Genomic DNA, 57,671 nt, shown 5'->3' with positions numbered 1-57,671 from the left:
TTGGCAGGGGCCGAACCCGCTTTAGGCGGGCCTTTACGGTGTTTACTCGGTTTGCTCGACGGCTTTTCCGCCCCGTGGGACTTTCCCCCAGACGCCGCTTTACCACCGCTTTTGGCTTCGTTGAGCAACTGCTGCTTCAACTCGCGGCTCTTGCGCAGCTCGGCGTTTTTCGCCGCGGCGTCGCTGGGGCGGTAGGCTTCGGGAGCCTTTTCCTTGGTAGACGAACGACGACCAGCCTTGGCGACTGGCTCAGGCTCAGCTGCTTTCGCAGGTGCGCCCTTGCCTTTGCTGGCAGGTGCGGTCGGCGTGCTGCCACGATTTTTTTTGCGGCTACCCGGCGACTCGGCTGGTTTATCAGACATGCCGAAGTCGATCTTGCGCTCGTCGAGGTCGACGCGCATGACCTGCACTTCCACGGTGTCGCCCAGACGGAAGCTGCGACCGGTACGCTCGCCCGCCAGGCGGTGATGCACAGGGTCGAAGTGGTAGTAATCGCCCGGCAAGGCCGTGACGTGCACCAGGCCTTCGACGTAGATGTCGGTCAGCTCGACGAACAGACCAAAACCGGTCACGGCCGTGATCACACCCGGGAACGTCTCGCCCACGCGATCCTTCATGAACTCGCACTTGAGCCAGTTCACTACGTCGCGGGTGGCTTCGTCGGCACGGCGCTCGCTCATGGAGCACTGCTCGCCCAGTTGTTCCAGGGCCGCTTCGTCGTACGGATAGATCCGCGCCTTCGGAATGGTCATGGCACCGGCGCGCTTGACGTGCGGGGTGTTCTGCTTGGAATGGATCACGCTGCGGATCGCGCGGTGCGTGAGCAAATCCGGGTAGCGACGGATCGGCGACGTGAAGTGGGTGTACGCCTCGTAATTCAAGCCGAAGTGGCCCTGGTTATCGGCGCTGTACACCGCCTGGCTCAGGGAGCGCAGCATCACGGTCTGGATCACGTGGTAATCCGGGCGATCCTTGATGCTGGCCAGCAAGGCCTGGTAGTCCTTCGGCGACGGGCCGTCCTTGCCTTTGTGCAGGGACAGGCCGAGCTCGCCGAGGAACGCGCGCAGTTTTTCCAGGCGCTCCGGCGGCGGACCATCGTGCACCCGGTACAACGCAGGAATCTCGTGCTTCTTCAGGAACTCGGCAGTGGCCACGTTGGCCGCCAGCATGCATTCCTCGATCAGCTTGTGTGCATCGTTACGCGTGGTCGGGGTGATTGCGGCGATCTTGCGCTCGGAACCGAAGACAATCCGGGTTTCCTGGGTTTCAAAATCGATCGCGCCACGAGTATGACGGGCGCCCAGCAACACCTTGTACAGCGAGTAAAGCTGCTTGAGGTGCGGCACCACGCCAGCGTATTCGGTACGCAGGGCCTTGGCTTCGCTGGTCTTCGGCGTTTCCAGGATGGTGCTGACCTTGTTGTAGGTCAGGCGCGCCTGGGAGTGGATCACCGCTTCATAGAACTGGTAGTCGGTCATTTCGCCGGTTTTCGAGATGGTCATCTCGCACACCATGGCCAAACGGTCGACTTTCGGGTTCAGGGAGCACAGGCCGTTGGACAGCTGCTCAGGCAGCATCGGGATCACACGCTCAGGGAAGTACACCGAGTTGCCGCGCACCTGGGCTTCGTTGTCCAGGGCCGAACCGATCTTCACGTAGCTGGACACGTCGGCAATCGCGACGAACAGCTTCCAGCCGCCGGAGAACAGGCGCAGCTTGCCCGGTTTGGCTTCGCAGTAGACCGCATCGTCGAAGTCGCGGGCATCTTCGCCGTCAATGGTGACGAACGGCAGATGGCGCAGGTCGATGCGTTTTTCTTTGTCTTTCTCTTCCACTTCCGGCTTGAGCTTGGCGGCTTCTTTGAGAACAGCCTCAGGCCAGACGTGAGGAATATCGTAAGTGCGCAGCGCAACGTCGATTTCCATGCCCGGCGCCATGTAGTTGCCGACCACTTCGACGATATCGCCCTGTGGCTGGAACCGTGCGGTTGGCCAGTGGGTGATCTTCACCTCGACAAACTGGCCGACCTTGGCAGCGCCATTGCGGCCCGGGGTGATCAGCACTTCCTGCTGGACCTTCGGGTTATCCGGCACGACAAAGCCGATGCCGCCTTCTTCGAAGTAGCGGCCGACGATGGACTCGTGGGCACGGGACACCACTTCGACGATCACACCTTCACGGCGACCACGACGGTCGAGGCCGGACACGCGCGCCAGGGCACGGTCGCCATCGAACACCAGGCGCATTTGCGCCGGGCTCATGAACAGGTCGTCGCTGCCGTCGTCCGGGATCAGGAAGCCAAAGCCGTCACGGTGGCCGGCGATGCGGCCCAGGATCAGGTCGAGCTTGTCCACAGGCGCATAGGTGCCACGGCGGGTGTAGATCAGTTGTGCGTCGCGCTCCATGGCACGCAGGCGGCGGCGCAGGGCTTCGAGCTGGTCTTCGGTGGTCAGACCGAATTCTTCGACCAACTGCTCGCGGCTAGCAGGCGAACCACGATCGGCGAGGTGCGCCAGGATCAGTTCACGGCTAGGAATAGGGTTTTCATATTTTTCCGCTTCACGAGCGGCCTCGGGATCGAGGGACTGCCAATCGGCCATTAGAGAGTTTTCACCTTGTCTATATACGGGTTAGTTTGGCATACGCGTATTGAAACGGGAAATTTCAGGCATCAACAAGCGTTTAAAAGCCCTTTGGCGCCCTTTCCAGGCACCTTGCACGACCATTGGCGAAATATTCCAGGTTTTTTTCATGGCAGGGGTTTACAGCTCAAAAGCCCCTCCGTATAGTGCGCGCCATCGACGACGGCAACGTTGTTGATGTTGCCCAGGTGGTGAAATTGGTAGACACGCCAGCTTCAGGTGCTGGTGATCGCAAGGTCGTGGAAGTTCGAGTCTTCTCCTGGGCACCAAATTCAGATCAAACCCGCGAAAGCGGGTTTTTTCGTTTCAGGTCTTTGATTTCTAAAGCAAATCCCGATTTATTTTTTTGAATCAGGGGTTTACAGATCTAAAAGCCCGCCGTATAGTTCGACCCATCAGCAGCGGCAACGTTGTTTGATAATGCCCAGGTGGTGAAATTGGTAGACACGCCAGCTTCAGGTGCTGGTGATCGCAAGGTCGTGGAAGTTCGAGTCTTCTCCTGGGCACCAAATTCAGATCAAACCCGCGAAAGCGGGTTTTTTCGTTTCTGACCTCCTAAAAACTCTTTTCGACTTTGAGTGCCACTTCGGTCTGGCGGTAGGTGTATGCCCAGTCGATGCTGCTCGCGTTGACCGTACGCTTCACGTAAAGGCTGGGCACCAGGCCGGCGAACTTGAATCGCGGCACGGCCAGGTTGGCGATATAGATCTGCTGGCGATCTTCGCGCAGGCCGCCGAGAAAAGCGTCCGCCTCGTCATAACGCGTACGCCGGTACAGCGCGGTGGCATTCAGATTGATCCCCACATCAAACATCCGATACAGACCCAGGCTGGCCATGTACTCCTTGTTGCGGGCCGATTCCTGCGGCTGGGTGCGGCGCGTGTAGGTCAGGCCGCCGTACACCAGGGTCTGGCTACCCAGCAGGTAGGAAGCAGAACCGCCCACCATGCGCTCGTCGTAATTCTCGAAGTAATCGCGCTCTTCACCCTGGAAGCGAAAATGCTTCTGTTGCGCCTGGGCGGTAAGTTGCAAGCGCTCGGTCAGTGTGTGTTTCCACTCGGTACGCAGCCCCGTCGCCTGATACTTGTTATGTCGATCACCCCAGTAACTCTCGAACAGCGGTGAGACCGACACATCATCCAGCGCACTCAAGTAGTTGTAGCCAACGTAGATCACACTGGTGTTGTCGTCGTAATAGGTCTGCGGCTCGTCTTCCTTGTGCCGATGGTAGTAATTGCCGTAACTCAACCCGCGCACCAGCAGGTGGTGGTTGCCCTCGATCTGAAAACGCCGCTCGGCCACCGCGTCATACACCAGGCTGGAGGATTTGATTGGCACGGGCATCTTGCGGTTGGTCTCGACGCACTCAAAAAAACTGCACACCTGAGTACGCGTGGTCATGCCGTTGGCCTGGTTGATATTGCTGTTGTAGCCAGTGCCCATCGACACCGAACCATGCCAACTGTCGCGCTCGCGCAATGCGCCTTGATACCCCTCCAGCACCGGCACCACCTGCTCGGGCACCGTGCTTTGCGCCACTTCTTCAAACAACGCCTTGGCTTCGCGGGATTGATTGTCTTCGAACAGCGCTCGCGCCAGCTCCAGCTTCGCCCGGACGAATGAAGGATTTTGCGCCACCGCCCTGCGCAGGCTGGCAATCGCTTCGCGGTAGTGCTTGTCCTGACGGGCCAGCATGCCCTCAGCCATCGACACCAACGCCGGCTCATGGCCGGGCAACTGGCGGTAGCGCTCGACGAACTGGCGCACCTTGGACCACTGCTGCAAATTCAGCGTGACGTAGATCGCAGGGCCGAGGTCTTCCAGGGTGTTCTGCACGTTATAGGTGCGGCCCTCGATGGTGATCAGCGAGGCGTTGTCCTTCGCCGGATCGGTATCCACCAGGTGGGCGCGCTCACGCTCGGCCATGGTGCGGTCGATCTTGTTCAGCAGTTGCCGGGTGTCGTCTTCATCGGCCCAGGCGGTGCAGGCCAATGAACTGAGGAATAGGGTTAAAGCAAGCCGCAAGGGCAGGCACAGGGGCATGTGGGTCAGATCCAGCGAAGGGACGATGATGAAAAAGGGAGAGATCAACTCTCCCTTTTCTGACGCGGGGTTTTAGTTATTGCTTCTTGCCGCCGAAGGCGACGCTGGTGGCGGTATTGCCAGTGTTGTAGATACCGGCCATGGCTTCTGCACCGGTGCCGTAGAACTGGCCTTTGATAGTAGTGGTAGCGTTTTGGAACGAGCCGTTCGACGCAATATTGGTACCGCTGAAGTTCACAGTACCTGCACCGCCAGCAATGGAGCCTGCGATGGTGCCGGCGCTGCCACCGTAGTTGACGTTCAGGGTCCCCGAGGAAACGCTTGGCGCGCTTGGATCGAATCGCTTGATACCGACTACGTCGTACTTGGCGTTAACCAAGGTTGGCATGGCGGTCGTCGCGTTTTCACCAGCGTAGAACACCGTACGGTTGGCGCTGGTCAGGTTCAGATCCGTGCTCTTATCCGGCTGAACGCCGGTTTTACGCGGTGCCCATTCACCGAAGTACACCTCGACACCCGGCACCTTGGCGATCACTTCACCGCCAAACTGCGGGAAGTTAGGCAGCGGGTCGGAGATCTGGCGGTAGGAATACACTTGCGTGCCGTAGGCGACGGAAGATTTCCAGGTTTCGGAGATCTTCACGTTGTTCATCACGATGTGCGCGGATGTAGTACCGGCGGTCGGGAGCAAAGCGTTGGTTTGAGCGATGGGGCCGCTTTTGAAACTGACAATCTTGCTGATATCAGCAGTGCCGCCCACGACCGTCGGCATCGCGATGCCAACTTCGCCAGAACCTTGCAAGTTAGACAACCCCACCGATACATAAGCCGTGGAAGAGCCGCCCGTCACAGCAGCAAAACTGGTCGAAGTGGCAAATGCCAGAGCAGTAAACACAAACAGCTTTTTCATAACAACTTCCTAGTTAGAATGATAAAAACCACTGTTTTTGATTAAAAACAGCAAAAAATCAGAATCGCGCGGTCAAACCAAGTTTCATGGTTCGGCCAGGCGCCGGCATCATGACGCGAGCCAAAGGATCTATGTAATAGCGATTGGTCAGGTTATTGACACCAAAATCCACATCGAAATTCTTGTTTACGTGATAGCTGGCGTAAGTATCAAACACCCAGATGGGATGCCAGTTAAAGGGACGGTTATAACCATCCACATACTGCACGCCGTTGCGAATCCACTCTTCTTCGTCTTTATTCACCGCACTGCTGTGATAGACCATGCGTCCACCCAACTCCAGGCTCTCGTTAAACAAGCGCACACCGCTGTCCAGGTTCAGCGAGTAAGTCGGTTGCATACTGCTGCGCGAGAACGTGGTCGGGAAGCCAGCGGTCACGCAAGTTGAGATGGCCGCATTGTAATAAGGATCTAGCGTTGCCGCGTAATCCTTGTCGCACAACTTTTGCTTAAGACGGTAACTGGCAGAAAAATTACTGAAGTATTTGCCACTGTCAAAGCGTGTTTGTAGCTCAATGCCCGAATACATTTTCTTGTCATATTGAACAATCGCAAAATTGTAGTCACGATCAACGAAGTCACGAATGGTATTGTCGTAATAGTTTATTTTGAAGTCGGCATGACGCAAGCTTTTAAAGAAGCCGGTCAAGTCATGCACATAACCCACTTCCCAATTATAAGAATGCTCTGGGCGCATTGCGTTGTTCGATGCGTCGGGCCCAAAAGAACTCCCCCCGCGTGCTTGCGTATCCTCATAAATGGAAGCAAAGCGGACAAATTCTGTATAACGCGCATAAATTCGAGCACGCTCACTCAAGAAAATCGTCGCCCCGGCCATGGGGGCCCAAGCACTGTCCTTGCGTTTTTTGGGAAGCGCCCACCTATTCGTAGGCGGTTCACTCAGTACGGGAGCGCCAGAATAACCTTGATTGACCACATACTTTGCATAGTCCCCCGAGGTCCCTTGGGGGTCAGTCACTTTTTCCTGAAGATTAATGCTGCCATTCAAAAAAGGATTCTTTGAGCGATCCAACGTAAATCCATTAAATGGCACCTCGACCACTTCCTCGGTATAACGCACCCCATTAATCGTGTCCTTTGCCAGCATATCTGGAAGATACTCTTCAGACTCAATGCCCTCAGCGACCATTTCATATACCGCATTCACATACCGCTGATTTTCAGCATCTGTCATAACCCGCCGATACGTGAAGCTCTTCGCCACCGCACTTCCATTAATCTGCCAACCCTGATCCTGATTCTCCCGATGCTTCTTAAGCCCCGTATCCATCGAGTTGTAATCGCTATACCGCGCCCCCGCTGTCAGCAACAACCACGGCGTCGGCGTCCAGTCGGCACTGAACGCAAAGTTATACTGCTGCCGCTCACCACTGCGCGGCCCCATATAGCGGTTGCCATACGTGAACTGGGTGGACGAGCGCCCTTGCGATGCATCGGTCTGATCCAGCTTCTCTTCGCTGAAATCGCTGGACAGCGTCAACGCTACATCATCGCTCAACTGCAACTTGTTGCTCACATTCACGCCCCAGCGATCATGCTGGGAAACTTGCAGGGCCTTGGCGTAAATCGAATAACGCCCATCGGTGTTCGGCAACTTTTCCGGCGCAGTTCCACAACGACTCGGGTTGGCGCCGGCCTGGCACTGCACATAGTTATTCCACGCCACGTCCTGGTCCCGAACATCGTGGGCTGAGATGCCGTAGACGTCGTCGCCGTTCTGATGCCGCCGGGTGTTGCTGCGGGTCATCCATAGACCGGTCTTGAGGTCGATCAGCGGGTTTTCCGGGTTCCAGTTGTAAGTCAGGTTGTAGGTATCTTGCTTGAGTTCGCTGTAGGGCATTTGCAGGCCGATGTTGTTCTCACCGGCCTTGGCCAGCCCCACGTAATAATTGACCAAGTAAGGCGAACTCTCACCGTACTCCGACTCGTTGTGCATATACGACAGCTTCAGGCTTTGCTCGTCGGACAGGTAGAAAGTGCCCTTGAGCAACGTTGTGCGCATCTCGCTGGAAGTGTTGGCGACTTCGTGACCAGGCAAGTAAAGATTCGCCATGTAGGCCTGCTGGTTAGGGTTTCCCGAGGACGAGTTGGCATCGGCCTTGGCGTCGCTGAACCAACTGTCGGTCTTGTAGCGCTTGGCCCCGCCCTTGCCACTGAAGTAATTGCCTTTGCTGCGGTAGCTGTAGGCCGCGAACAGGTCGAAGTTCTCCTGACGAGTGCCAGTGGCCAGTCGAAACGCGTTGTCTTCAAAGTTGAAGTTGCCGGAGTGCTTGCCGGTGTTCGGGCTGAATTCAGTACCGCCGCCGCCCTGGGTGAAGACCAGGTTGCCGTCGTAGCCCGCGTAGGCCCCCGGAATATCGCGATAATCACGCCCGAGGGTCTTTATTGCGGTCTCGTCGGGCTTCACCGAATTGGTCCCGGTCTCAGTCTTGAGCTCCAGCGCAAAGGTTTCGCCCGGCCGCAGGATGTCATCCAGGTCGAGGGTCTTGATCTCCACCGAACCACCCACGCCGCTCTTGATATCCGGGTTCAGCGATGGCCCCTTCTCCACCGAAATACTGCCGATCATGTTCGGATCAATGTAATTGCGGTTGGCCACACCCGCCGAGCCCATCCACACCGCCGTGGCCTGCTCGGTGCCATCAACGGTAACCGGAATGCGCCCTTCGCCCTGGATGCCACGGATGTTCGGGTCCAGCGCGCCGCTGTTGCGCGAGTCGCCGCTGTACACGCCGTTGAGGCCCTGGAACACATCCGCCACGCTGGTGCCCTTGTAGCGCTCCAGCTCGGTCTTGCCGACGTAGACGTTGGAGATGTCCTTGGCGAAGACATTGTTGTGCCCGCGCTCATCCTTGGTCTCGAACTCGCCGTTGACTTCGATGGCCTGCAGTTCGTGCTCGGCTTTCTCTTCGACGCCGCCGGGCAGCTCGATGGGATTGGAACCCATCTTGATCGGCGTATCAGCGCAGACATACGGCGCGGAAAACGCCATCAGAATCGAGCAAGCCAAAGGCTTCAAACGGCTTAAGGACGGGGGTGGGCCAAAGGCGGACATAGCGGGAACCTGTAGTGGTCATGCACTGCGATAGGCCCTCTCGGGCGACGCAGTGATACTACTCACAGATACGAATGAATCTCACTTGGCTTTGTATGCAGAACGAAGTAATTCCTATGCGGTCGGCGGTTTTCCCGCGGAACGGCCCTTGAGAAACAATATCGTTTATCATTGTTTCCAGATATGTAGCCGTAAGCGAGGATGTACCCGCATGACGATTCGCAACAAACCCCTGCTGCGCGGCCTGGCCGCTTCTCTCCTGAGCCTGGTGCTTGGCGCCTCCACCGCAATGGCCGCCGACCCGGTCACCCTCACGCTCTACAACGGTCAGCACAAGGAAGTCGGCGATGAACTCGCCAAGGCCTTCGAAGCCAAGACCGGCATTCACGTCAACGTGCGCAAAGGCAGCAGCAACCAGCTGGCCAGCCAGGTCGTCGAAGAAGGCGCGCGCTCCCCGGCCGATGTGATCTACACCGAAGAATCACCGCCGCTGAACAAACTCGGCGAGCAGGGCATGCTGGCCAAGATCGACGCCAGCACCCTCGACGTCTTGCCCAAGGACTACGTCGGCGCCAATGGCGACTGGATGGGCGTGACCGCGCGCACCCGTGTCGTGGCCTTCAACCCGAAACTGATCGCCGAGAAAGACCTGCCCAAGTCGGTGCTGGATTTCGCCGGCCCCGAGTGGCAAGGCAAGGTCGGCTTCGTGCCCACCAGCGGCGCGTTCCAGGAACAGGCCGTGGCGATCATCAAGCTGCACGGGCGCGACGCCGCCGAAGAATGGCTGACCGGCCTGCGCGCCTTCGGCAAGGTGTACAGCAACAATATGGTCGCCCTCAAAGCCGTGGAGAACGGCGAAGTGGCCACCGTGCTGGTGAACAACTACTACTGGTTTGCCCTGAAAAAGGAAAAGACCCACCTGGATTCGCAACTGCACTACTTTACCGATGGTGATGTCGGCGGCCTGATCACCGTGTCCTCGGCGGCGGCGCTCAAATCCAGCAAGCACCCCCAAGGAAGCCCAGCAACTGCTGGCGTTCATGGCCAGTGAAGAAGGCCAGCGCGTGATCACCAACACCTCGGCCGAATACCCGCTGCGCAAGGGCATGGAATCCAGCCGTGGCCTCAAGCCCTTTAGCGAGCTGCAACCGCCGAAGGTCACCCCCGCCGACCTCGGCAACGCCGAAGAAGCCTTGGACCTGGAACGTGACGTTGGCTTGAACTGATGAACCCATCGCTCCCCGCCCCCGCCCTGCGCGGGGGGTTCAGGCCACGACGCAAAACGGCCGTCGGTCTGGCTGCTGTTGCCCGTGCTGTTTCTGGTCGGCCTGAGCCTGCTGCCGCTGGCGTATGTCGGGCTCAAGGCGTGGCAGGCAGGCTGGGCCGAGGCCGTGCATCTGTTGTGGCGGCCGTATGTGTTTGGCCTGCTGCGCAACACCCTGGCGCTGATGGTGGGTGTGACGCTGACGTGTGGCGTGGTCGGGCTGTCGCTCGCGTGGTTGCTGGAGCGCAGTAACTTGCCAGGGCGACGTATCTGGGGCGTGATCCTGTGCCTGCCGTTTGCGGTGCCGGCGTTTGTCAGCAGCTTTACCTGGGTGTCGCTGAGCGCCAGCTTCGAAGGGCTCGGCGGCGCGATCCTGGTGATGAGCCTATCGAAATACCCGCTGGTGTTTCTGCCGGTGGCGGCGACGCTGCGCAATCTTGATCCGTCTCTGGAAGAGTCCGCGCGCACCCTGGGGCTGAACCGCTGGGGCGTGTTCTGGCGCGTCACCCTGCCCTTGCTGTGGCCGTCGCTGCTTGCAGGGGCGCTGTTGATTGCGTTGCACATGTTGGTGGAGTTCGGCGCATTGTCGATCATCGGCTTGCAGACCTTCACCACGGCGATCTACCAGCAATTCGAACTGGAATTCAGCAACGCCAATGCGGCGATGCTCTCGGCGGTATTGCTGGTGATGTGCCTGACGCTGCTGTGGCTGGAGCTGCGCGTGCGCGGCAAGGGCCGCCACGTGCGTATCGGCCAGGGCGCGGCGCGGCATGCCGAACAGGTGCGCCTGGGCAAGTGGGCGCCGCTGGGGCAAGTCTATTGCCTGACGCTGGCGATCATCGGCAGTGGCATTCCGCTGGGGATGCTCGGCTATTGGCTGGCGGTCGGTTCGTCGGCAGCGTTTCCGGTGGCGGCGATCAGTGAGGCGCTGCTGTCCTCCCTGGCGCTGTCCCTCGGCGGCGCCGCGCTGTGCCTGGTGCTGGCGGTGCCGGTCGGGCTGCTGGTGGTGCGTTACAAAGGCCAACTGGCGATCTGGGCCGAGCGCTTGCCGTACCTGCTGCACGCCCTGCCCGGCTTGGTGATTGCGTTGACGCTGGTGTATTTCGCGCTGCATTACGTGCCGGCGTTGTACCAGACGTCGGCGCTGTTGCTGATTGCGTATGCGCTGCTGTTTTTGCCCTTGGCCCAGGCGCCGATCCGTACGGCGTTGAACAAGGCGGCACCGCAATTGGAAGAGGCTGCGCGCACGTTGGGCGCGTCGTCGTTCAGCGCGTTTTGCCGGGTGACCTTGCCGATTATCTTTCCGGCGTTGGGGGCGGCGTTTGCGTTGGTGTTTCTGGATGCGATGAAGGAATTGACGGCGACCTTGCTGCTGAGCCCGACGGGGTTGAATACCCTGGCGACGGCGGTGTGGGCGCATACCTCGAATGTGGAGTTTGCGGCGGCGGCGCCGTATGCGGCGTTGTTGATTTTGGTTTCTGGGTTGCCGGTTTATTTGCTGACGACGCGGATGTATCTGAGCCGCTGAGACCGCTATCGCAGGCAAGCCAGCTCCCACACTCGGAATACATTCCAACCTGTGGGAGCTGGCTTGCCTGCGATGAGGCCGGAACAGACGACCTCTAAGCCCGAAACTGCCCCAGGCTGGCCTTCAACTGCGCCGCCAACCCATCCAGCACCTTGCCACTGGCGGTCGTCTCCACCACCGCCTGCGCCGCACGCTCGGCCTGGGCATGGATCACCTCGACCCGCCCACGCACCGCCTGCGCGCCCTGCGCCTGGTGCTCAGCAGCACGCGTCGCCAACCCAATCGCCGCATGCACTTGCTCCACCGAAGACTGCACCGTCTGTTGCAAACGCACACTGTCACGCAGCACCAGCAAACCTTCATTGGCCTGGCGCCCGGCCTTGCCGATGGTTTCCACCGCTTCCCGCGCACCTTGCTGCAACGCGACGATATGCGCCTGGATATCACCGGTGGAGCTCTGGGTCTTGCTGGCCAGCGCACGCACTTCGTCCGCCACCACCGCAAACCCACGCCCGGTCTCGCCGGCACGCGCAGCTTCAATCGCAGCGTTGAGCGCCAGCAAGTTGGTTTGCTCGGCGATGCCGTGGATCACCGTCAGCACCACTTCAATCTGTTCGCTCTGCTGCGCCAGGCGCTCGATGACCTTGGAGCCGGCCTGCACCTGCCCCGCCAGCGCTTCGATCAGTTCGCCCACTTCGGTGGAGGTGCGCGAGTTTTCATCGGTGGCCTGGCGAATATCCACCACTTGCTGCAATGCAGCCTGCATCGCATGGCTTTCGGCCTGGGCTTCGTCGGCCATTTGCGACAACGCGCGCAGGCTCTCGGCAACTTCGTCGCGCTGCAAGCCGGCGGCCGCGTCGGCGCCGGCGTTGCGCAGGGTCATGGCGCCGATTTCCACGCCGGTGCGCTGGGCCACATCGCCCGCTTCACGCACGATGGGCTGCAACTTATCCACAAAGCGATTGACCGCCGAGGCCATGTCGCCGATTTCGTCCTTGCTGCTGATTTGCACACGCTTGGTGAGGTCGCCCTCGCCCGCCGCGAGGTCGTCCATGGCGGCAATCAACAGCTTCAGGCGATTGACCACACGCCGGCCGAGCACGATGGCGATCAGCAGCAATACACCCAAGCCAACCAGGGCCAGGCCCATGCCGATGCGCCAGCGCAGAGTGCCGGCGGCTTCCTGTACGGCGCTGGTGGTGTTGGCGGTCATCTGGGTGGCGGTGGCTTGCGCCGATTGCAGGCGCGCGCCCATGGCCGTCGCGCTGTCGGCGGCGGCGCCCTTGAGGCTGTCGCCGACCAGTTGGTCGCCGCTGGCGATCAGGGCGGCGAAACGCTTGTCCAGCGCTTGCAGGTCGGCCTCTACCGAAGCGGTCGAGACGCCCATGAGGACTTTGCCGATTTCCACGCCGTTGGGGCTGATCGACGCCTCGACGTAGTACACCGACGGGTCGTTCTTGGCGGCATTCAAGACTTTGTCCAAAGCGCGGTCGCCCTGGCCTTTTTCCAGCAGGGCCTTGTTGATCGGGTTTTCCCGGTTCAGGTAGCGGGTCAGGTGCTCACCCGCTGCGTCGTCGTAGACCACAAACAATACGTTGGGATTGCGCTGGGCACGCCGGGCGAATTCCGACAACGTCGGCACATCGCTGTCCCACATGGCGCGCGGCGCCACCGAGGCCAGCAGTTGGGCCATGTCATTGGCGGAGTCTTTCAGGTCTTTTTCCAGGGTCGCACGCAGTTGCTTCTGCTCTTCCTGCAGGCGCGTCGACAATCCTGCCGTCAGACGCTGGCGCGTGCTCGTCGACAAGCTGTCCAGGCTGGACGTGACTTCCTTGCCCGCCTGCGCCAATTCGCCAGACAGTTTCTGGCTGTCGATGCCCAGGCGATTGCTCAAATCGGCTTCCAGCGCGGTCACGGTGCTCCGCGTCAGAGCGACGGCCACCAGCACTTGCACCAAAAGGGCGATACCTAGGGTAACGAACACCGGCCGCAACAGACGGCTTTGTAACAATGAGAGAACGGCAGACATCGGGAATCCCTCCACCACGGGTGCCATTAAATTGATAGCACCGCGAAAGAGACAACCGAAGCAAAGGTCGTGCCGCCCGGACGGCAGAAACGACAAAGGGCTCCCGAAGGAGCCCTTTGCTTTTTACATCAACAGCTTATTACGCGAACGGGTGACGCAGAACGATGGTCTCGTTGCGGTCCGGGCCCGTCGAAATAATGTCGATCGGTGCGCCGATCAGCGCTTCAACACGCTTGATGTAGGCACGGGCGTTCGCTGGCAGTTCTTCCAGGGTCTTGGCGCCCACGGTCGATTCGGTCCAGCCCGGCACTTCTTCGTACACAGGCTGCAGGCCTACGTAGCTGTCGGCGTCGGTCGGGGCAACATCATTACCGTTGGCGTCTTTGTAGCCGACGCAGATATTGATGGTTTCCAGGCCGTCGAGTACGTCCAGCTTGGTCAGGCAGATGCCCGAGATGCTGTTCACATCGATAGCGCGACGCAGGATAACGGCGTCGAACCAGCCGCAACGACGGGCACGGCCGGTGGTTGCGCCGAACTCGTGGCCTTGCTTGGCCAGGTGCGCGCCAACGTCGTCGAACAGCTCAGTCGGGAACGGACCCGAACCTACACGGGTGGTGTAGGCCTTGGTGATGCCGAGGATGTAGTCCAGGAACATCGGGCCAACGCCGGAACCGGTGGCAACGCCGCCAGCGGTGGTGTTGGAGCTGGTCACGTACGGGTAGGTGCCGTGGTCGATGTCCAGCAGGGAGCCTTGGGCGCCTTCGAACATGATGTCTTTGCCGGCGCGACGCAGGTCGTGCAGCTCAGCGGTCACGTCCAGCATCAGCGGCTTGAGCAGCTCGGCGTATTCCTTGCACTCGGCCAGGGTCTTGTCGAATTCGATGGCTGGCTCTTTGTAGTAACCGACCAGCATGAAGTTGTGGTAATCCACCAGTTCACGCAGCTTGTCTTCAAAGCGCGGCATGTTGAGCAGGTCGCCCACACGCAGGCCACGACGTGCAACCTTGTCTTCGTACGCCGGGCCGATGCCGCGACCGGTAGTCCCGATCTTCAGCTCGCCACGGGCCTTTTCACGGGCCTGGTCCAGCGCAACGTGGAAGGACAGGATCAGCGGGCAGGACGGGCTGATACGCAGGCGCTCGCGCACCGGTACGCCTTTCTCTTCCAGCTTGATGATCTCGCGCAGCAGGGCGTCAGGTGCAACCACCACGCCGTTGCCGATCAGGCACTGCACGCCTTCGCGCAGCACGCCCGACGGGATCAGGTGCAAGACGGTTTTTTCGCCATCGATGACCAGGGTGTGGCCAGCGTTGTGGCCACCTTGGTAGCGCACTACGGCGGCAGCATGTTCGGTCAGCAGATCAACGATCTTGCCTTTGCCCTCATCACCCCATTGGGTGCCCAGGACTACGACATTCTTACCCATAACACTTGTCCTCATTCGCGCAAACTTGGTGCCGGCGATGGCCGGCAGGAAAACTCAAGAAGCCAGTGGCGATACTTGCCAAAGCCCGTTCTGCTGAATCAATTGCCGGTCGCAGTCCGCTTCACGGGCGGCGGCCAATGGCTGCCCAGGCAAGGCCTGGACGACACGCTGACCCTCACTGCGCAACTGGCAAACCTGCTGCCAGAGTGCTGCGTCCGTACTGTCGGGCATCCAGATGCCACCAGACGGTAGCTCGACCTCAGCACGCCCCAGGGTCACCAGGGTTTTCAAATCGGTAGAGAAGCCAGTCGCCGGACGGGCGCGACCGAAGTCGGCGCCGATGTCGTCATAACGACCGCCTTGGGCGATGGCTTGGCCAACGCCCGGTACAAACACCGCGAACACCACACCGGTGTGGTAGTGGTAGCCGCGCAACTCACCCAGGTCAAAGTACAGCGGCAGCTCCGGGAAGCGCGCCGACAACCGCTCGGCAATTGCCAGCAGGTCGTCCAGCGCAGCCAGTACCGGCGCCGGCGCCTTGGCCAGACGCTCGCGCGCCGCTGCCAGCACTTCACGACCGCCGCACAGGTTGACCAGTGCACGCAGCATCTCGGCCAAGTCCGCCGGCACGCCTTCGGTCAAGGCGATCACTTCATCGATGGCCTTGCGTTGCAGGGCATCGAACAGCTGTTGTTCCACTTCACCGGACAAGCCGGCCGCACGCGCCAGGCCACGGTAGATACCGACGTGGCCCAGATCCATGTGGACATCCGGCACGTCAGCCAGTTGCAGCATGGCCAGCATCAAGCTGATCACTTCAACGTCACTGCTCGGGCTCGCATCACCGTACAACTCGGCGCCCAACTGGATCGGGCTACGGGAAGACGACAATGCACGCGGCTGCGCATGCAGCACGCTGCCGGCGTAGCACAGGCGGCTCGGGCCTTCGCGACGCAGGGTGTGCGCATCGATGCGCGCCACTTGCGGCGTGATGTCGGCACGGAAACCCATTTGCCGGCCCGATTGCGGGTCGATGACCTTGAAGGTGCGCAGATCCAGGTCCTGGCCCGCGCCGGTCAGCAGGGATTCCAGGTACTCGATATGGGGGGTCACGACAAACTCGTAACCCCAGCTCTGGAACAGATCCAACACCTGGCGACGCGCTACTTCAATGCGCGCAGCTTCTGGTGGCAGTACTTCTTCGATGCCATCTGGCAGCAGCCAGCGGTCTACCGTTGCCATTACGCCAATCCCCTTTGATCCGGGCGGCCAGCCCTCGGCCGAGCCTTGAGTGAAGCAGAAAATACCCGCCCCCTGCATAAACCACGCGCAAGAGCGACGTGACGAACGGCCTGTAATCGGCCTCGTCGGGCACTTTCCTCGAAAAACCTGTCACGCCTGCCGAATCAAACATGCAGACGCAAAAAAGCCGGGAATTTCCCGGCTGCCGCATCATACACCCGTTTTCTGAAAGGATCACCCCGCCAGGCGTTTTAGCCGCCCGACGGAGTGCGTCCTACCCAGTGACGAGCTGATTACTTGGATTTTTCCAGGTAGCGGAAGAAATCGCTACTTGGGTCCAGCACCATGACGTCGGTTTTGTTCGCGAAGCTTTCACGGTAGGCGCGCAGGCTACGGTAGAACGCGTAGAACTCCTGGTCCTGGCCGTAGGCCTTGGCGTAGATCGCGGCGGCCTGGGCATCACCATCACCACGGGCCACTTCGGACTCGCGATAGGCTTCTGCCAGCAGTACACGACGCTGACGGTCGGCATCCGCACGGATACCCTCGGCCAGCTCGTTACCCTTGGCGCGGTGCTCACGAGCCTCACGCTCACGCTCGGTGCTCATACGCTCAAAGACGCTGCGGTTCACTTCCTTCGGCAGATCAATGGCCTTGACCCGAACATCGACTACTTCGATGCCCAGCTCTTTTTCCGCCATTGCATTCAACGAACGTGTGATGTCAGCCATCAGCGCGTCACGTTCACCGGACACCACCTCGTGCAGGGTGCGCTTACCAAACTGGTCACGCAGGCCCGACTCAAGACGACGCGACAAACGATCGTCGGCGAGTTGCTTGATACCCGAGGTTGCCGTGTAGAAACGCTCGGCATCCTTGACGCGCCACTTGGCGTAGGCGTCAACCATCACGGCTTTCTTTTCCAGGGTCAGGAAGCGCTGCGTCGGTGCATCCAGGGTCATCAGGCGCGCATCGAACTTGCGCACCTGGTTGACGAAGGGGACTTTCACATGCAGGCCCGGCTGGACATCTGCCTGGACCACGCGACCGAATTGCAGCATCACCGCGCGCTCGGTCTGAGACACGATGTAGAAGCAGTTCCAGGCCGCGATGACCACGACGACGCCCACAATCAGGGCGGTCAGCGATTTATTGCTCATCAACGACTCTCCCTGCTACGTGTTTGCTGTTGCAGCAAGTCAGCGGCCGCACGGGCGCTCGCTTCGTTGGCAGCGGCTGTCGAACCGGTGGCCGGTGCGCTGGTGCTGCTACGACCACCTTCGATCATCTTGTCCAGCGGCAGGTACAGCAGGTTGTTCTGCCCACCTTTGTTGCCGGTCACGAGAACCTTGCTGGTGTTGCTGAAGACTTCCTGCATGGTGTCCAGGTACAGACGCTCACGGGTAACTTCCGGTGCCTTGCGGTACTCGGCGACCAGTTTGGTAAAGCGATCTGCTTCACCCTTGGCGCGGGAGACCACTTCGTCACGGTAACCGTTGGCATCCTCAAGGATACGCTGGGCCTGACCACGGGCTTCCGGCACGACGCCGTTGGCGTAGGTTTCAGCCTGGTTGCGCGAACGCTGCTCGTCTTCACGGGCGCGGATCACGTCATCGAAGGCTTCCTGCACTTCACGCGGTGCCGCTGCGCTCTGTACGTTCACCTGGGTCACGGTGATACCGGTGCGATAGGTATCGAGGAAACGCTGCAGGCGTTCCTTGATTTCGCTGGCCATCAGTTCACGACCTTCGGTCAGCACCTGGTCCATGGCGGTGGAACCCACCACATGGCGCAGGGCGCTTTCGGTCGCGTGCTGCAGGCTGACTTCAGGCTGATCGACGTTCAGCACGAAGTCTTGCAGGTTGCTGATCTTGTACTGCACGGTCAGCGGCACTTCGACGATGTTCTCGTCTTCGGTCAGCATCTGGCCCTGCTTGGTATAGGCACGCTCACGCGTGACGTTTTCCATGTACTTCTTGTCGATCGGCGGGAAGTAGATGTTCAGGCCCGGGCCGACAGTCTCGTAGTACTTGCCGAAGCGCAGCACCACGGCTTGTTCCTGCTCGTCCACGACATAGACGGCGCTGTACAGCCAGACGGACGCCAGCACGACAAGACCCAGGCCCAGCAGGCCATAGCCGCCGCCCTTGCTTGTGCGACCGCCATCGTCACCACCACGTTTTTTTCCACCACCGAACAACCCATTCAGGCTTTCCTGCAGCTTTCGGAAGGCCTCGTCGAGATCTGGTGGCCCCTTGCGGTCGCCATTATTGCGGCGTTTACCACCCCAAGGATCCTGATTATTCGAGTTGCCACCCGGCTCATTCCAAGCCATAGCGCTCTCCATCTGATAAAGCAAAGACGCACCCACGGCGCGCCGACCAATGCTACAGAATGCCTGCTACTGCGGCACAACCGCTTTCGGAGGCTTTTATTGCAAAGTGTGTTGTTCGATGAACTCTGTCGGTACAACGCCTTCACGACTGACCAGCCGATTAAGCTCCGTGCGCGGCAATCGAACGGCCAGCAAGCTGACACCTTCTTCGTCGTATTCTTCTTTCTGTACTGCGCCCAGCTCGAAGAACTGTGCACGCAGTCGAGCAAAACGCTGGGGCAAGCGCAAGGTGCCGACGAACAAATCACTGCCAAGCAACTCGGCAATGGCTTGTTCAAGCAGCTCCAGACCACTGCCATCACGCGCCGACAGCCAGACCCGCTGGGGCTTGCCGTTCTCATCGCGCTGGATTTGTGGCTCAACGCCTTCAAGCAAATCGAGTTTGTTATAGACCTCGAGGATCGGCAAGTCCTGGGCACCAATCTCGCCCAGCACCAGCATCACCTGCTCGATCTGCAACATGCGATCCGGTTCGGCCGCATCGATCACGTGCAACAGCAGGTCGGAATTGCTCGACTCTTCGAGCGTAGACCGAAATGCCTCGACCAGCTTGTGGGGCAAGTGACGAATGAAACCCACGGTGTCGGCCAGGACAATCGGCCCCAGGTCGTCCAGATCCAGACGGCGCAGGGTCGGGTCGAGCGTGGCGAACAACTGGTCGGCCGCGTAGACGTCGGATTTGGTCACGTTGTTGAACAGCGTGGACTTGCCGGCGTTGGTATACCCCACCAGGGACACGGTAGGGATATCCGCGCGGGAACGACCACGGCGCGATTGCTCGCGCTGGCTGCGCACTTTCTCGAGGCGGCCCTTGATCTGGCGCAGGCGCACCCGCAGCAGGCGGCGGTCGGTTTCCAGCTGGGTTTCACCCGGGCCACGCATGCCGATACCGCCACCTTGACGCTCAAGGTGAGTCCAGCCGCGAACCAGCCGGGTGCTCATGTGGTCAAGCTGGGCCAGTTCAACCTGGAGCTTGCCTTCATGGGTACGGGCGCGTTGGGCGAAAATATCGAGAATCAGACCGGTACGGTCGATCACGCGACACTCGAACACACGTTCGAGGTTACGTTCCTGACTGGGCGTGAGGACGTGATTGAAGATCACCAGATCGGCTTCTTCGGCGTGGACCAGGTCGCGTAATTCCTCGACCTTGCCGCTGCCAATCAGGAATTTGGCGGTTGGCCGATGACGCGGTACGTTAAAAAACGCAACGGTCTCGGCGCCGGCCGAATTCGCCAACTCCTGAAACTCCTGCGGATCTTCGCGCGCCTCAGGGTCCTGTCCATCCAAGTGAACGAGGATTACCCGCTCACCACCACCGTGGCGCTCAAAGAACAAAGGAGACTCCTATCAGGCGTTACCTGGCTCAGCGTCAGCTGCTTCATCACCCGCTGCGCTTGGCAGACGGATTGGACGCACTGGAACGACTGTCGAGATAGCGTGCTTGTAGACCATCTGGCTGACGGTGTTTTTCAGCAGGATCACGAACTGGTCGAACGACTCGATCGTGCCTTGCAGCTTGATACCGTTGACCAGGTAGATGGAAACCCCCACTTTCTCTTTACGTAAAGTATTCAAGTAAGGGTCTTGTAGCGAATGCCCTTTTGACATGTGCCGCACTCCTTTAAGGATCAATAATAAAAAATCGGAAAATAGATAGCTCAAGGCCGTCACACCCCCAAGGATAGACGGCAATTGCAAGGACTCAGCTCAATATGGAGACCGTTCCCAAGTATTTCAAGGCGCGTGACAGATTGTCGCTGTCCAGGCTGTCCAGCCAGTGCAAATCGCTCCAGCTGCGCAGCCAGGTGAACTGGCGCTTCGCCAATTGGCGCGTGGCTATGATGCCGCGTTCCTGCATTTCGGCTGACGTCAGCTTGCCATCCAGATGATCCCAGACTTGGCGATAGCCTACAGCACGTATCGAAGGCAACCCTAGATGCAGGTCACCTCTGGAACGCAGTGCTACGACCTCGTCCACGAACCCCTGTTCCAACATAATTGTGAATCTTTGTGCAATACGGTCATGCAGCACCTGGCGATTCGCCGGGGCAATGGCCAGATTCGCCACAGTATAGGGCAATTGTGACCGTCCAGATGCGCCTGCGTCGGCACTTTGCGCAGTTTGTTTCAGCCGATGTTCAGTCATGGTCTGGCCGCTCACACGCCAGACTTCCAACGCACGGCTGAGACGCTGCGGGTCATTGGGGTGAATGCGCGCGGCGGATACCGGGTCAATGGCTGCCAATTGGTCGTGCAAGGCTTGCCAGCCAAGGCGCGCAGCCTCTTCCTCAAGCTCGGCGCGCACCTGGGGGTCGGCCGCCGGCATATCCGCCAGGCCTTCCTGCAAAGCCTTGTAATAGAGCATCGTACCGCCCACCAGCAGCGGAATATTGCCGCGTGCGGTGATCTCGGCCATGGCGGCCAGGGCGTCGGTGCGGAAATCCGCCGCCGAATAGCTCTCGGCCGGGTCGATGATGTCGATCAGCTTGTGCGGATACTGGGCCAACAGCTCCTTGGACGGCTTGGCCGTGCCGATGTCCATGTCCCGGTAAACCAGGGCAGAGTCGACGCTGATCAACTCGCACGGCAACACTTTGCTCAGCTCGATGGCCAAGTCGGTCTTGCCTGCGGCCGTGGGGCCCATCAGGAAGATCGCGGGGGGCAAGGCACTCATCAGCGACCGCGCAAGAACAGTTTGTCCAGATCGTCCAGGCCCATTTGGGTCCAGGTCGGTCGGCCATGGTTGCATTGCCCGCTGCGCTCGGTGTTTTCCATGTCGCGCAGCAACCCGTTCATTTCCGGCAGGGCCAAGCGGCGGTTGGCGCGGATGGCGCCGTGGCAGGCCATGGTGCCGAGCAGCTCGTTGATATGCGCCTGCACGCGGTCGCTGGTGCCGTATTCCATCAGGTCGGCGAGCACGTCGGCGACCAGGCGGTTGGCCTCGGCCTGCTTGAGCAGCGCCGGGATCTGGCGGATGGCCAGGGTTTCCGGGCCCAGGCGTTGCAGCTCAAAGCCGAGCTTCTGGAACACAGCGGCATGCTCTTCGGCGCAATCGGCTTCGCGCTGGCTGACCGCCAGGGATTCCGGCACCAGCAGCGGCTGGCCGCTGAGGCCTTCGCTGGCCATGGCGATCTTGAGGCGCTCGTACATGATCCGCTCGTGGGCGGCGTGCATGTCCACCAGCACCAGGCCGTGGGCGTTTTCCGCAAGGATATAGATGCCCTTGAGCTGCGCCAGCGCGTAACCCAACGGCGGAATATCACCGCCACCTTCCGGCAAGGCCACCGCAGCACCCGGCTCGGCGCCCGGCAACGGCGCGAAAAACTCGCGATACGCCGCCTGCGCTTCAGCCACCGGCACGGCCGATTGCGGACGCGGCGTGTATTGATATTGATAGCCCGCACCCGCGCCGCTGCCCGGCGCCGCGAACGATGGCTGCGGCGGCGTCGATTGCAGCAGGTTGCCGGCCAGGCTCATTTCGCCCTGAGGGCCAAACTCACCCGCCTCCGGCCCACTCGGGCGCACCACGGCCGTGACGATCGGCGCCGCCAGATGATCATCCGGGCGCACATCGCCCAAGGTGCGGTGCAAGGTGCCATAGAGGAAGTCATGCACCATGCGGCCATCGCGGAAGCGTACTTCGTGCTTGGTCGGGTGCACGTTGACGTCCACCACCGAGGGGTCGACCTCGAAGAACAGCACAAACGTCGGGTGCCGCCCGTTGAACAGCACGTCGCGATACGCCTGGCGCACCGCGTGGGCCACCAGCTTGTCGCGCACTGCACGACCATTCACGAAGAAATACTGCAAGTCCGCCTGGCTGCGGGAGAACGTCGGCAAGCCAACCCAACCCCACAGGCGCAAACCGTTGCGTTCGATTTCAATCGGCAGCGCCTGCTCCAGGAAGCCCGCGCCACAAATCGCCGAAACGCGGCGCGCACGCGCAGCTTCGTCGTGGGCTTCGTGCAGGCTGAGGATGGTCTTGCCGTTGTGGCGCAAATGAAACGCCACATCGAAACGCGCCAGGGCCAGGCGCTTGATCACTTCTTGCAGGTGATCGAATTCGGTTTTTTCGGCCTTGAGGAATTTGCGCCGCGCCGGGGTGTTGAAGAACAGGTCGCGCACTTCCACCGAAGTGCCCACCGGATGCGCCGCCGGCTGCACACGAGGCGCCATGTCGCGGCCCTCGGTTTCCACCTGCCAGGCCTGTTCGGCACTGCGGGTGCGCGAGGTCAAGGTCAGGCGCGCCACGGAGCTGATGGACGCCAGCGCCTCACCCCGAAAGCCCAGGCTCATCACCCGCTCCAGGTCTTCGAGGTCGCGGATCTTGCTGGTGGCGTGACGGGCCAGGGCCAGCGGCAGGTCATCGGAAGAGATGCCGCTGCCGTCGTCACGCACCCGCAGCAGCTTGACGCCGCCCTGCTCCACGTCCACGTCGATGCGCTTGGCGCCGGAGTCGATGCTGTTTTCCAGCAACTCCTTGATCACCGATGCCGGACGTTCAACCACCTCACCGGCGGCAATCTGGTTGGCCAGGCGCGGGCTGAGCAGCTCGATGCGCGAGCCGTTGTTCAAGACTGATTCACTCATTACTGTGCTGCCAATTCGGTGCCGGGGATGGTCAACACCTGGCCGACTTTCAATTCATCGGTCTTCAGGCTGTTGGCGCTGCGCAACGTCGCGGCCGACACCTGGAAGCGCACGGCCAGCATGGCCAGGGTGTCGCCCGGCTGCACGCGATGGTCACGCGGGCCCTGGGCGATCTTGCCGGAGTCGCGCAGCCAGGCGATATACGTGCCCGGCGGCGGGTTCTGCTGGAAGAACTGGCGGATACCCGCGCTGATCGAACGCGCCAAGGCCTGCTGGTGACTGGCGCTGGCCAGCTTCGAGGCTTCGTTGGCGTTGGAGATAAAGCCGGTTTCCACCAGGATCGACGGGATGTCCGGCGACTTCAACACCATGAACCCGGCCTGCTCCACGCGCTGTTTGTGCAGCGAGGTGACCCGACCGATGTTGCTCAGGACTTTCTGGCCGACGTTCAGGCTGGAAGTCAGCGAGGCGGTCATCGACAGGTCGAGCAGCACGCCGGCGAGCATTTTGTCCTTGTCATCGAGGGACACGTTGCCGGCCCCGCCGATCAGGTCGGAACGGTTTTCGCTGTCGGCCAGCCAACGGGCGGTCTCCGACGTGGCGCCACGGTCCGACAGGGCAAACACCGAAGCGCCAAACGCGGCGGTGGACGGTGCGGCGTCGGCGTGGATGGAGACGAACAGGTCGGCGCCCTTCTTGCGGGCGATCTCGGTACGCCCGCGCAGCGGGATGAAGTAGTCGCCGGTGCGGGTCAGCTCGGCGCGGTAGCCCTTCATGCCGTTGACCTGGCGCTGCAGTTCGCGGGCGATGGCCAGCACCACGTCTTTTTCATGCTGGCCGCGCGAGCCCGAGGCGCCCGGGTCTTCGCCGCCATGGCCGGCGTCGATCACCACGATAATGTCGCGCTTGCCCGCCGGGGCCGGTGGCAGCGGCGGCAACTTGACCTGCGGCTGTGTCGGGTTGACCGGCACCGCAGGCACCGTCGCGACACTTGGCGGTGGCGCTGGCGGCGGGTTGGCGTCGGCAGCGTTGTCGAACAGATCGACCACCAAACGGTTGCCGTACTGGGCGTTCGGCGCCAGCACGAAGCTTTTCGGAGTGACGGTCTTTTTCAGGTCGATGACCACCCGCAGGTCGGTCGGCGTACGCTGGGCCGAGCGCATGGCGGTAATCGGGGTGTTGGCGGTGGAGACCTTCAGCGGCGCGGCCAGGGTCGCACCGTTGATGTCGATCACCAGGCGATCGGGCGCCGTCAGGGTAAAGACACTGTGTTGGACCGGACCAGACAGGTCGAACACCAGTCGCGTGTTATCCGGCGCTCGCCACAGGCGCACACTTTTCACCTGCGAAGCAGCCAGAGCATTGACAGTCATTGCCGCAAGCAACACCCCTACGACAGCAACCAACGCGCGAAAGCGCATACCTAACCCCACCAATTATTTGAATTCCAATGCCAAAGCGGCGCACCACGACTGGCCGCGCGCGCTCTGGGGCAACAACTTCAGCTGACGTCCTGTGTCATGCGGCGTAATGGTAATGGTCAGGTCCGGCTTTGGCAAAAAGCCTGTGCCTTTATCTGGCCACTCGATCAGGCACAACGCATCCTCATCGAAATAGTCGCGGATGCCCATGTACTCCAGCTCTTCGGGGTCCACCAGGCGGTAGAGGTCGAAGTGAAAGGCGCGGATCGCACCAATCTCGTAAGGCTCTACCAGGGTGAACGTCGGGCTTTTTACCGCGCCCGTATGGCCCAACCCGCGAATAATCCCCCGGGACAAGGTGGTCTTGCCCGCCCCCAGGTCGCCTTCGAGAAAGATCAGCCCCGCGCCGGCCGTCACCTGGGCGATACGCTGACCGAACGCAACCATCGCGTCTTCATCGGCGAGGAAAAGAACTACTTCAGACACGGTGACTGCTCCTCCAGCAATTGACGAATGGCGGGTATCAGGTCGCTGGCCGCCAGCCCGCGACCAAAGCTGCCCTGGCGATCGCCCGCCGTGGCGTGCAACCACACGGCCAGGCAGCTTGCCTCATAGGCAGGCATGCCCTGGGCCAGCAACGCCCCGACCAGACCGGCCAGCACATCACCCAGCCCGGCCGTGGCCATCGCCGGATGGCCTTGGTCACAGCGCGCAATACGCCCGTCCGGGCAGGCAATCAAACTGCCAGCCCCCTTGAGAATAGCCACTGCATTGAATTTCTGGCTCAACGCGCGCGCTACCTTAAGTCGGTCGGCCTGAACCTCGGCTGTCGAAAGGCCCAACAAGCGCGCGGCTTCGCCCGGATGCGGGGTAATCACCGAGTTCGCCGGGAGGCTGACACCGCCCGAGGCCAACTGGTTCAGGGCGTCGGCGTCCCAGACTTGTGGCTGGCGCGCGTTGGCAGCGACCGACAACAGGCTTTTGCCCCAAGCCGCATTGCCCAGGCCAGGACCAATGACGATGACCGAGATGTTTTCCAGCAAGCCCATCAGTTGGTTGGCCGAACTCACGCCCACGGTCATGACTTCCGGCAAGCGCGCCAACGCGGCGGGCACGTGCTCCGGGCGCGTCGCCAGGGAGACCAGGCCAGCGCCACTGCGCAACGCACTTTCGGCGCTCAGCAGCGCTGCGCCGCCCAGGCCACGGTCGCCGCCGATCACCAGCAGGTGGCCGAACTGGCCTTTATGGGCATCCGGGGAACGCGCAGCCAGTTGCGGCAAATCGCCGGGCAACAGGGGCTGAACGTCGGTAATTGGGTGTTTTGTCTGCGGCATGCGTCTTCAAGCTCCGATGTCTGGCAGAATTATACGCATCTAACCTGTGGTTTCCCGTGTCTCATGCCTGCTATTACCTCCGATCTGCCCGCCCTCGCCCAATCGATCAAAGACTGGGGCCGCGAACTGGGCTTTCAACAAGTCGGCATCAGCGGCCTGGACCTGGCCGAGCATGAGCAGCACCTGCAACGCTGGCTCGATGCCGGCTACCACGGCGAGATGGACTACATGGGCGCCCACGGCAGCAAGCGCTCCCACCCGGACGAACTGGTACCCGGCACGTTGCGCGTGGTCTCACTGCGCATGGACTACTTGCCCGGCGACACGCAAATGGCGCAATTGCTGGCCAAACCGGAAAAAGCCTACATCTCCCGCTACGCCCTCGGCCGCGACTACCACAAGCTGATCCGCAAGCGCGTGCAGCAACTGGCCGATCGCATCCAGGCGCAAATCGGCCCGTTCGGCTTTCGCGCGTTTGTCGACAGCGCGCCGGTGCTGGAAAAAGCCATCGCCGAACAGGCCGGCCTGGGTTGGATCGGCAAGAACACCCTGGTACTCAATCGCAAGGCCGGCAGCTATTTCTTCCTCAGCGAACTGTTTGTCGATTTGCCGCTGCCGGTGGACGAACCCCACAGCACCGAACACTGTGGCCGCTGCACGGCATGCCTGGACATCTGCCCCACCAATGCCTTCGTCGGCCCCTATGTGCTGGACGCGCGGCGCTGCATTTCCTACCTGACCATCGAACTCAAGAGCGCGATCCCGGAAGATCTTCGCCCACTGATCGGCAACCGCGTGTTCGGCTGTGATGACTGTCAGATCGTCTGCCCGTGGAATCGTTTCGCCCGCGCCACAGGCGAAAGCGACTTCAAGCCACGCCACAACCTCGACAACGCCGAACTGGCCGAGCTGTTTATGTGGGACGAGGACAAGTTCCTCAGCAGCACCGAAGGCTCGCCTCTACGACGTGCCGGCTACGAGCGCTGGCTGCGCAACCTGGCGGTGGGCCTGGGCAATGCGCCGTCAAGCATTCCGGTGCTGGAAGCCTTGAAGGCGCGGCGGGAGTATCCGTCGGAGCTGGTGCGCGAACACGTGGAATGGGCGCTGAACCAGCACGCCACGCGCGCTTAGTGCACGTCGTCGTTATAGACGAACTTGGGCATTTCCCAGTGAAAGCGGATCGCCAACAGGCGTAAGAGAAAACCGCTGAACAGGGTCAGCAGAATCGATTGCTCGCTGGGCAGCTCAAGGTAGAGGCACAGCAGGTAAAACCAGGCGGCGAGGAACGACACGCTGGCGTACAGCTCACGGCGGAAGATCAGCGGGATGTCGTTGCAGAAGATATCCCGCAGGATGCCGCCAAATACGCCGGTGATCACCCCGCTGACCGACGCCACCAGCATGCCGTGGCCCATTTCCAGGGCGGTCATGCAGCCGATCAGGGTGAACGCCACCAGGCCCACCGCGTCCAGCGCCAAAAACAGCGAGCGCAGACGGCGCATCAGCGGCGCTATGAAGATCGTCAGCAGCGCTGCGACCGAGGTCAGCACCAGGTATTCCGGGTGTTTGACCCAGGTCAGCGGGTAGTGCCCCAGCAGCACGTCACGCACCGAACCGCCACCCAGCGCCGTCACGCAGGCGATCAGCACCACGCCAAACCAGTCCATGCCGCGCCGCCCGGCGGACAGGGCGCCAGTCATGGCTTCGGCGGTGATGGCGATGAGGTAGAGCATGAGCAGCATGGTGGCGATCCTTGCAAAGAAGCGCGCAGTCTAATCATTTGGTGATGGCACCAAAAGGGGGCGCCTGGCGAAAGACCGCGTCGCCTCTATCGCAGGCAAGCCAGCTCCCACATTTTGATTTGCGAATGCCGTCAACTGTGGGAGCTGGCTTGCCTGCGATAGCGCCGGTTCAGGCGCCGACAAATCAAGCCTTGATGAAATGCTTGCGGTAATGCTGCAACTCGGCGATCGACTCGCGAATATCATCCAGCGCCAGGTGCGTGCTGCCTTTATGGAAGCTGTCTTTGACTTCCGGCGCCCAACGCGCGGCCAGCTCTTTCAAGGTGGACACATCCAGGTTGCGGTAGTGGAAGTAGCTTTCCAGCCCCTTCATATGGGTATAAAGGAAGCGACGATCCTGGCAGATGCTGTTGCCGCAGATCGGCGACTTGCCCTTCGGCACCCATTTTTCCAGGAAAGCGATGGTCTCGGCTTCGGCTTCGGCCATGCTGATACGGCTGTCGCGCACGCGCTGGGTCAGGCCGGAGTTGCCGTGGGTGCGGGTGTTCCACTCGTCCATGGTGGCGAGCACGGCGTCGCTGTGGTGAATGGCGATCACCGGACCTTCGGCCAAGGTGTTGAGGTTGCTGTCGGTGACAATGGTCGCCATCTCGATGATGACGTCGGTGTCGGGGTTCAGACCGGTCATTTCCAGATCGATCCAAATCAGGTTCTGTGGGTTTTGCATGGCTTGATTCTCTTGGCACCTTGGCGTAGCTGCGCAGTTTAGCAGGCAGCGGCATGCTAGACTCGCGACCGTTTTACCTATTCCTTTGCATTATCGACACGGAACACCAATGGCCAAACGCCAGCTCAATCGTCGCCAAAACTGGCGCATCGAAAAGATTCAAGGTGAACGCGCCGCTCGCGCCGCCAAACGTGAATCCTCCGCCGTGGAAGCGCTTGAGGGCGGCGACCTGGGCCCCGAGCAAACGGGCCTGGTGATCGCGCACTTTGGTGTGCAGGTCGAAGTCGAGGCGCTGGAAGGCGAACTCGCGGGCCAAGTGTTCCGTTGCCACTTGCGCGCCAACCTGCCGGCGCTGGTCACCGGCGACAAGGTGGTCTGGCGTGCCGGCAACCAGGGCATCGGCGTGATCGTCGCCCAGCTGCCGCGCACCACCGAACTGCGTCGCCCCGACAGCCGTGGCCAGCTCAAGCCAGTGGCAGCCAACGTCGACATGATCGTGATCGTGTTCGCGCCACTGCCCGAGCCCCATGCCAACCTGATCGACCGCTACCTGGTAGCGGCCGAGCACGCCGGCATCCGCCCGCTGTTGCTGCTGAACAAATTCGACCTGATCGACGAACAGAACGCCCCGGCCCTGAACGCGCTGCTGGCGGTCTACCGCACCCTGGGTTACCCGGTCCTGGAGGTTTCGGCCCATCACGGTAACGGCATGGAACAACTGCAACAGCAGTTGGACGGGCGCATCAGCGTGTTTGTCGGCCAGTCCGGCGTGGGTAAATCCTCGCTGGTCAACAGCCTGCTGCCGGAAGTCGATACCCGTGTGGGCCCGCTGTCGGAACTGTCCGGCCAGGGCACCCACACCACCACCACGGCGCGGCTGTTCCACTTCCCGGGCGGCGGCGAGCTGATCGACTCTCCCGGCATCCGCGAATTCGGCCTCGGCCACGTCAGCCGCAGCGATGTGGAAGCGGGCTTTATCGAGTTCAACGACCTGATCGGCACCTGCCGCTTCCGCGACTGCAAGCACGACCGCGAGCCGGGTTGTGCGTTGCTCAAGGCCCTGGAAGATGGGCGTGTGCAGCAGCAGCGGATGAATAGCTATCGGTCGATTATTGCGAGCTTGCCGGAGAGCAGTTACTGAGCGGCCAAGTCTTGATACATATAAATCAAGCTGCGGGGCGCGCTACTCCATTGATTTAATGGGGGCTGGCATCAAGAATTCATCACAACTGGGCGCTTCACCGTTACATGCCAGCTTGAATTCGGAATTTCTGATGTCCATAATCGCTCCGTCACCAGCGAAAGCTGGCAGGAGTCTGGGTCCTTTTCGGGGTTGATCCAGCGGCGCAGAAGGGGCGAAGCAAGCTCCACTGCGTGTCGAATGAAGCCGCCTTCGGGCGGCTTTGCTTTTTGTGGGGAAATCACGATTGGCTCTCTACTATCACCCCAAACAAGGCGATGTGCTTCTCTGCGACTTCACACGAGGGTTTGTCGCCCCGGAAATGCTGAAGATCCGCAAAGTCGTGGTGATCTCACCTACCGCCACGCACAACCGTAAACTCTGCACAGTGGTCCCCATATCCTCTACGGCCCCGGATATACAGCACGACTGGCACCACCTACTGCGCACCAATCCACTTCAGTCCGATGGCTACAAAGAGCTGTGGGTGAAGTGCGACATGATCTACACCGTCAGCTTCGAGCGCCTCGACAAACTCCATAGAAAGACCCGCACCAAAGGCCGAGAATATTTCGTTCCACGTCTGTGTATCGACGACATGCAAGGTGTGATCAGCGGCGTCAAAGCCTATCTCCCCCTCTGACCAGAAATGAAAACGCCCCGAATAGTCGGGGCGTTTTCATTTGTTAGCGTCCACTGATGCTTACGAACCAGCCTTAGGCACCGTAGGATCCTTCACCCCACCATCATCAAACAGGTTCAACTTCTGCCGCAGCTCATGGGCCGGCAACGGCTCTTGCCCAGGCGGGATCGCATTCGGATCAGCCGGCACTTCACCCGGCGCGCCCGCACCCGGTGTCGGCGCTGGCTTGGGCTGGTCACCTTCAATCGCACGCTGGGCCTTTTTGGTCAGCACGACGATGTCGATGCGGCGGTTGATCGGGTTGAACGGGTCTTCGTGATCAAACAGCTGCGACGAGGCAAACCCCACCACGCGTGCCACTTGCGGGTCCGGGTAGCTGCCGGCCACCAGCGCGCGGCGGGCGGCGTTGGCGCGGTTGGCCGAGAGTTCCCAGTTGCCGAAGTCGCCCTGGCCCGAGTACGGCTTGGCGTCGGTGTGGCCGCTGATGCTGATCTTGTTCGGCACCGCCTTGATGGTGTCGGCCATGGCCAGCAGGATGTCTTCAAAGTACGGCTTCAGGCGCGCGCTGCCGGAATCGAACATCGGCCGGTTGGCCGCGTCGGTGATCTGGATGCGCAGGCCGTCCGGGGTGATCTCGAAGGAAATCTGGTCCTTGAACTTCAGTAGCTGCGGGTTCTCGTCCACCTTGGTCTGCAACTCTTGCAGCAACAGCTCCAGGCGTTCCTGCTCGACCTGCTCGGCCATGGACTCGACGGTGTCGCGCTCGATCGGGATATTTTCCTGCGGCGACTCGGTCTTGATCTCGGGGTTGATGGTGCGCTCCGGCGCCAACTGCGGCGAGCCGCCGAGGTCGATGACGAAGGGCGTGCCGCTTTCCGAGAAGCCAATCGGGTCCTTGAAGTAACCGGCGATGGCGATCTTCTGTTCCGGCGTGGCGGTGGACATCAGCCACAGCACCAGGAAGAACGCCATCATCGCCGTCGCAAAGTCGGCGAAGGCGATTTTCCAGGCACCGCCATGGTGCCCCGCAGCGAAGCGCTTGACGCGCTTGATGATTATCGGCTGGTTGTTTTCCATGGCTTAGCGACCGCGAACCGCTTGTTCCAGCTCGGCGAAGCTTGGGCGATGTTTCGGGTACAGCACCTTGCGACCGAACTCCACCGCCAGCGATGGCGGCATGCCGGAAGCGGACGCGACCAGGCTGGCCTTGATCGATTCGTACAGGTTGATTTCTTCCTTGGCATCGTGGGCCAGGGAGGTCGCCAGTGGGCCGAAGAAGCCGTAGGCCGCGAGAATACCGAAGAAGGTACCTACGAGTGCCGCACCTACGTGCATGCCGATGGCCGCCTGGTCGCCTTCGCCCAGGGAGGCCATGGTCACCACGATACCGAGTACTGCCGCGACGATACCGAAGCCGGGCATGCCGTCGGCGATGCCGGTCACCGCGTGGGATGGGTGCTCCAGCTCTTCCTTGAGGCTGAACAATTCCATGTCGAACAGGCCTTCCAGCTCATGGGGGGCCATGTTGCCGGAGGACATGATGCGCAGGTAATCACAGATGTAGGCGGTCATGCGCTCATCTTTGAGCACGGCCGGGTACTTGGCGAAAATCGGGCTCGCCGCGGCATCTTCGATGTCGGCCTCGATGGCCATCATGCCTTCGCGGCGGCTCTTGTTGAGGATTTCGTACACCAGCCCCAGCACTTCCAGGTAGAAGGTGTGGGTGAAACGCGAACCGAACATGCCCAGCGACTTCTTGATCACGTGCATGGTCATGTAGCCGGGGTTCGCTTGCAGGAACGCGCCCAACGCCGCACCACCGATAATCATCACCTCGAAAGGCTGGATCAGCGCGGCAATTTTACCGTGGGACAGGACGTACCCGCCGAGCACGCTTGCGAAGACGACGATGATGCCGATAATTTTAGCCATAGGGGATCTGTACTTGCGCCGTCGGGTTCATGGACATATTTGGAGGAACTGCAAAACTCTTGTTCTACTTATCGGCAAAACTGCGCCAGACTATAGGCCGTTAAGGCGAAAAGCCAGTTCGGCCCGATCCGGGCGTGTTGACCGCAAGTGATGATCGCGCCCCAATCATGGCTAATGAAACGACAGTCCCAATTGCAAAACCCACTTCCCTCGCCGCTTGGATCAAGCGCCTGGACGATGTGCTGCTGCCCGTCCCCCAGGCCAGCCACGAGCGCGTGTGCAAAGGCATCCGCGATAGCCGCAGTTCGTTGCGAGATATTGCCGAGCTGATGCAGAACAGCCCGGCGCTGGTGCTCAGCGTGATGCGCGAAGCCAATAGCCATACCCACGGCAGTTTCACGGAGCCTGCGGAAAACCTCGAAGTGGCGCTCAACCGCCTCGGCCTGAAACGCGCTGAAGAGCTGCTGGCGCGGCTGCCGTCGGTGCCGGCCCATGAGATTCCCGTGGCCTTGCGCCAATTGCTGCTGGTCAGCCAGCACGCCTCGCAACAGGCCAGCGGCTTGTTCGCCAGCCGCCTGGCGCGCTTGTGGCAGGACATTCACTGGGGCAGCCTGCTGTTTTTGGCGCCGCTGTGGCCGATGGCGGTCGCCTACCCCAAGCTCCTTGAGGAATGGGAACTGCGGGTGATCCACAAAGGCCAGTCGGCGCGCCAGGTCGAGCAGGAATTGTTCGGCGTACGCCTGCTGGACCTGTGCCTGGGCTTGACCGAAGCCTGGCACCTGCCGATCTGGGTCTCCCAGGGCTACAACCTGTTGCTTAAAGAGCAGCGTTTGCTGGTCAAGGCGCTGCACATCGCCCGCGAAGACGACGCCTTGCGCCAGCAGCAATTGCTCGACGCCGAACCCAACCTGCGGCGCTGGCTGAACCAGCCGGCCAACACCGTGCTGCTGGCCAACGGCCTGGCGATGTCGGCCCAGGAGTCCTGGACCTGCCCGCACACCGAGCGCTGGCAATACCTCACCGCGCTGTACCTGCAACAGCCCCTGGGCGATGTGCAGCAGCAAGTCCACCAGCAAGCCGTGACCAGCGCGCGCACCACGCTGATGCCGGATTTGTGGCACCCGGCGTTGTCGCTGATCTGGCCGTGGCACGTGCAAAAAATCCATCGCGGCCTGCTGCCCGCGCCGCCACCCACCGCCGAATCCCTGGCCGTCTGGCGCAAGCGCTGCACCGAATTGCTGGTAGAGCCAAGCCGTTTCGCCAACGCCATGCACCTGACCACCTGCGCCAAGGAAGCCTTGGTAGCGAGCGGCATGCAGCGGGTCATGCTGCTGATGACCGACCGCGCCCAAAGCACCTTGCGTGTGCATCAGGCCGACGGCCTGCCGAAGGACGCCGCCAACCTCAGCCTGGACGTGACCAATAGCACCCTGCTGCAACGCCTGCTGGAAAAGTCCGCGCAAGTGCGCCTCACCCCGGACAACCACGCGCAGTTCTCGGCCTTGCTGCCGCCGATCCTGCGCCGCCTGTTCACCGGCGAACACCTGCTGCTGCGCTCCCTGAGCTGCAACGGCAAGGTGGTGATGCTGATGGTGGCCGACCAGGGCGGCGGGCCGTTCTCGGAAACCACCGTGCAGGCGTTCGGCAAAACCGCGCAATGCATCGAGAAGGCCCTGCACTGCTTTACCAACCGCAGCGCCTGATGCTTGCGCTACAATCGCGGTCCTTTATCGCCAACATTTGTGCCCAGGAGACCTCACATGCCTGACTTCTCTGGCTTGCCGCTGGTGATCGAATCCAGCGACCTGCAAGGTCGCCTTGATGCCGAACACCTGATTCTGGTGGACCTCACCAGCGCTGCCCGCTACGCCCAGGGGCATATCCCCGGCGCGCATTTCGTTGACCCCAAGCGCACCCAACTGGGCCAGCCGCCTGCACCGGGCCTGCTGCCCCATAAGGCCGACCTGGAAAAACTCTTCGGCGAACTGGGCCACACCCCGGACGCGACCTACGTGGTCTACGACGACGAAGGCGGCGGCTGGGCCGGGCGCTTCATCTGGATGCTCGACGTGATCGGCCATCAGAAATACCACTACCTCGACGGCGGCCTGCTGGCCTGGCTCGAAGGCCAGCACCCGGTCAGCACCGAGGTGCCCGCGCCCGCCGGCGGCCCGGTCAGCCTGACGCTGCACGACGGCCCCACTGCCACCCGCGAGTACCTGCAAAGCCGCCTCGGCGCGCCCGACCTGGGCATCTGGGACGCACGCGGCCCGCTGGAGTATTCCGGCGAGAAAGTCCTCGCCGCCAAAGGTGGGCACATCCCCGGCGCCGTGAACTTCGAATGGACGGCAGGCATGGACCCGGCGCGCAACCTGCGCATCCGCCGCGACATGCCGCAGATCCTCGAAGACCTCGGGCTGACCCGCGACAAAGAAATCATCACCCACTGCCAGACTCACCACCGCTCTGGCTTCACCTACCTGGTGGCCAAGGCGCTCGGTTATCCGCGAGTCAAAGGTTATGCCGGTTCCTGGGGCGAATGGGGCAACCACCCCGACACCCCCGTTGAGATTTAAGGTTTAAGGACAGTAAATGAAAAAGCAGTTGTTTATCCTCAGCCAGTACTTGCTGCCGCACCACCTGCTGTCGCGCTTGGCCGGCTGCATTGCCGAGTGCCGCGTGCGCTGGTTCAAGAACGCCTTCACCAGCTGGTTCGCCAAGCGCTATCAGGTGGACATGTCCCAGGCCCTGGTGGAAGACGTGACCGCCTACGAACACTTCAACGCGTTCTTCACCCGCGCCTTGAAAGACGGCGCCCGCCCGCTGGACCCAACCCCGGGCGCGATCTTGAGCCCCGCCGACGGCGCGGTCAGCCAGCTTGGCCCGATCGAGCATGGTCGCGTGTTCCAGGCCAAAGGCCACAGCTTCAGCGTGCTGGAACTGCTGGGTGGCGACTCGGCCGTCGCGGCGCCGTTCATGGGCGGTGATTTTGCGACCGTGTACCTGTCGCCGAAGGACTACCACCGCGTGCACATGCCGCTGGCCGGCACCCTGCGCGAAATGATCTACATCCCGGGGCGCATCTTCTCGGTCAACCAGACCACCGCCGAAAATGTACCGGAGCTGTTTGCCCGTAACGAACGTGTTGCCTGCATTTTCGACACCGAACGCGGCCCGATGGCCGTGGTGTTGGTGGGTGCGATGATTGTGGCGTCGATTGAAACCGTGTGGGCTGGCTTGGTGACACCGCCGAAGCGCGAGCTGAAAACCTTCCGCTATGACGAAGCGGCGCGTGCGCCGATTCACCTGGAAAAAGGTGCGGAGCTGGGTCGGTTCAAGCTGGGTTCGACCGCGATCGTGCTGTTCGGGCCGGATCAGGTGAAGTGGGCTGAAGAGCTGGCGGCCGGCACTCCGGTGCAGATGGGCCAGGGCATGGCACTGCCAAAAGCCTGATTCACAATAGATTTAAAGCTGGAACCCGATCAATGTGGGAGCTGGCTTGCCTGCGATAGCGGTGGTGAATCCAACACCGCTATCGCAGGCAAGCCAGCTCCCACATTTTTTTATCGCATTTGTTCAGTTACAGCTGACCGTCGCGATCGCGAAAGCCCAGCAGATACAACACCCCATCCAACCCCAACGTCGAAATCGCCTGCTTCGCCGACTGTTTCACCAACGGCTTGGCGCGGAACGCCACACCCAACCCGGCAATCGCCAGCATCGGCAGGTCATTCGCACCGTCGCCGACCGCAATGGTCTGCTCCAGACGCAAACCTTCCTTGTGCGCCAACTCCTTCAGCAAGTCCGCCTTGCGCTGCGCATCGACAATCGGCTCGACCGCCACGCCTGTCACCTTGCCGTCCACCACTTCCAGCTCGTTGGCGAACACGTAGTCGATGCCCAACTTGGCCTGCAATTGCTTGGCGAAGTAGGTAAAGCCGCCCGACAGGATCGCGGTCTTGTAGCCCAGGCGCTTGAGTTCGGCGAACAGGGTTTCGGCGCCTTCGGTCAGACGCAGCGAGGCGCCGATGGAGTCCAGCACGCTGACGTCCAGGCCTTTGAGCAGCGCCAGGCGTTCCTTGAAGCTCGCGCGAAAATCCAGTTCACCGGCCATGGCGCGCTCGGTGATCTCGGAGACTTGCTCGCCCACGCCGGCCGCCTTGGCCAATTCGTCGATGACTTCCGCTTCGATCAGCGTGGAGTCCATGTCGAACACCGCCAGGCGGCGGTTGCGGCGGAACAGCGAGTCTTCCTGGAAGGCGATATCGACATTCAACTCCTGGGCCACGCTGAGGAACTCAGCACGCAGGGCTTGCGGATCAGCCGGCTCGCCGCGCACGGAGAACTCGATGCAACCCTTGCCCTTGTCGGCCGGGGTGTCCAGCGGCATGCGACCCGACAGACGGTCAATGTGGTCGATATTCAAACCGTATTGCGCGGTAATCGAGCTGACACGCTGGAGCTGCTCGGCCGTGACCTTGCGAGTCAACAGCGTCACGATGTGGCGTTTCTTGCCCTGGCCGGCGACCCAATGCTGGTAATCGGCTTCGGACACCGGGGTGAAACGCACCTGTTGATCGAGCTTGTACGCCGTAAACAGGATGTCCTTGAGCACCGAGGACGCCTGTTCAGTGCTCGGGATCTCGACCAGGATGCCGAACGACAGCGTGTCGTGGATCACCGCCTGGCCGATGTCGAGAATGTTCACACCACCCTGGGCCAGAACGCCGGTAATCGCCGCCGTCAGACCCGGGCGATCTTCACCGGTGATGTTTATCAGGACAATTTCGCGCAAGGCGCACCCCCAGGCTGGAAAAAAACCGCATTCTACCCACTTTCAGTGACCATCGGGCACAGCCAGCGCTTTGACGCTCTGGGGCCTGTCGCTATACTGCGCGTCAACTTCACGGACCAAGAGCCGAGCGCAAGTGAACCGGCCCACGCCAGTAAAAACCGATAACTTCTTCCTGCTGATCTTCCGGGCACTGCGCCACCGCCGTGTACCGATCGCATTACGCATCGCCAGCCATAACGTGATCCTGGTCGCCCTGGCCCTGGTGATCTACGCCTGCGTGATGGGTTTGCAGTTCAAACAGGCCATGCACGAACAGGCCGACGCCCTGGGCGAGAGCCTGACCACGCAGACCGCCACGTCGGCGACCGAGCTGTTGGTGTCCAATGACATCCTCAGCCTCAACGTGCTGCTCAACAACCTGACCAAGAACCCGCTGGTGGCCCACGCTGCCATCTACAGCGTGGACAACCGGATCATGGCCGAAGCCGGGCAACGCCCGAAGAACGGCCTGCTGGGCGAAGCCGAAGGCTTGTACCAGAGCAACATCACGTTCCAGGACGTGAAGGCCGGCCAGCTGCGCATCAGCCTGGACATGCAGCAATTCCAGCAGCCGATGACCATCAGCCTGCAAAGCATGGGCATCCTCAGCGCGATCCTGCTGGCCCTGGCGTTGGCCCTGAGCCTGCGCCTGGGTCGGCATATCTCCACGCCGCTGATGCAACTGCGCATCTGGCTGCGGGACATCGACGAACACACCCCGGCCACCGACCGCCAGGATGAAATCGGCGACCTCGCCCGCCAGCTGCACGCCAGCTTCGCCCCGGAGCCGACCGTGCGCGCGCCGGAGCCCGAGCCGGAATACGACGACGAGCCCGAGTTCGACGTGGGTGAGCCGGGTTTTGCCGAAAACGCACCGGTTGCTGGCCTCAAGCCTGCCACCCGCAAAGCGATCCAGGCCGACGAGGACGAATTGGACGACGAAGACCCGTTCGCCGACCTGCGCGATACCGCGGCAAACAGCCCGGCCGTCGCGCCGACGCCTGCCCCGGTGAAGAACGCCGAGCCCCAGCACAGTGCGGTCCTGGCCGTGCAACTGGGCTCCCAGGATCAACTGCGCCGCCTGCCCCGTACCCGCCTGACGGAACTGCTGGAACGCTACCGCGACTGCCTCGACCAGGCCGCCTCGCTGTACCAGAGCGAACTGCACACCCTGAACGACGGCAGCACGCTGATGCTGTTCCACAGCGAAGACAGCGGCGAAGACTACCTGACCAACGCCATCTGCTGCGGCGAGCTGCTGCGCGCCCTGGGCCATGCCTTGCAGATCGAAGTGGCGGACAGTGGCATCACGTTGCAACTGCAACTGGGCCTGACGGTGAGCGACGACCTGTTTGGCATGAGCCAGATCGACCTGCTGCTCACCGAGAGCGCACAGGATGCCCTGGCCTTGTCGCAACACAGCCGCAACCTGCTGCTGGTGGAGCGCAAGATCAGTGAAGACACGCTGATCCGCCAGCGCGCCCGTATCCGCCCGATTGCCAGCCCTGAGGGGGCGAGCTGTGTGGAGCGGTTGATGGAGCCGTATCCGTCGATGCTGGAGCGGCAACTGGCGCGGATGCACGAGACCCGCACCAAGATTTAAGACACTGCACAAACACCTGTGGGAAACACCTGTGGGAGCGGGCTTGCCCGCGATGGCGGTGGTTCAGCCAAAGATGTGTAGGCTGGCACTCCGCAATCGCGGGCAAGCCCGCTCCCACAAGGGATCTTCGATGACCTCCAAATCGTGCACAAAAAAAGGCCCGCTGAGTCAGCGGGCCTTTTTTTGTGCCGGTGATTCAGGTCAGAACCGGAACACTTCCATATCCGTACGAATCGGCGTAGCCATCGGCATCTTCGGCTTCTGCGGTTCTGCCGGCTTGGCCGCCTGCACCGGCGCCTGCTTGCGCGGCGCTTCGGCAATCGGCGGCTGGTTGGCCAATGGCTTGAGGGCCACCGACAACTGCTCGGCCAAATGCTGCAACAGCACGCCCTGGGCCTGGACCTGGGACGCGGTGGTGCCCGCGTGTTCTTCCTGCAAGTGCACGATGCGGCTGTCACGTACCTGGCCACGGCGGTCGATCAAGCGCCACTGGGCATCCAGGATCGCCGGCTGCGAGGTGCCGGAGTCCAGGCGCGTGATGGTCAGCAAGACCTGCACATCCGGGCTGAACGCCGCTGGCGCAGGCGCGAGCACCACACGCTGGCTGTCCAGATGACCGGCCACCTGGCGCAGCATCAACTGGTTGATGTCAGACGACAGACTGCCCGCCCAACGACCATCGGTGGAACCTTGCAGGCTGCCGTCGTTCTGACGTTGCAGCAGGGTTTCGCGTTGCAGGTAGTCCGCCACGACGACCGGGCCAAGCAATACCGCCATGCCGGCAGCCTGGGCGGGCTGCGCCGGGCTGCCGCTGTCCAGCTGGTACAGCGACACCGGCTGGTGCGTGCTGCAACCCGCCAACCCCAACAGGCCAGCGAGCATCAAAAATAAAGGAACGCGTGGAGCGGTCATCATCCCATCCAGGTGGCTGCCACAAGGCGAACCACAACTAATACTGAAAAAACCCTAAACACGCGCGGCCACGCCGGCGCTGGAAAGGCCATATCATCCGTGAATATGCGCCATGACTCCAGCGCCAAAGCGTCGATCTACGCGTTAAACCGTAGATCGAGGCCTCTAATACGCGTTAAACCGGCGTTTCTACCAACAAAGCATCCACGCGCTGGAAGCCCCGAGGCAGTTTGTTACCACGCCGACCACGCTCGCCCTTGTAATGCTCAAGGTCGTCAGGACGCAGCGACAACGTGCGCTTGCCGGCCTGCAGCACCAGGGTCGCGCCTTCCGGGATCACTGCGATGTCGGTCACGTACTCTTCGCGACTGGCCACGCGCTCGCCAGGAATGCCGATGATCTTGTTGCCCTTGCCCTTGCCCAGCTGCGGCAGGTCGCTGATCTTGAACACCAGCAAACGCCCTTCGGTGGTCACCGAGGCCAGCCAGTTGCTCTCGCGATCGTCCACCGGTCGCGGCAGGATCACCTTGGCGTTGTTCGGCAGGCTCAACAGCGCCTTGCCCGCCTTGTTCTTGGCCTGCAGGTCTTCACCCTTGACCACGAAACCGTAACCCGCGTCCGACGCAATCACGTACAGCGAATCGTCATCCGGCAGCAGCACACACTCGAAATTCGCCCCCGGTGGCGGCGTCAGGCGCCCGGTCAACGGCTCGCCCTGGCCCCGTGCAGACGGCAAGGTGTGGGCCGGCACCGAATAACTGCGCCCGGTTGAGTCGATAAACACCGCGAACTGGTTGGAACGCCCGGCCGCAGCGGTCTTGAAGCCGTCGCCAGCCTTGTACGACAGGCCAGTGGCGTCAATATCATGCCCCTTGGCCGAACGAACCCAACCCTTTTCCGACAGAACGACGGTAATTTTCTCGTTTGGCAGCAGCTCGGTTTCGGTCAGCGCCTTGGCTTCAGCACGCTGCACGATTGGCGAGCGGCGGTCGTCGCCGTAGGTTTCGGCGTCCTTGATCAGCTCGGTGCGCACCAGCTTCTTCAGCTTGGCTTCGCTGCCCAGCAGGGCTTGCAGCTTGGCTTGTTCCTTGAGCAGCGCGTCTTGCTCGTCGCGCAGCTTCATTTCTTCCAGTCGCGCCAATTGCCGCAAGCGGGTGTCGAGGATGTAGTCGGCCTGGATTTCGCTGAGCTGGAAGCGCGCGATCAACTCGGCTTTCGGGTGCTCGGCGGTACGGATGATGTGGATCACTTCATCCAGGTTGAGGTAGGCAATCAGCAAGCCGTCCAACAGGTGCAAGCGGCGCTCGACCTTGTCCAGGCGGAATTGCAGGCGGCGACGCACGGTCTGCACGCGGAATTCCAGCCACTCCACCAGCAGGTTGCGCAGGTTTTTCAGCTGCGGCTTGCCGTCCAGGCCGATGATGTTGACGTTGACCCGGTAGCTCGACTCGAGGTCGGTGCTGGCGAACAGATGCTGCATCAGCACTTCGTGGTCGACCCGGCTGTTGGTCGGGATGATCACGATGCGGCACGGGTTTTCGTGGTCGGATTCGTCACGCAGGTCGGCCACTTGCGGCAGCTTCGACGGCTTGGCCTGCATCAGGGCGGCGATCTGTTCCAGCACCTTGGCGCCAGACACCTGGTGCGGCAACGCGGTGACGATAATGTCGCCGTCTTCGATGTGGTACACGGCACGCATGCGCACCGAGCCCTTGCCGGTTTCGTACATCTTCAGCAGGTCGGCGCGCGGCGTGATGATTTCCGCTTCGGTCGGGTAGTCCGGGCCCTGGATATGCTCGCAGAGCTGTTCGACCGTGGCCTTGGGCTCATCGAGCAAGCGCACGCACGCTGTGGCCACTTCACGCAGGTTATGCGGCGGTACATCGGTGGCCATGCCCACGGCGATGCCAGTGGTGCCGTTAAGGAGGATATTCGGCAAACGTGCCGGCAACACCAGCGGTTCGTCGAGCGTGCCGTCGAAGTTCGGGCCCCAATCGGCGGTGCCCTGCCCCAGCTCGCTCAGTAGCACTTCCGAGTAACGCGACAGGCGCGCCTCGGTGTAACGCATGGCAGCGAAGGACTTCGGATCATCCGGCGCACCCCAGTTGCCCTGGCCGTCCACCAGCGTGTAGCGGTAGCTGAACGGCTGGGCCATCAGCACCATGGCTTCGTAGCAGGCGGAGTCGCCGTGGGGGTGGAACTTGCCGAGCACGTCGCCGACGGTACGCGCCGACTTCTTGTGCTTGGAATCAGCGTCCAGGCCCAACTCACTCATGGCGTAGATGATGCGCCGTTGCACGGGCTTCAGGCCGTCGCCGATATGCGGCAAGGCACGGTCCATGATCACGTACATGGAGTAGTTGAGGTAGGCACTTTCGGTGAAGTCAGCCAGCGACCGGCGTTCTACGCCATCTAAGCTGTCTGCGAGGATGTCACTCATGCGGGCCTCATCATTGGGTAAGGCGCGGCGGAAATGCCGCGGCGCCGGGTCAATTCAAAAAATTCAGGGTTCATGGCTGGGCACTCCAGCCACCGGCCGGGGCGGCGAAACGATAGACCACCGGGCGTTTTTCACCATCGGCGCGGGGGCCGAAATTGTTGTCGATGCCCAACCAGGCGCCGTCCGCGTCCACCACCAGGGCTTCAGCCAGGCCGTAGGCCTGAGGATAGCGCCGCTCAGGCGTCAGGGTCTCGTCGGCAAACGACCAGCACAGCTCGACCTTGGCCGTGACCGCATCGCGCCGGCAGATCTGGAACGCATTGCGCTCCAGGGTAAACAGCTTGCCGTTGAACAGGGCCAGGTCGGCAAAGTCCTTGGACACGGCCTTGGCATTGGTGAACTTGACCGGCTGCACTTCCTGGCCGGCTTCGCTCAGCAATACACAGGGGCCATCGCAATCCCAAACGCTTTGCCCGCGCTTGATCGAGATTAGGCCGCGCCTTTCGCGCTCGGCTGCCAGCCAAATCTGATTGCCCTCGGGATTGATCGCCAGCCCCTCAAACAACGCATTGAAGTGCAGCAACATGCCACTGGCCCGCGCTTCACGCACCATGCCCGGGGCGATCTTCAACCACTCGGGCACGCCGTTCACCGGCACTTGCAGCACCGCCGCATGGGCTTCACTGACGATGTAGCGGTTACCCGCGGCATCGCAGCTGATGCCTTCAAAATCCAGGTCGCCACCGCGAATGAACGACGCGGCCTTGGTGCGCGAGCGCAACCCCCAGGGCAAGCCGGACTCCGGCACTGGCGGCACGTCGATCTTCACCGTTTCGGCCTGCCAGGTCGGCGCGCTGATATCCAGGCGATAGATCTGGTCGTCGTCGCGGTCGGAAACCGTCCACAGCTCCTTGCCACACAAGGCCAGGCCCGACAGATTGCCGCCGCGCATGCCGTCCACCGCGTGTTCGGAGACGAGTTTCAGTTCAGCCACGGGCGCGGCAACGACCGAGGTCGCCACCAACCCGCTCCACATCAGGATCGCCAGGGCGAAACCTGTGCGCATCAGCCCAGCACCTCGGCAAGGTTGCCTTTGGATTCCAGCCAGGACTTGCGGTCCGGTGCGCGTTTTTTCGCCAGCAGCATGTCCATCATTTCCGACGTGGCGGCGTAGTCTTCCAGGGTCAACTGCACCAGGCGACGGGTGTTCGGGTCCATGGTGGTTTCGCGCAGTTGCGGCGGGTTCATTTCACCCAGGCCTTTGAATCGCGTGACCTGTGGCTTGCCGCGTTTCTTCTCGGCCACCAGGCGGTCGAGGATGCCATCGCGCTCGGCTTCGTCGAGGGCGTAGAAAATCTCCTTGCCCAGGTCGATGCGGTACAGCGGCGGCATGGCGACGTAGACGTGACCGGCATCCACCAACGGGCGGAAGTGCTGGACGAACAGCGCGCACAGCAAGGTAGCGATGTGCAGGCCGTCGGAGTCGGCGTCGGCGAGGATGCAGATCTTGCCGTAGCGCAGCTGGCTCATGTCCGCCGCGCCCGGATCGACGCCGATGGCCACGGCGATGTTATGCACTTCCTGGCTGGCCAGGACTTCGCTGCCATCGACTTCCCAGGTGTTGAGGATCTTGCCGCGCAACGGCAGGATCGCCTGAAACTCCTTATCCCGCGCTTGCTTGGCGGAACCGCCGGCGGAATCACCTTCCACCAGGAACAGTTCGGAGCGCATCGGGTCTTGCCCGGCGCAATCGGCCAGCTTGCCCGGCAGTGCCGGGCCTGCGGTGATGCGCTTGCGCTCGACTTTCTTGCTGGCCTTCAAGCGACGGCCGGCGTTGTTGATCGCCAGCTCCGCCAGGGCCAGGCCCAGCTCAGGGTGTTCATTGAGCCACAGGCTGAACGCGTCCTTGACCACGCCGGAGACAAACGCCGCCGCCTCGCGGGACGACAGGCGCTCTTTGGTCTGGCCGGAGAATTGCGGCTCCTGCATTTTCATCGACAGCACGAACGCAATGCGCTCCCACACGTCTTCCGGCGCCAGCTTCACGCCGCGCGGCAGCAGGCTGCGGTATTCGCAGAATTCGCGCATGGCATCCAGCAAGCCCTGGCGCAAGCCGTTGACGTGGGTGCCGCCCTGGGCCGTGGGGATCAGGTTGACGTAGCTTTCCTGCACACTGTCGCCACCTTCGGGCAGCCACAACAGCGCCCAGTCGACGGCTTCCTTGTTACCCGCCAGGCTGCCGCAGAACGGCTCGTTGGGCAGGCGTTCGAAGTCGCTGACGGAGTCTTCCAGGTAAGAACGCAGGCCGTCTTCGTAGTGCCACTCGACCTTCTCGCCGGTGCCTTTGTCTTCAAAGGTGACGAGCAGCCCCGGGCACAGCACAGCCTTGGCCTTGAGCACGTGCTTGAGGCGGCTGATGGAGAATTTCGGCGAATCGAAGTATTTCGGGTCCGGCGCGAAGTACACGCTGGTACCGGTGTTGCGCTTGCCTACGGTGCCGATCACGGCCAGGTCGGTGGCTTTGTAGCCATCGGCGAAGGTCATCTCGTATTCGTTGCCGTCGCGCTTGACCCTGACCCGCACCAGCGTGGACAGGGCGTTGACCACGGAAATCCCCACGCCGTGCAAGCCACCGGAGAACTGGTAGTTCTTGTTGGAGAACTTGCCGCCGGCGTGCAGCTTGGTGAGGATCAGCTCGACGCCCGGTACGCCCTCTTCCGGGTGGATGTCCACCGGCATGCCGCGGCCGTCGTCGGACACTTCCAGGGAGTGGTCAGCGTGAAGAATGACATGCACCGACTTGGCGTGGCCGGCCAGGGCTTCGTCGACGCTGTTGTCGATGACTTCCTGGGCAAGGTGGTTCGGCCGGCTGGTGTCGGTGTACATGCCGGGGCGTTTGCGCACCGGGTCGAGGCCCGAGAGGACTTCGATGGCGTCGGCGTTATAAGAGCTAGCGCTGGGAGTGGCCATGGGGTCTCGTCGTGAGTCGTTCGATTAAAAAGTGACCTGCGATTTTTACAGTGACGAAAAATCGAAGGATTGATACTGATCTGCGCCAATGCCGGCAAAACTGAGCAGTGCCGGCAATTGCCCGGCGAAGCCTTGGTAACCATGGTCGCCACCGGCCTGGATGCGCAAGGCACAGGCCCGGTAGTACTGCTGGGCGAGGCGATAATCCAGGGTTTCATCGCCGGTTTGCAACCACACCTGATACCGCCCGGCGTCCTCGGGCGCCGCCACTTCCAGTTCGGCCAGGGCCGTGACGTGGTCGTGGGTCAATTCCCAGGTTTCATCGGTGTAGAGGTTCTTCTGGGTGCCCAGGTAACCGTCGAACATCCGATGGGGGCTGACCGCCGGGTTGACCAGCAGCGCCTTGAGGCCATGGCGTTCGGCAAGATGGGTTGCATAGTAGCCGCCGAGTGAGCTGCCGACCAGCAGCGGGCGCCCCAGTTCAGCGATAGCCGCTTCCAGTTGAGGAATCGCCTGACGCGGGTGGTGATATGCAGGGCCGGCACGCGCAACTGGTCGGCCAGGCCGAGGGCGTCCATCACGGTGATCAACTGGCTGGCCTTGTTGGATGCCGGCGCACTGTTGAAACCGTGGATATACAGGATCGAAGCGGACATGCCGGGCTCTCCATGACGTGGGCCAAAGAGGCGCAGTTTACAGGGATCGGGGTGGTATCTACAGGATATAGGCGAACCAATGTGGGAGCTGGCTTGCCTGCGATGCAGGCGACTCGGTACATCAGGCATACCGAGGTGATGCTATCGCAGGCAAGCCAGCTCCCACAGGTTGATCAGTGTTTGCAGCTTTTAGTAGCCGTTGCTGCCGTAATCCACGGTAAAGGCAAAGTCTGTAACCCGCTCCACACCCGTCTCCAACCGCCCGTCGGCATGCAAGCGCAACCAGCGATACCCCGGCGCCTGCTCGCTGACCTTGAAATCCTCGCTGCCCGGCGCGAACTGGATGCAGGTGGACGGCGAGGCCAGCAGCCGCACGCCGTTGCGCTCGCGGTCGATTTCCTGGTGCACATGGCCCCAGAGCACCGCCTTGACCTGCGGAAAGCGATCCAGCACGGCAAACAGCGCGTCGGGATTGCGCAGGCCGATGGGCTCCATCCACGCACAGCCGATGGACACCGGATGATGGTGGAAGCACACCAGGTGATGGCGGCCCGGCGCTTCGCTCAGGGCCTGGGCGAGCAATTGCAGTTGCTGGTCTTGCAGGTAACCCGGCACCGAGCCCGGCACGGCGGAATCCAGCAGGGTGACGCGCCAGTTGCCGATATCGACCACCGGCTCCAGCAAATCACTGCGCATGGCGGCGAGGGCCATGACCTGGGGTTCGTCGTGATTGCCGGGAATCCAGCGCGCCGGGGCGTCGATCTGCCGGGTCAGGTCGCGAAATAGCTGGTAGGACTCAAGCGTGCCGTCCTGGGACAAGTCCCCCGTGGCCAGCATCAAGTCGATCCGCGGCTGCTGCACGCGCACCAGCTCGATCACCCGTTGCAGGCTTTCACGGGTGTTCATGCCCAGCAGCGTGCCGTCGGCCTCGGCAAACAGGTGGCTGTCGGACAGTTGCACCAGCAACGCAGGTGCATCGGGGTTCACGGTGGTTACGCTCGGCAAGGCGCTCTCCCAGGGCAATCACAGGAATGGACGAATAGCGCGATTATGCTGGGGCAGGACACAAAGAGGAAACCCAGGGAAGCAGACGCAGTTCACATCTACCGCACCGCTTCGAACTCATGGCCCAGGGCCAGGCAGTGACTCAACCATTCACCGAGGAACACATTGAGCTGTGCTTTCTCATCGGGCTGGTGCATGAACACATTCGGGTAAGGATAGATGCTGCGAAAGCGCCGCGCATGTTCGGCGCTGATCACTTCGGCCATGCGCGCGTCGTGGTACACCTGCACTTCCAGTTGCGGCACCGGCAGCCACGGCAGGCTGTGTTCCTGGCGCACGCGCAGGGTGGTGGTGTACGGGCAGTTGACGATGACTTCCAGGGTCAGCACGCCGAGCATCTGATCGCCATGGGTCACACCGATGCGCCGCGCCGCCGGGGCGTGGCGCATATCGGGGAGCAGGCGCATCAGCCGCGCATAGTTGGCCTCGCAGGCTGCTTGCAGCCCGATCAGGTCAACCCGGTAACGTTCCCGTGCCTTTACTGCCATAACCCCCTCACTTCCGCGCGATTAAGCGCAAGCCATTGCAGGGCGATAATGCTGGCTGCGTTGGAAATCCTGCCGTCGCGCACCGCTTGCAGGGCATCTTCGAAGGCCCAGGTGGTGACGCGGATATCTTCGGCCTCTTCTTCCAATCCATGGACGCCACCTACCCCGGTGCTGTCGCAACGACCCAGGTACAAGTGGACAAATTCGGTGCTGCCGCCGGGCGACGGGAAATACTTGGTGATCGGCCACAAGGCGGAGAAGGTCAGCCCAGCTTCCTCCTCGGCCTCACGGTGTGCAACCTCCTCCGGTTGCTCGTCCTTGTCGATCAGGCCGGCGACCATTTCGATCAGCCAGGGGTTGTCGGTACGGCCCATGGCGCCGACGCGGAACTGCTCGTTCAAGACCACTTCGTCGCGCTGTGGGTCGTAGGGCAAGACACACACGGCATCATGACGAACGAAGACTTCGCGATTGATCACCCGGCTCATGCCGCCGTCGAATTTCTCGTGGCGCAGTTGCAGGCGATCAAGCTGATAGAAGCCCTTGAAAGCTGTGTCGTGCTGAACAATTTCGATTTTGCTCGGCGCCGATTTCGCAATGTCCGTCATACCCTTCCTCGTTAAGCCTGTGCAATTCGCGCCATCCTAACGCGCCCGCAACGGTTGGTGCAGCCCCTTTCCGGTTGCCGGGATAGACGGCGAACGTCAAACTCAGGGGGGCGTTCTCAATTAGTTTCCCCGTCGCGCCGGGCCTGATGCTGTGCAGGGCAAGGCGCGAGAAGCGTGGTTTGGTCGTTCCAAATAAGCTTCGAGCAACGCAGCCCTGCACAGCATCAGGCCCGGCCCTTCGGGTTGTGCCTTAAAGCGGGCCAGGCTGCGTTGCAGGCCTTGAAAAGGGAACACCATTCCCTGCGGCCTGCGCCTTGCCTGGCCCGCTTTAAGGCGACAACGCGACGGGGAAACTAATTGAGAACGCCCCCCTAATCAGCTTAGTGGCGAACTGACTGCCCTGCCGGTAGTCGAAGCTGCACCATTTCGCTCTTATCGTTAGACGAAGGACCTCCATGTCGCTTTTAAAAATCGCCTCCGTGGCCTGCATCGCCCTGACCCTGGGTGCCTGCCAAAGCCTGTTTCAACCAAGCTGGCGCACGCCGCTGGAAGCCACCCGCGAGGCCACCGAGCAAAGCAAGCAGGGTTGCGCCAGCGCCGACTGCCCGCTGGTGAACATCGACACCGTGCACTTCGCCATGGAGCCCAAGCTGGATGCCTTGATCGAACAGCGCCTGCTGGAAATGACCCAGGCCGACCCGCTGCCCACCAGCCTGGCGACCTACAGCGAACAATTCCTGCGCAGCGCCGCGCCACGCAACAGCATGTATTTGCAGGCCAAGGTACGTGAGCAGCATGACGGCTTGGTGATCATCGAGCTGTCCAGCTACCTCGACCAGGGCGCCACCCACGGCGAGCCGGGCCGTGCGTTCATCAACTATTCGCGCCAGCAGCAAAAAGCCCTGTCGTTGACCGACATGCTGCTGCCCGGCAAGGAAGGCGCCTTCTGGAAAGCCGCCCAGGTCGCCCACAACAGCTGGCTGATCAGCACCCGCCTGAGCCTGGAGCCGGAGTTCGTGAAGACCTACCCCTTCCAGAAAACCCCGAACGTGGCGCTGACCTACGGTGGCGTGATCCTCAAGTACCCCACCACCACCATCGCGCCGTATGCCCTGGGCCACGTCGAGTTGCAGATTCCCTACTCGCGCCTGGAAGGCATCCTCAAGCCTGAACTGGTGCCCGCGCGCCGCTGAAGGCGCGACCGAGGATGAGCTGCAACAGCCCTGCCAGCACCAGCGCCGGCAGGGTCGCGCCGACATCCGGATACAGATTGGCCAGCAAGTGGTAGGTACCGATGCCGCCCAGCCAGGCCACCAACGCCGGCCAACGCAGCGCGGCGACCACACCCTGGCCACGGTGGCGCAGGATGAAGTGATCCACCAGCACCACGCCAAACAGTGGCGCAAACACCGAACCGATCAGCAGCAGGAAATTCTGGTACTGGGCCAACGGCGCAAAACAGGCGATCAGTGTACAGACCACGCCAATCGCCAGGGCCAGGTGCTCGACCTTCAAGCGCAATAGCATGCCGCTGGACACCGCCGCCGAGTGGATATCGGCAAAGGCGTTTTCCGACTCATCCAGCAGGATCAGCAACAGCGGAATCCCCAGGCCGGCACCGGCCAAGGCCAACAGCAGCGCATTCACTTCACCGCTGGGCGCAAACGCCAGGGTGTAGGCCACGCCCAGGCTCATCAGCCAGAAATTACCGATAAAGAACCCCAACGCCGTGCCGCCGAACACGCTCTTGGCGCGCTTGCCGAACCGTGAGTAATCGGCGATCAGCGGCAGCCACGACAGCGGCATGGCGATGGCAATGTCGAAACCCACCGCAAACGGCAGCGAACCGTCACCGGCCTGGGCCCAGAGCGCGGCGAGGTCGGCCTTGGCGAACAGGTTCCAGGTCAGCCACAGGCAGGCGGCGAGCAGCAGCCAGATGCCCCATTTGCGCAGGATCTGGCGCACAAACGTCAGCGGGCCGCTAACAGCCAGCAAGGTCGCCAAACCACCAAAAAACAGCGTCCACAGCAACGGGCTGGCCAACAGGCTGCCGTCACTGAATGCCCGCGTGCCCAACAGGCTGGCGGCGTCGCGCATCACGATGATTTCGAACGAGCCCCAGCCGATCAGCTGCAACAGGTTGAGCAGCGCCGGCAGGCTCGCGCCTTTGGCACCGAGGCTGAGTTTCAGCGCGGCCATGGCGGACAGGCCGGTGTCACTGCCGATCACGCCAACGGCGGCCAGCAGCAACACGCCCACCAGGGTGCCGAGGAAGATCGCCAGCAACGAACCGGACAAGCCCAGGCCGGGCGCGAGCAAGGCGCCGGTTTGCAGGACCATCAGGCCGATGCCGAGGGAAAACCACAGGGAGAACAGGTCGCGGGCGCCGAAGACGCGTTTGTCGCTCGGCACTGCGGTATCAGGGGAGTAGGTACTCGGTTGAATGCTCAAGGGTGTTATCTCTGAGGGGCATTTTTTGTTTGGGAGATTGCTATCGCGGGCAAGCCCGCTCCCACACTTGAATGTATTCACAATTCAAAATGTGGGAGCGGGCTTGCCCGCGATGGCGGCGGCACAGTCACCGCCGCCCTTGGGTCAGACCTTCTTGTACAGCTGGCTACCTTCCTGCTTGAACCGCTCCGCCTGCTCCGCCAAGCCCTTGGCCACATCCACATCCACCGCGTCGATGCGCTGGTTGGCCGCGTACTCGCGCACTTCCTGGGTGATCTTCATCGAGCAGAACTTCGGCCCGCACATCGAGCAGAAATGCGCGACCTTGGCCGAATCCTTCGGCAGCGTTTCATCGTGGTACGAACGCGCGGTGTCCGGATCCAGGCCCAGGTTGAACTGGTCTTCCCAACGGAATTCGAAGCGCGCCTTGCTCAAGGCGTTGTCGCGGATCTGCGCGCCCGGATGCCCTTTGGCCAAGTCCGCCGCATGGGCCGCGATCTTGTAGGTGATGATCCCGGTTTTGACGTCATCCTTGTTCGGCAAACCCAAGTGTTCCTTGGGCGTCACGTAGCAGAGCATCGCGCAGCCGAACCAGCCGATCATTGCCGCACCGATCCCGGAGGTGATGTGGTCGTAGCCCGGCGCAATGTCGGTGGTCAGCGGGCCGAGGGTGTAGAACGGCGCTTCGTCGCAGCACTCCAACTGCTTGTCCATGTTCTCCTTGATCAGCTGCATCGGCACGTGGCCCGGGCCTTCGATCATGGTTTGCACGTCGTGTTTCCAGGCGGTCTTGGTCAGCTCGCCGAGGGTTTCCAGCTCGCCGAATTGCGCGGCGTCGTTGGCGTCGGCAATCGAGCCCGGGCGCAGGCCGTCGCCGAGGGAGAAGCTGACGTCATAGGCCTTCATGATTTCGCAGATTTCGTCGAAATGCGTGTAGGTGAAGTTCTCTTTGTGGTGTGCCAGGCACCACTTGGCCATGATCGAGCCGCCACGGGAGACGATGCCGGTGACGCGCTTGGCGGTCAGCGGCACATAGCGCAGCAACACACCGGCGTGGATGGTGAAGTAGTCGACGCCCTGCTCGGCCTGCTCCACCAGGGTGTCGCGGAACAGTTCCCAGGTCAGGTCTTCGGCGGCGCCGCCGACTTTTTCCAGGGCCTGGTAGATCGGCACCGTACCGATCGGCACCGGCGAGTTGCGGATGATCCACTCGCGGGTTTCGTGGATGTGCTTGCCGGTGGACAGGTCCATCACGGTGTCCGAACCCCAGCGAATGCCCCAGGTCAGTTTCGCCACTTCTTCTTCGATGGACGAACCCAGCGCGCTGTTGCCGATGTTGCCGTTGATCTTCACCAGGAAGTTACGGCCAATGATCATCGGTTCCAGTTCGGTGTGGTTGATGTTGGCCGGGATGATCGCGCGGCCACGGGCGATTTCTTCGCGCACGAATTCCGGGGTGATGATCTTCGGCACGCTGGCGCCAAAGCTGTGGCCGGCGTGTTGCTGGTCCAGCAGGCCGCTGGCGCGGGCTTCTTCGAGCTTCATGTTTTCGCGGATGGCGACGTATTCCATCTCGGCGGTGATGATGCCTTTGCGCGCGTAGTGCATCTGCGTGACGTTGGCGCCGGCCTTGGCGCGGCGTGGGTTCTTCACGTGGGCGAAGCGCAGCGCAGTCAGCTCGGCGTCGCTGAGGCGCTGCTGGCCGAAGTGCGAGCTGAGGCCCGAGAGGCGTTCGGTGTCGTCGCGCACTTCGATCCACGGCGAGCGCACATCGGCCAGGCCTTTGCGCACGTCGATGATGACGTTGGGGTCGGTGTAGGGGCCGGAGGTGTCATAGACCACCACGGGCGCGTTGATTTCACCGCCGAAATCGGTGGGGGTCACGTCCAGGCTGATCTCGCGCATCGGCACGCGGATGTCCGGGCGAGTGCCCTGCACGTAGACTTTTTGCGAGCGGGTAAAGGGCTGCACGGAGCCGGAGTCGACCTTGGCCGATTCACTCAAATGCACGGTATTTTTTAGTTTTGTCGTCATCACGGGCTCTCCAACTTGCTATCCAGGCGGTGGATTTTTGTCGGAGCGAACCTGTGACGGATGGACGCACTGAAACCAGTGCTGTGCTTGGCGCACGAGGGCTGTTCGATGGTCGAACAGCATCCCGGACGAAGCACAAGAGGACTCGCCGGGTGACGAGAAATCTTGTTCCCTACGCAGGCGCTAACCTGATCAGGTTCAACGGGATCCGGTATTTACCGATCTCAGCCTTCCAACAAGGCACCCCGACAAGAACGCGGCCAGTCTAGACCATGGCGTGGGCAAATTGCCAATAGCGGTGCATTCAGCGTGATGAATGGCGCAATTGCAGGATTGTTGTGCAGTGATCGCGCCACTACACTCGGGGACTGCCTCAAGGCTTGACGCCAGGATTGGCCAGCCTTAGCCTTGGGCGCTAAATTATCGCCGTAATATTCAATCTAGGGAACGCCTCATGCTGCGCAAACTCTCACTGGCTCTTGCCGTGTCTTGTGCGACCAATGGAATGGTTTGGGCAGCAGAAGCGCCCTTGTCCGCCAACACTGACTTGGTCAGCGTCTACCAGGAAGCGGTGAACAACAACGCCGACCTGGCCGCCGCCCGCGCCCAATACGGCGCACAAAAGGAAGTGGTGCCCCAGGCCCGCGCCGGCTTGCTGCCGAACCTGTCGGCCGGTGCCGACAGCAACAACGTGCGCACCCAGCTCGCACAGCCCGCCGGCACCGCCAATCGCGACGCGCATTCCTGGCGCGCGACCCTGAGTCAGCCGCTGTTCCGCGCCGACCGCTGGTTCCAGCTGCAAGCCGCCGAAGCCGTCAACGAGCAGGCCGCCCTGCAACTGTCGGCCACCGAACAGAACCTGATCCTGCAAAGCGCCGAAAACTACTTCGCCGTGCTGCGTGCCCAGGACAACCTGGCCTCCACCAAGGCCGAAGAAAATGCCTTCAAGCGCCAGTTGGACCAATCCAACGAACGCTTCGACGTCGGCCTGTCGGACAAGACCGACGTGCTGCAATCCCAGGCCAGCTACGACACCGCCCGCGCCAACCGCATCCTCGCCCAGCGCCAGGTGGAAGACGCGTTCGAAGCGCTGATCACCCTGACCAATCGCCAATACAACTCGATCCAGGGCATCGTCCACAGCCTGCCAGTGCTGCCGCCGCTGCCGAACGACGCCAAGTCCTGGGTCGACACCGCCGGCCGCCAGAACCTCAACCTGCTGGCCAGCAACTTCGCGGTGACGGCCGCCGAAGAAACCCTCAAGCAACGCAAGGCCGGCCACGCGCCGACCCTCGACGCCGTGGCGCAGTACGAACGAGGCGACAACGACGCCCTCGGTTTCAGCAACCCGAATGCCTTTGGCACGCCGTACCGTGGCGATGTGGAACAACGCACCGTCGGCCTGCGCCTGAACATCCCGCTGTACAGCGGCGGCCTGACCAGCTCGCAAGTGCGCGAATCCTACTCACGCCTGGACCAGACCGAGCAGCAACGCGAAGGCCTGCGCCGCCAGGTGGTGGAAAACACGCGCAACCTGCACCGCGCGGTGAACACCGACGTGGAACAGGTACAGGCGCGCCGCCAGTCGATCATCTCCAACCAGAGCGCGGTGGAAGCCACGGAAATCGGTTATCAGGTGGGGACGCGCAACATCGTCGATGTGCTGGATTCACAACGCCAGCTGTATTCGTCGGTGCGCAATTACAACAACAGCCGATATGACTACATCCTCGACAACCTGCGCTTGAAGCAGGCGGCGGGGACGTTGAACCCGGGGGATTTGCAGGAGTTGGCGCGGTATCTGAAGGCGGACTACAACCCAGACCGGGATTTCCTGCCGCCGGATCTGGCCAAGGCTGCGGCTGAGCAGCTAAAGGCCCGTCCAAGTTACTAAGCACACCGCATAACCCATGTGGGAGCTGGCTTGCCTGCGATGCAGGCGCCTCGGTACATCAGACCTACCGAGGTGATGCTATCGCAGGCAAGCCCGCTCCCACATTTGACCTCTGTTGTCAGTGGGTGATGAGTTTGCCCAAGCCATCCAGCAAACGCTTCAATGCGCCTTGATTAGCCTGCATCACCGTCAATCCCGCCTGCCCCATCCTGCGCGCATCCTGCGGCAGCTCGAACAACTGGCGCACAGCCTCGGCCAACCCTTGCGCATCATCCACCTGCCGCAACGCCCCGGCATCCCGCATCATCGCGGTGATTTCGAGGAAGTTGAACACGTGCGGCCCCATGATCACCGGTTTTGCCAACGCCGCCGGCTCCAGCGGATTGTGCCCACCGGTCGCTACCAGGCTGCCGCCGACAAAGGCACTGTCGGCCAAGGCATACAGAAACAGCAATTCGCCCATGGTGTCGCCGAGCAACACCGAGGTTTGCGCGGTAACCGGCTCGCCCGTGGAGCGACGTACCGCAGCGAAGCCTTGCTGCCCACACAGCTCGAACATCGGCCCGAAACGCTCCTGATGGCGCGGCACCAGGATCAGCAGTGCATTGGGATAGCTATCGAGCAATTGCCGATGAGCCGCCAGCACCACTTCATCTTCACCTTCATGGGTGCTGGCAGCGATCCACACCGGGCGCTCCGTGGCGCCCCATTGCTCGCGCAACGCAGCGGCGCGCCTTGGCAGTTCGGGGTCGATGGTCAGGTCGAACTTGATCGAGCCGGTGACGTCGACGGTTTCAGCACGCGCTCCCAGGCTGCGGAAACGCTCGGCTTCAGTCTCGGTCTGCACCGCGAGCAGGCTCATCTCAGCCAGCATCGGCGCCGTCAGCTTGGCGAAGCGCCCGTAGCCCTTGGCCGAGCGTGCCGACAACCGCCCATTGGCCAGCGCCACGGGAATCCCGCGCTGGGCGCAGGCGTGGATATGGTTGGGCCACAGTTCGGTCTCCATGATCACCGCCAGTTTCGGCTGCACGCGATCAAGAAAACGCCTGGCCGCGCACGGCAAGTCATAGGGCAGGTAGCAGTGCTGGACGCGCGGCTCATTGGCGAACAACGCCTGGATCCGCTCGGAACCGGTGGGCGTCATGCAGGTGACGGTGATCGGCAGCGTCGGATAACGCTCCAGCAACCCACGTACCATCGGCGCGGCGGCGATGCTCTCGCCCACCGACACCGCGTGCACCCAGATCCCGCCCGGCTGCAACACCGGCAAGCCATACGAAAAGCGCTCGCTGACCCGCTTGGCATAGGCCGGCGCCTTGCGCGCGCGCAGCCACAGACGTAAAGCCACCAACGGCAGCGCCAGGTAAAACAGACAGCTATAGAGAGTTCTATTCATGGCGGCGGAGTTTATCGGCTTTTTCAGTCAATCGCGCGTAGGCACTCGGCAAAACGTTCCGCCAGAAAACGCGCGGCCGGGCCGAGGGGTTCGTCGCGCCGCCACACCAGTTCCACCACCAGCGCTGGCGGGGTCCATTCGCTGTCCAATTCGACCATCTGGTTCTGATAGGTCGGGTACTGCACCACATGCCGGGGCAACCAGGCCCAGCCGAGGCCACGGGTCAGCCATTCGGCCAGCACGTAGAAGCTGTCGGCGCGCCACACCTGCGGGCTGGCGGCTTCGCTGCCGGGGTAGACGCTGGTCTGGGTCGACATCAGCAACTGGCGATACTGCGCCAGGCCCTGGCAATCCACGGTTTTTTGCCGGGCCAACGGATGATTGCGCCCGCACACGGTGACCATCTCCACACTGCCCACCACCCGCCGCTCCAACGCTTCGGGGATTTGATCGTGATAGAACAACATGCCCAGGTCGGCCTTGCGCTCCACCAGCTTGCGTGCGACATCGCCTTGAGCGGCGCTGGAAATCTGTACTTCCAGATTGGGAAATTGCCCGGCCAGGGCGTCCAGGCTGTCGAGCACCGGCTGATACAACATCGCTTCATCCTGAGCCAGGCGCAGGCAGGCTTCTTCGCCGCGCAGCAACGACAGCGCCCGGCCGTTGAGGCGCTCGCACTGGCGCAGCACTTCCCGCGCTTCTTCCAGCAACACCGTGCCGGCTTCGGTCAGGCGTGGCTGGCGGCCGCTGCTACGCTCGAACAGGCTCACGCCCAGGTCGGCTTCCAGCAGCGCAATGCCATTGCTCACCGCCGACTGCGCCTTGCGCTGCCCCCGCGCCACCGCCGAAAACGAACGCTGCTCGGCAACGCTGACAAACAGGCGCATCTGGTCCAGGTTCCATTGCACGCTCATGGCTTAACCCATCTCTGATTCGGATAGGTAATGACTTTACCCCATCTGATAAAGCCCTAAAATGCCGACCTTATCAAAAGCGCTTCACACCGAGGATTACCCCATGAACCCTGCCTACTACTACTTGGCCATCGCCATCTGCTCGGAAGTGATCGCCACCGTTTCCATGAAAGCCATCAAGGGCTGGAGCACGCCGATTCCCCTGGCGCTGGTGATCGTCGGCTACGGCGTCGCCTTCTGGATGCTGACCCTGGTGGTGCGCACCGTGCCGGTGGGCGTGGCCTACGCGGTGTGGGCGGGGATGGGCATCGTTATGGTGAGCATCGCGGCGCTGTTTATCTACGGGCAGAAACTCGACCTGCCAGCGATGCTTGGCATGGGCCTGATTGTGCTGGGCGTGGTGGTGATCCAGCTGTTCTCGAAAACCGCCGGGCACTGACCGCCACGCAACAGCCTGTATACTGCGCCTCTTGTCTTGAACACTGAGGTCGCCCATGCCATCCGTTATTTCCACCGACGTTCTGATTGTCGGCGCCGGGGTTGCCGGCCTCTGGCTGAATGCGCGCCTGCGCCGCCAGGGGTTTTCCACGGTGTTGGTGGAAAGCGCCACCCTGGGTGGCGGGCAAAGCGTGAAGTCCCAGGGGATCATTCACGGCGGTGCGAAGTACGCCCTGCACGGCGCCCTCACCGGCGCCTCCGAAGCCATCGCCGACATGCCGCGTCGCTGGCGCGAAGCCTTGGCGGGCAACGGCGAGCTGGACCTGACGGGCGTGCGCCTGTTGTCCGAAGCCCATTACCTGTGGTCCCCCGGCACCCTCGCCGGCAACCTCACCAGCTTCTTCGCCAGCAAGGCCGTGCGCGGGCGTGTCGATCAGGTCAAGGGCGACGACCTGCCACCGGCCCTGCAAGACCGCCGCTTCAAGGGCAAGGTCTATCGCCTGGCCGAGCTGGTGGTGGATGTGCCAAGCCTGATCGAACGCCTCGCGCAATTGGCCGGCGACGGCCTGCTCGCCGGGCAGCACATCGCCCCGCTGCTGGAAGGCAACAAGCTGGTGGGCTTGACGGTCGATGGCCGCGCGATCCACGCCCAACGCATCGTATTGAGCGCTGGTGGCGGCACGGCAGACTTGCTGACCGCCCTGGGCCTGAGCAAGCCGGCGATGCAAAAACGCCCGTTGCACATGATCATCGCCAAAGGCCCCGGCCTGAAGCCGCT

43 protein-coding genes, 2 tRNA genes, 5 pseudogenes and 1 riboswitch (2 of these 51 running past the window's edge) are annotated in these 57,671 nt (G+C 61.8%); of the genes and pseudogenes, 15 read left to right on the top strand and 35 right to left on the bottom strand.

Going from position 1 to position 57,671, the window contains the following annotated elements; genetic code table 11:
• Window positions 1-2,600 carry the 5' portion of a ribonuclease R gene (gene rnr / locus PSH87_RS02735; RefSeq protein ID WP_305432402.1) on the bottom strand. 37 nt of this gene lie to the left of the window's left edge, so the window shows 2,600 of its 2,637 coding nt (coding positions 1-2,600); its start codon is at window positions 2,598-2,600; the stop codon falls past the left edge of the window.
• Between the two features lie 224 nt (window positions 2,601-2,824).
• Between rnr and PSH87_RS02730 the strand changes: the two genes are divergently transcribed.
• Window positions 2,825-2,911: transfer RNA gene (locus PSH87_RS02730), tRNA-Leu, on the top strand.
• Between the two features lie 153 nt (window positions 2,912-3,064).
• A tRNA-Leu gene (locus tag PSH87_RS02725) sits at window positions 3,065-3,151 on the top strand.
• A gap of 46 nt (window positions 3,152-3,197) precedes the next feature.
• On the opposite strand, the gene PSH87_RS02720 is transcribed toward PSH87_RS02725, so the two are convergent.
• From PSH87_RS02720 to PSH87_RS02710, 3 genes are read right to left on the bottom strand one after another with little or no spacing between them, the layout of a single operon-like run.
• Window positions 3,198-4,733 carry a surface lipoprotein assembly modifier gene (locus tag PSH87_RS02720; protein WP_305432401.1) on the bottom strand — a complete coding sequence of 512 codons (1,536 nt, stop codon included), beginning with the start codon at window positions 4,731-4,733 and terminating at the stop codon, window positions 3,198-3,200.
• 28 nt (window positions 4,734-4,761) lie between these two features.
• Window positions 4,762-5,595, bottom strand: a complete 834-nt coding sequence (locus PSH87_RS02715) for a Slam-dependent surface lipoprotein (protein ID WP_305432400.1) — start codon at window positions 5,593-5,595, stop codon at window positions 4,762-4,764.
• Between the two features lie 58 nt (window positions 5,596-5,653).
• Window positions 5,654-8,731 (bottom strand): TonB-dependent receptor domain-containing protein, encoded by a 3,078-nt coding sequence (locus tag PSH87_RS02710; RefSeq protein ID WP_305432398.1) that lies wholly within the window; start codon window positions 8,729-8,731, stop codon window positions 5,654-5,656.
• 211 nt (window positions 8,732-8,942) lie between these two features.
• Here PSH87_RS02710 and PSH87_RS02705 point away from each other — a divergent pair.
• Window positions 8,943-9,957 (top strand): annotated as a pseudogene (locus tag PSH87_RS02705) (extracellular solute-binding protein).
• Window positions 9,957-11,523 (top strand): annotated as a pseudogene (locus PSH87_RS02700) (ABC transporter permease). The pseudogenes PSH87_RS02705 and PSH87_RS02700 overlap by 1 nt, the downstream one beginning before the upstream one ends.
• A gap of 94 nt (window positions 11,524-11,617) precedes the next feature.
• On the opposite strand, the pseudogene PSH87_RS28745 reads toward PSH87_RS02700, so the two are convergent.
• The 13 genes and pseudogenes from PSH87_RS28745 to PSH87_RS02640 form a co-directional block, all read right to left on the bottom strand.
• Window positions 11,618-12,133, bottom strand: a pseudogene (locus PSH87_RS28745) (methyl-accepting chemotaxis protein); the annotation flags it as partial.
• A gap of 390 nt (window positions 12,134-12,523) precedes the next feature.
• Window positions 12,524-12,577, bottom strand: a pseudogene (locus tag PSH87_RS28740) (hypothetical protein); the annotation flags it as partial.
• A 1,114-nt stretch (window positions 12,578-13,691) separates the two neighbouring features.
• Window positions 13,692-14,981 carry an adenylosuccinate synthase gene (locus PSH87_RS02690; protein ID WP_017734963.1) on the bottom strand — a complete coding sequence of 430 codons (1,290 nt, stop codon included), beginning with the start codon at window positions 14,979-14,981 and terminating at the stop codon, window positions 13,692-13,694.
• A gap of 54 nt (window positions 14,982-15,035) precedes the next feature.
• Window positions 15,036-16,223 (bottom strand): ATP phosphoribosyltransferase regulatory subunit, encoded by a 1,188-nt coding sequence (locus PSH87_RS02685; RefSeq protein WP_305432396.1) that lies wholly within the window; start codon window positions 16,221-16,223, stop codon window positions 15,036-15,038.
• 293 nt (window positions 16,224-16,516) lie between these two features.
• Window positions 16,517-17,383 (bottom strand): protease modulator HflC, encoded by an 867-nt coding sequence (gene hflC, locus PSH87_RS02680; RefSeq protein ID WP_017734961.1) that lies wholly within the window; start codon window positions 17,381-17,383, stop codon window positions 16,517-16,519.
• Window positions 17,383-18,558, bottom strand: coding sequence for an FtsH protease activity modulator HflK (gene hflK, locus PSH87_RS02675; protein ID WP_017734960.1), 1,176 nt, complete (start codon window positions 18,556-18,558; stop codon window positions 17,383-17,385). The genes hflC and hflK overlap by 1 nt, the downstream gene beginning before the upstream one ends.
• Window positions 18,559-18,654: 96 nt before the next feature.
• A complete protein-coding gene (gene hflX, locus PSH87_RS02670) occupies window positions 18,655-19,956 on the bottom strand; it encodes a ribosome rescue GTPase HflX (RefSeq protein WP_017734959.1) in 1,302 nt (433 codons plus the stop codon).
• Window positions 19,957-19,968: 12 nt separating this feature from the next.
• On the bottom strand, window positions 19,969-20,229 hold the full coding sequence (gene hfq / locus PSH87_RS02665; RefSeq protein ID WP_016976904.1) for an RNA chaperone Hfq: 261 nt from the start codon (window positions 20,227-20,229) through the stop codon (window positions 19,969-19,971).
• A gap of 94 nt (window positions 20,230-20,323) precedes the next feature.
• Complete coding sequence (miaA, locus tag PSH87_RS02660; RefSeq protein WP_017734958.1) at window positions 20,324-21,295, bottom strand: tRNA (adenosine(37)-N6)-dimethylallyltransferase MiaA; 972 nt, start codon at window positions 21,293-21,295, stop codon at window positions 20,324-20,326.
• The gene (mutL, locus tag PSH87_RS02655; protein ID WP_032864692.1) at window positions 21,295-23,211 is read right to left on the bottom strand and encodes a DNA mismatch repair endonuclease MutL; all 1,917 of its coding nucleotides are present in this window, start codon (window positions 23,209-23,211) and stop codon (window positions 21,295-21,297) included. Before mutL ends, miaA begins: the two co-directional genes overlap by 1 nt.
• Entirely contained in the window at window positions 23,211-24,632 is a 1,422-nt protein-coding gene (locus PSH87_RS02650; protein ID WP_026136555.1) for an N-acetylmuramoyl-L-alanine amidase, read from the bottom strand. Before PSH87_RS02650 ends, mutL begins: the two co-directional genes overlap by 1 nt.
• A gap of 15 nt (window positions 24,633-24,647) precedes the next feature.
• Complete coding sequence (tsaE, locus tag PSH87_RS02645; protein WP_305432394.1) at window positions 24,648-25,118, bottom strand: tRNA (adenosine(37)-N6)-threonylcarbamoyltransferase complex ATPase subunit type 1 TsaE; 471 nt, start codon at window positions 25,116-25,118, stop codon at window positions 24,648-24,650.
• Entirely contained in the window at window positions 25,106-25,966 is an 861-nt protein-coding gene (locus tag PSH87_RS02640; protein ID WP_305432392.1) for an NAD(P)H-hydrate dehydratase, read from the bottom strand. The genes tsaE and PSH87_RS02640 overlap by 13 nt, the downstream gene beginning before the upstream one ends.
• A 63-nt stretch (window positions 25,967-26,029) precedes the next feature.
• On the opposite strand from PSH87_RS02640, the gene queG reads away from it, so the two are divergent.
• Window positions 26,030-27,097 (top strand): tRNA epoxyqueuosine(34) reductase QueG, encoded by a 1,068-nt coding sequence (queG, locus tag PSH87_RS02635; protein WP_305432390.1) that lies wholly within the window; start codon window positions 26,030-26,032, stop codon window positions 27,095-27,097.
• Here queG and PSH87_RS02630 read toward each other — a convergent pair.
• Window positions 27,094-27,708, bottom strand: a complete 615-nt coding sequence (locus PSH87_RS02630; protein WP_017734952.1) for a trimeric intracellular cation channel family protein — start codon at window positions 27,706-27,708, stop codon at window positions 27,094-27,096. The two genes, queG and PSH87_RS02630, sit on opposite strands and share 4 nt — an antisense overlap.
• Before the next feature lie 184 nt (window positions 27,709-27,892).
• Window positions 27,893-28,435, bottom strand: coding sequence for an oligoribonuclease (gene orn / locus PSH87_RS02625; RefSeq protein WP_003171343.1), 543 nt, complete (start codon window positions 28,433-28,435; stop codon window positions 27,893-27,895).
• Window positions 28,436-28,544: 109 nt separating this feature from the next.
• Between orn and rsgA the strand changes: the two genes are divergently transcribed.
• Complete coding sequence (gene rsgA / locus PSH87_RS02620) at window positions 28,545-29,576, top strand: small ribosomal subunit biogenesis GTPase RsgA (protein WP_017734951.1); 1,032 nt, start codon at window positions 28,545-28,547, stop codon at window positions 29,574-29,576.
• Between the two features lie 71 nt (window positions 29,577-29,647).
• On the opposite strand, the gene PSH87_RS02615 is transcribed toward rsgA, so the two are convergent.
• Window positions 29,648-29,860 (bottom strand): hypothetical protein, encoded by a 213-nt coding sequence (locus tag PSH87_RS02615; RefSeq protein ID WP_157356470.1) that lies wholly within the window; start codon window positions 29,858-29,860, stop codon window positions 29,648-29,650.
• A gap of 2 nt (window positions 29,861-29,862) precedes the next feature.
• Between PSH87_RS02615 and PSH87_RS02610 the strand changes: the two genes are divergently transcribed.
• Window positions 29,863-30,258 (top strand): type II toxin-antitoxin system PemK/MazF family toxin, encoded by a 396-nt coding sequence (locus PSH87_RS02610; protein WP_305432387.1) that lies wholly within the window; start codon window positions 29,863-29,865, stop codon window positions 30,256-30,258.
• Window positions 30,259-30,318: 60 nt separating this feature from the next.
• On the opposite strand, the gene motB is transcribed toward PSH87_RS02610, so the two are convergent.
• Together motB and motA are read right to left on the bottom strand one after the other, a co-directional pair.
• Window positions 30,319-31,335, bottom strand: coding sequence for a flagellar motor protein MotB (motB, locus tag PSH87_RS02605; RefSeq protein ID WP_305432385.1), 1,017 nt, complete (start codon window positions 31,333-31,335; stop codon window positions 30,319-30,321).
• Window positions 31,336-31,338: 3 nt separating this feature from the next.
• Window positions 31,339-32,190 (bottom strand): flagellar motor stator protein MotA, encoded by an 852-nt coding sequence (motA, locus tag PSH87_RS02600; RefSeq protein WP_010213623.1) that lies wholly within the window; start codon window positions 32,188-32,190, stop codon window positions 31,339-31,341.
• Window positions 32,191-32,357: 167 nt separating this feature from the next.
• On the opposite strand from motA, the gene PSH87_RS02595 reads away from it, so the two are divergent.
• The 3 genes from PSH87_RS02595 to asd are packed head-to-tail and all read left to right on the top strand — an operon-like array spanning window position 32,358 to window position 35,643.
• The gene (locus tag PSH87_RS02595) at window positions 32,358-33,893 is read left to right on the top strand and encodes an HDOD domain-containing protein (RefSeq protein ID WP_017734948.1); all 1,536 of its coding nucleotides are present in this window, start codon (window positions 32,358-32,360) and stop codon (window positions 33,891-33,893) included.
• A gap of 57 nt (window positions 33,894-33,950) precedes the next feature.
• On the top strand, window positions 33,951-34,766 hold the full coding sequence (locus tag PSH87_RS02590) for a rhodanese-like domain-containing protein (RefSeq protein WP_305432383.1): 816 nt from the start codon (window positions 33,951-33,953) through the stop codon (window positions 34,764-34,766).
• A gap of 16 nt (window positions 34,767-34,782) precedes the next feature.
• The gene (gene asd / locus PSH87_RS02585; RefSeq protein WP_017734946.1) at window positions 34,783-35,643 is read left to right on the top strand and encodes an archaetidylserine decarboxylase; all 861 of its coding nucleotides are present in this window, start codon (window positions 34,783-34,785) and stop codon (window positions 35,641-35,643) included.
• 127 nt (window positions 35,644-35,770) lie between these two features.
• Here asd and serB read toward each other — a convergent pair whose 3' ends face one another.
• The gene (gene serB, locus PSH87_RS02580; protein ID WP_017734945.1) at window positions 35,771-36,985 is read right to left on the bottom strand and encodes a phosphoserine phosphatase SerB; all 1,215 of its coding nucleotides are present in this window, start codon (window positions 36,983-36,985) and stop codon (window positions 35,771-35,773) included.
• A 133-nt stretch (window positions 36,986-37,118) separates the two neighbouring features.
• On the opposite strand from serB, the gene PSH87_RS02575 reads away from it, so the two are divergent.
• A complete protein-coding gene (locus PSH87_RS02575; RefSeq protein ID WP_305432381.1) occupies window positions 37,119-38,627 on the top strand; it encodes an AhpA/YtjB family protein in 1,509 nt (502 codons plus the stop codon).
• 201 nt (window positions 38,628-38,828) lie between these two features.
• Here the strand turns inward: PSH87_RS02575 and PSH87_RS02570 are convergent, their stop codons facing one another.
• From PSH87_RS02570 to PSH87_RS02535, 8 genes and pseudogenes are all read right to left on the bottom strand, one after another.
• Window positions 38,829-39,539, bottom strand: a complete 711-nt coding sequence (locus PSH87_RS02570; protein WP_026136553.1) for a membrane integrity-associated transporter subunit PqiC — start codon at window positions 39,537-39,539, stop codon at window positions 38,829-38,831.
• A 175-nt stretch (window positions 39,540-39,714) separates the two neighbouring features.
• A complete protein-coding gene (gene parC / locus PSH87_RS02565; RefSeq protein ID WP_207041136.1) occupies window positions 39,715-41,979 on the bottom strand; it encodes a DNA topoisomerase IV subunit A in 2,265 nt (754 codons plus the stop codon).
• Between the two features lie 70 nt (window positions 41,980-42,049).
• On the bottom strand, window positions 42,050-43,045 hold the full coding sequence (locus PSH87_RS02560; RefSeq protein WP_305432379.1) for an esterase-like activity of phytase family protein: 996 nt from the start codon (window positions 43,043-43,045) through the stop codon (window positions 42,050-42,052).
• A complete protein-coding gene (gene parE, locus PSH87_RS02555) occupies window positions 43,045-44,949 on the bottom strand; it encodes a DNA topoisomerase IV subunit B (protein ID WP_017734940.1) in 1,905 nt (634 codons plus the stop codon). Before parE ends, PSH87_RS02560 begins: the two co-directional genes overlap by 1 nt.
• 45 nt (window positions 44,950-44,994) lie before the next feature.
• Window positions 44,995-45,605: pseudogene (locus PSH87_RS02550) on the bottom strand (YqiA/YcfP family alpha/beta fold hydrolase).
• Window positions 45,606-45,794: 189 nt separating this feature from the next.
• Window positions 45,795-46,610 carry a 3',5'-cyclic-AMP phosphodiesterase gene (gene cpdA / locus PSH87_RS02545; protein ID WP_305432377.1) on the bottom strand — a complete coding sequence of 272 codons (816 nt, stop codon included), beginning with the start codon at window positions 46,608-46,610 and terminating at the stop codon, window positions 45,795-45,797.
• A 98-nt stretch (window positions 46,611-46,708) separates the two neighbouring features.
• Window positions 46,709-47,158: a DUF1249 domain-containing protein gene (locus PSH87_RS02540; RefSeq protein ID WP_017734937.1), complete on the bottom strand. Its 450-nt coding sequence runs from the start codon at window positions 47,156-47,158 to the stop codon at window positions 46,709-46,711.
• Window positions 47,149-47,766 (bottom strand): NUDIX domain-containing protein, encoded by a 618-nt coding sequence (locus tag PSH87_RS02535; protein WP_305432376.1) that lies wholly within the window; start codon window positions 47,764-47,766, stop codon window positions 47,149-47,151. Before PSH87_RS02535 ends, PSH87_RS02540 begins: the two co-directional genes overlap by 10 nt.
• A 455-nt stretch (window positions 47,767-48,221) precedes the next feature.
• On the opposite strand from PSH87_RS02535, the gene PSH87_RS02530 reads away from it, so the two are divergent.
• Window positions 48,222-48,959, top strand: a complete 738-nt coding sequence (locus PSH87_RS02530) for an RsiV family protein (protein ID WP_305432374.1) — start codon at window positions 48,222-48,224, stop codon at window positions 48,957-48,959.
• Here PSH87_RS02530 and cytX read toward each other — a convergent pair.
• Window positions 48,928-50,217: a putative hydroxymethylpyrimidine transporter CytX gene (cytX, locus tag PSH87_RS02525; RefSeq protein WP_305432373.1), complete on the bottom strand. Its 1,290-nt coding sequence runs from the start codon at window positions 50,215-50,217 to the stop codon at window positions 48,928-48,930. The two genes, PSH87_RS02530 and cytX, sit on opposite strands and share 32 nt — an antisense overlap.
• Before the next feature lie 144 nt (window positions 50,218-50,361).
• Window positions 50,362-52,251 (bottom strand): phosphomethylpyrimidine synthase ThiC, encoded by a 1,890-nt coding sequence (thiC, locus tag PSH87_RS02520; protein WP_017734933.1) that lies wholly within the window; start codon window positions 52,249-52,251, stop codon window positions 50,362-50,364.
• 152 nt (window positions 52,252-52,403) lie between these two features.
• A riboswitch (TPP riboswitch) is annotated at window positions 52,404-52,509 on the bottom strand.
• A 196-nt stretch (window positions 52,510-52,705) separates the two neighbouring features.
• Here thiC and PSH87_RS02515 point away from each other — a divergent pair.
• Complete coding sequence (locus PSH87_RS02515) at window positions 52,706-54,145, top strand: TolC family outer membrane protein (protein WP_026136551.1); 1,440 nt, start codon at window positions 52,706-52,708, stop codon at window positions 54,143-54,145.
• 118 nt (window positions 54,146-54,263) lie between these two features.
• On the opposite strand, the gene waaA is transcribed toward PSH87_RS02515, so the two are convergent.
• Both waaA and PSH87_RS02505 read right to left on the bottom strand, forming a co-directional pair.
• Entirely contained in the window at window positions 54,264-55,541 is a 1,278-nt protein-coding gene (gene waaA / locus PSH87_RS02510; RefSeq protein WP_305432372.1) for a lipid IV(A) 3-deoxy-D-manno-octulosonic acid transferase, read from the bottom strand.
• A 23-nt stretch (window positions 55,542-55,564) separates the two neighbouring features.
• Entirely contained in the window at window positions 55,565-56,455 is an 891-nt protein-coding gene (locus PSH87_RS02505; RefSeq protein ID WP_305432371.1) for a LysR family transcriptional regulator, read from the bottom strand.
• A gap of 103 nt (window positions 56,456-56,558) precedes the next feature.
• Between PSH87_RS02505 and PSH87_RS02500 the strand changes: the two genes are divergently transcribed.
• Complete coding sequence (locus PSH87_RS02500; protein WP_017734929.1) at window positions 56,559-56,894, top strand: multidrug efflux SMR transporter; 336 nt, start codon at window positions 56,559-56,561, stop codon at window positions 56,892-56,894.
• 55 nt (window positions 56,895-56,949) lie between these two features.
• A protein-coding gene (locus PSH87_RS02495; RefSeq protein ID WP_305432370.1) for an FAD-binding oxidoreductase crosses the window boundary here: on the top strand, window positions 56,950-57,671 show its 5' portion. The gene runs 454 nt beyond the window's last position; only the first 722 of its 1,176 coding nucleotides appear in the window; its start codon is at window positions 56,950-56,952; the stop codon falls past the right edge of the window.

It is taken from the genome of Pseudomonas sp. FP453 (assembly GCF_030687495.1).
In the GTDB taxonomy this organism is placed as follows: domain Bacteria; phylum Pseudomonadota; class Gammaproteobacteria; order Pseudomonadales; family Pseudomonadaceae; genus Aquipseudomonas.
This window is presented reverse-complemented; position numbering and strand designations above follow the sequence as displayed.

Excerpts from the sequence above, each read along its gene's own strand:
- PSH87_RS02640 (WP_305432392.1), bottom strand. The coding sequence starts at position 25,966 with ATGCCGCAGACAAAACACCCAATTACCGACGTTCAGCCCCTGTTGCCC.
- miaA (WP_017734958.1), bottom strand. The coding sequence starts at position 21,295 with ATGAGTGCCTTGCCCCCCGCGATCTTCCTGATGGGCCCCACGGCCGCA.
- asd (WP_017734946.1), top strand. The coding sequence starts at position 34,783 with ATGAAAAAGCAGTTGTTTATCCTCAGCCAGTACTTGCTGCCGCACCAC.
- motA (WP_010213623.1), bottom strand. The coding sequence starts at position 32,190 with ATGGCTAAAATTATCGGCATCATCGTCGTCTTCGCAAGCGTGCTCGGC.
- PSH87_RS02570 (WP_026136553.1), bottom strand. The coding sequence starts at position 39,539 with ATGACCGCTCCACGCGTTCCTTTATTTTTGATGCTCGCTGGCCTGTTG.
- PSH87_RS02595 (WP_017734948.1), top strand. The coding sequence starts at position 32,358 with ATGGCTAATGAAACGACAGTCCCAATTGCAAAACCCACTTCCCTCGCC.
- mutL (WP_032864692.1), bottom strand. The coding sequence starts at position 23,211 with ATGAGTGAATCAGTCTTGAACAACGGCTCGCGCATCGAGCTGCTCAGC.
- PSH87_RS02540 (WP_017734937.1), bottom strand. The coding sequence starts at position 47,158 with ATGGCAGTAAAGGCACGGGAACGTTACCGGGTTGACCTGATCGGGCTG.
- PSH87_RS02500 (WP_017734929.1), top strand. The coding sequence starts at position 56,559 with ATGAACCCTGCCTACTACTACTTGGCCATCGCCATCTGCTCGGAAGTG.
- PSH87_RS02690 (WP_017734963.1), bottom strand. The coding sequence starts at position 14,981 with ATGGGTAAGAATGTCGTAGTCCTGGGCACCCAATGGGGTGATGAGGGC.
- queG (WP_305432390.1), top strand. The coding sequence starts at position 26,030 with ATGCCTGCTATTACCTCCGATCTGCCCGCCCTCGCCCAATCGATCAAA.
- parC (WP_207041136.1), bottom strand. The coding sequence starts at position 41,979 with ATGAGTGACATCCTCGCAGACAGCTTAGATGGCGTAGAACGCCGGTCG.
- hfq (WP_016976904.1), bottom strand. The coding sequence starts at position 20,229 with ATGTCAAAAGGGCATTCGCTACAAGACCCTTACTTGAATACTTTACGT.
- thiC (WP_017734933.1), bottom strand. The coding sequence starts at position 52,251 with ATGACGACAAAACTAAAAAATACCGTGCATTTGAGTGAATCGGCCAAG.
- PSH87_RS02715 (WP_305432400.1), bottom strand. The coding sequence starts at position 5,595 with ATGAAAAAGCTGTTTGTGTTTACTGCTCTGGCATTTGCCACTTCGACC.
- PSH87_RS02590 (WP_305432383.1), top strand. The coding sequence starts at position 33,951 with ATGCCTGACTTCTCTGGCTTGCCGCTGGTGATCGAATCCAGCGACCTG.
- PSH87_RS02515 (WP_026136551.1), top strand. The coding sequence starts at position 52,706 with ATGCTGCGCAAACTCTCACTGGCTCTTGCCGTGTCTTGTGCGACCAAT.
- motB (WP_305432385.1), bottom strand. The coding sequence starts at position 31,335 with ATGGAAAACAACCAGCCGATAATCATCAAGCGCGTCAAGCGCTTCGCT.
- PSH87_RS02685 (WP_305432396.1), bottom strand. The coding sequence starts at position 16,223 with ATGGCAACGGTAGACCGCTGGCTGCTGCCAGATGGCATCGAAGAAGTA.
- hflC (WP_017734961.1), bottom strand. The coding sequence starts at position 17,383 with ATGAGCAATAAATCGCTGACCGCCCTGATTGTGGGCGTCGTCGTGGTC.
- parE (WP_017734940.1), bottom strand. The coding sequence starts at position 44,949 with ATGGCCACTCCCAGCGCTAGCTCTTATAACGCCGACGCCATCGAAGTC.
- PSH87_RS02710 (WP_305432398.1), bottom strand. The coding sequence starts at position 8,731 with ATGTCCGCCTTTGGCCCACCCCCGTCCTTAAGCCGTTTGAAGCCTTTG.
- PSH87_RS02560 (WP_305432379.1), bottom strand. The coding sequence starts at position 43,045 with ATGCGCACAGGTTTCGCCCTGGCGATCCTGATGTGGAGCGGGTTGGTG.
- orn (WP_003171343.1), bottom strand. The coding sequence starts at position 28,435 with ATGCAAAACCCACAGAACCTGATTTGGATCGATCTGGAAATGACCGGT.
- PSH87_RS02630 (WP_017734952.1), bottom strand. The coding sequence starts at position 27,708 with ATGCTGCTCATGCTCTACCTCATCGCCATCACCGCCGAAGCCATGACT.
- PSH87_RS02650 (WP_026136555.1), bottom strand. The coding sequence starts at position 24,632 with ATGCGCTTTCGCGCGTTGGTTGCTGTCGTAGGGGTGTTGCTTGCGGCA.
- waaA (WP_305432372.1), bottom strand. The coding sequence starts at position 55,541 with ATGAATAGAACTCTCTATAGCTGTCTGTTTTACCTGGCGCTGCCGTTG.
- PSH87_RS02535 (WP_305432376.1), bottom strand. The coding sequence starts at position 47,766 with ATGACGGACATTGCGAAATCGGCGCCGAGCAAAATCGAAATTGTTCAG.
- rsgA (WP_017734951.1), top strand. The coding sequence starts at position 28,545 with ATGGCCAAACGCCAGCTCAATCGTCGCCAAAACTGGCGCATCGAAAAG.
- PSH87_RS02505 (WP_305432371.1), bottom strand. The coding sequence starts at position 56,455 with ATGAGCGTGCAATGGAACCTGGACCAGATGCGCCTGTTTGTCAGCGTT.
- hflK (WP_017734960.1), bottom strand. The coding sequence starts at position 18,558 with ATGGCTTGGAATGAGCCGGGTGGCAACTCGAATAATCAGGATCCTTGG.
- PSH87_RS02530 (WP_305432374.1), top strand. The coding sequence starts at position 48,222 with ATGTCGCTTTTAAAAATCGCCTCCGTGGCCTGCATCGCCCTGACCCTG.